Source organism: Paenimyroides marinum (assembly GCF_900108395.1).
GTDB lineage: Bacteria > Bacteroidota > Bacteroidia > Flavobacteriales > Flavobacteriaceae > Flavobacterium > Flavobacterium marinum.
The window spans coordinates 1-51,057 of sequence record NZ_FNXE01000009.1; the positions used below are offsets into that span (position 1 = coordinate 1).

The 51,057-nt window shown below is 34.1% G+C and carries 51 protein-coding genes, 1 tRNA gene and 1 rRNA gene; 26 read left to right on the plus strand and 27 right to left on the minus strand.

Annotated elements, in window-relative coordinates:
- Positions 1–211 precede the first annotated feature (211 nt).
- Positions 212–323, plus strand: a 5S ribosomal RNA gene (gene rrf, locus BLW20_RS04480).
- A 328-nt stretch (positions 324–651) separates the two neighbouring features.
- Here the strand turns inward: rrf and fabV are convergent.
- The gene (fabV, locus tag BLW20_RS04485; protein WP_091096792.1) at positions 652–1,848 is read right to left on the minus strand and encodes an enoyl-ACP reductase FabV; all 1,197 of its coding nucleotides are present in this window, start codon (positions 1,846–1,848) and stop codon (positions 652–654) included.
- Positions 1,849–2,063: 215 nt separating this feature from the next.
- Here fabV and BLW20_RS04490 point away from each other — a divergent pair, with 215 nt between their 5' ends.
- Positions 2,064–3,290: a PQQ-dependent sugar dehydrogenase gene (locus BLW20_RS04490; protein ID WP_091096794.1), complete on the plus strand. Its 1,227-nt coding sequence runs from the start codon at positions 2,064–2,066 to the stop codon at positions 3,288–3,290.
- Positions 3,291–3,364: 74 nt separating this feature from the next.
- Here the strand turns inward: BLW20_RS04490 and BLW20_RS04495 are convergent, their stop codons facing one another.
- Entirely contained in the window at positions 3,365–3,775 is a 411-nt protein-coding gene (locus BLW20_RS04495; protein WP_091096796.1) for a DUF4293 domain-containing protein, read from the minus strand.
- 190 nt (positions 3,776–3,965) lie between these two features.
- Here BLW20_RS04495 and rho point away from each other — a divergent pair, with 190 nt between their 5' ends.
- On the plus strand, positions 3,966–5,615 hold the full coding sequence (rho, locus tag BLW20_RS04500; protein ID WP_091096797.1) for a transcription termination factor Rho: 1,650 nt from the start codon (positions 3,966–3,968) through the stop codon (positions 5,613–5,615).
- An 11-nt stretch (positions 5,616–5,626) separates the two neighbouring features.
- Complete coding sequence (locus tag BLW20_RS04505; protein ID WP_091096799.1) at positions 5,627–6,058, plus strand: hypothetical protein; 432 nt, start codon at positions 5,627–5,629, stop codon at positions 6,056–6,058.
- Between the two features lie 32 nt (positions 6,059–6,090).
- Here BLW20_RS04505 and BLW20_RS04510 read toward each other — a convergent pair whose 3' ends face one another.
- The 7 genes from BLW20_RS04510 to BLW20_RS04540 all read right to left on the minus strand — a co-directional run bounded on the left by BLW20_RS04510 (position 6,091) and on the right by BLW20_RS04540 (position 11,514).
- Positions 6,091–6,534, minus strand: coding sequence for a hypothetical protein (locus tag BLW20_RS04510; protein WP_091096801.1), 444 nt, complete (start codon positions 6,532–6,534; stop codon positions 6,091–6,093).
- Positions 6,535–6,597: 63 nt separating this feature from the next.
- On the minus strand, positions 6,598–7,347 hold the full coding sequence (gene tpiA, locus BLW20_RS04515; protein ID WP_091096803.1) for a triose-phosphate isomerase: 750 nt from the start codon (positions 7,345–7,347) through the stop codon (positions 6,598–6,600).
- 1 nt (position 7,348) lies between these two features.
- Entirely contained in the window at positions 7,349–7,930 is a 582-nt protein-coding gene (locus BLW20_RS04520) for a TlpA family protein disulfide reductase (protein WP_091096805.1), read from the minus strand.
- Between the two features lies 1 nt (position 7,931).
- Positions 7,932–9,008 carry an ABC transporter permease gene (locus tag BLW20_RS04525; protein ID WP_091096807.1) on the minus strand — a complete coding sequence of 359 codons (1,077 nt, stop codon included), beginning with the start codon at positions 9,006–9,008 and terminating at the stop codon, positions 7,932–7,934.
- A gap of 121 nt (positions 9,009–9,129) precedes the next feature.
- Complete coding sequence (locus BLW20_RS04530; protein WP_091096809.1) at positions 9,130–9,768, minus strand: tetratricopeptide repeat protein; 639 nt, start codon at positions 9,766–9,768, stop codon at positions 9,130–9,132.
- Positions 9,769–9,856: 88 nt separating this feature from the next.
- Complete coding sequence (locus tag BLW20_RS04535; protein ID WP_091096811.1) at positions 9,857–10,957, minus strand: BT_3928 family protein; 1,101 nt, start codon at positions 10,955–10,957, stop codon at positions 9,857–9,859.
- A gap of 11 nt (positions 10,958–10,968) precedes the next feature.
- Complete coding sequence (locus BLW20_RS04540) at positions 10,969–11,514, minus strand: DUF1599 domain-containing protein (protein WP_091096814.1); 546 nt, start codon at positions 11,512–11,514, stop codon at positions 10,969–10,971.
- A gap of 81 nt (positions 11,515–11,595) precedes the next feature.
- Between BLW20_RS04540 and folP the strand changes: the two genes are divergently transcribed.
- Positions 11,596–12,423, plus strand: coding sequence for a dihydropteroate synthase (gene folP, locus BLW20_RS04545; RefSeq protein WP_091096816.1), 828 nt, complete (start codon positions 11,596–11,598; stop codon positions 12,421–12,423).
- Positions 12,413–13,027 (plus strand): hypothetical protein, encoded by a 615-nt coding sequence (locus BLW20_RS04550; RefSeq protein WP_143037736.1) that lies wholly within the window; start codon positions 12,413–12,415, stop codon positions 13,025–13,027. Before folP ends, BLW20_RS04550 begins: the two co-directional genes overlap by 11 nt.
- A gap of 84 nt (positions 13,028–13,111) precedes the next feature.
- On the opposite strand, the gene BLW20_RS04555 is transcribed toward BLW20_RS04550, so the two are convergent.
- The 3 genes from BLW20_RS04555 to BLW20_RS04565 form a co-directional block, all read right to left on the minus strand.
- Positions 13,112–14,224: a serine hydrolase domain-containing protein gene (locus tag BLW20_RS04555; RefSeq protein ID WP_091096822.1), complete on the minus strand. Its 1,113-nt coding sequence runs from the start codon at positions 14,222–14,224 to the stop codon at positions 13,112–13,114.
- 154 nt (positions 14,225–14,378) lie between these two features.
- A complete protein-coding gene (gene rlmH / locus BLW20_RS04560; protein ID WP_091096824.1) occupies positions 14,379–14,852 on the minus strand; it encodes a 23S rRNA (pseudouridine(1915)-N(3))-methyltransferase RlmH in 474 nt (157 codons plus the stop codon).
- Between the two features lie 30 nt (positions 14,853–14,882).
- Positions 14,883–15,224, minus strand: coding sequence for a tRNA-binding protein (locus BLW20_RS04565; RefSeq protein ID WP_091096827.1), 342 nt, complete (start codon positions 15,222–15,224; stop codon positions 14,883–14,885).
- A 58-nt stretch (positions 15,225–15,282) separates the two neighbouring features.
- On the opposite strand from BLW20_RS04565, the gene BLW20_RS04570 reads away from it, so the two are divergent.
- Entirely contained in the window at positions 15,283–15,858 is a 576-nt protein-coding gene (locus BLW20_RS04570) for a DJ-1/PfpI family protein (RefSeq protein ID WP_091096829.1), read from the plus strand.
- A gap of 118 nt (positions 15,859–15,976) precedes the next feature.
- Here the strand turns inward: BLW20_RS04570 and BLW20_RS04575 are convergent, their stop codons facing one another.
- Entirely contained in the window at positions 15,977–16,726 is a 750-nt protein-coding gene (locus BLW20_RS04575; RefSeq protein WP_091096831.1) for a tetratricopeptide repeat protein, read from the minus strand.
- Positions 16,727–17,005: 279 nt separating this feature from the next.
- On the opposite strand from BLW20_RS04575, the gene nadC reads away from it, so the two are divergent.
- The 7 genes from nadC to BLW20_RS04610 all read left to right on the plus strand — a co-directional run bounded on the left by nadC (position 17,006) and on the right by BLW20_RS04610 (position 23,921).
- Complete coding sequence (gene nadC, locus BLW20_RS04580) at positions 17,006–17,866, plus strand: carboxylating nicotinate-nucleotide diphosphorylase (protein WP_091096833.1); 861 nt, start codon at positions 17,006–17,008, stop codon at positions 17,864–17,866.
- 69 nt (positions 17,867–17,935) lie between these two features.
- Positions 17,936–18,802: a YihY/virulence factor BrkB family protein gene (locus BLW20_RS04585; protein WP_091096962.1), complete on the plus strand. Its 867-nt coding sequence runs from the start codon at positions 17,936–17,938 to the stop codon at positions 18,800–18,802.
- Positions 18,799–19,224: a DUF2147 domain-containing protein gene (locus BLW20_RS04590; protein WP_091096835.1), complete on the plus strand. Its 426-nt coding sequence runs from the start codon at positions 18,799–18,801 to the stop codon at positions 19,222–19,224. Before BLW20_RS04585 ends, BLW20_RS04590 begins: the two co-directional genes overlap by 4 nt.
- A 136-nt stretch (positions 19,225–19,360) precedes the next feature.
- Positions 19,361–21,295, plus strand: a complete 1,935-nt coding sequence (mutL, locus tag BLW20_RS04595; protein ID WP_091096837.1) for a DNA mismatch repair endonuclease MutL — start codon at positions 19,361–19,363, stop codon at positions 21,293–21,295.
- Entirely contained in the window at positions 21,296–22,054 is a 759-nt protein-coding gene (locus tag BLW20_RS04600) for a rhomboid family intramembrane serine protease (protein ID WP_091096838.1), read from the plus strand. It abuts the gene before it with no gap.
- A 24-nt stretch (positions 22,055–22,078) separates the two neighbouring features.
- A complete protein-coding gene (locus BLW20_RS04605; RefSeq protein WP_091096841.1) occupies positions 22,079–22,870 on the plus strand; it encodes a rhomboid family intramembrane serine protease in 792 nt (263 codons plus the stop codon).
- 4 nt (positions 22,871–22,874) lie between these two features.
- Positions 22,875–23,921, plus strand: coding sequence for an endonuclease/exonuclease/phosphatase family protein (locus tag BLW20_RS04610; protein ID WP_091096843.1), 1,047 nt, complete (start codon positions 22,875–22,877; stop codon positions 23,919–23,921).
- Positions 23,922–23,943: 22 nt separating this feature from the next.
- On the opposite strand, the gene BLW20_RS04615 is transcribed toward BLW20_RS04610, so the two are convergent.
- The 7 genes from BLW20_RS04615 to BLW20_RS04645 form a co-directional block, all read right to left on the minus strand.
- Positions 23,944–24,402: a lipocalin family protein gene (locus BLW20_RS04615; protein ID WP_091096845.1), complete on the minus strand. Its 459-nt coding sequence runs from the start codon at positions 24,400–24,402 to the stop codon at positions 23,944–23,946.
- A gap of 95 nt (positions 24,403–24,497) precedes the next feature.
- The gene (locus BLW20_RS04620; RefSeq protein WP_091096847.1) at positions 24,498–25,115 is read right to left on the minus strand and encodes a WbqC family protein; all 618 of its coding nucleotides are present in this window, start codon (positions 25,113–25,115) and stop codon (positions 24,498–24,500) included.
- On the minus strand, positions 25,115–26,695 hold the full coding sequence (lepB, locus tag BLW20_RS04625; protein WP_091096850.1) for a signal peptidase I: 1,581 nt from the start codon (positions 26,693–26,695) through the stop codon (positions 25,115–25,117). The genes BLW20_RS04620 and lepB overlap by 1 nt, the downstream gene beginning before the upstream one ends.
- 40 nt (positions 26,696–26,735) lie before the next feature.
- Positions 26,736–27,437 carry a 4-hydroxy-tetrahydrodipicolinate reductase gene (gene dapB / locus BLW20_RS04630; protein ID WP_091096852.1) on the minus strand — a complete coding sequence of 234 codons (702 nt, stop codon included), beginning with the start codon at positions 27,435–27,437 and terminating at the stop codon, positions 26,736–26,738.
- Positions 27,438–27,441: 4 nt separating this feature from the next.
- Entirely contained in the window at positions 27,442–28,008 is a 567-nt protein-coding gene (locus tag BLW20_RS04635; protein ID WP_091096854.1) for a DUF5683 domain-containing protein, read from the minus strand.
- The gene (locus BLW20_RS04640; RefSeq protein ID WP_091096856.1) at positions 28,008–28,910 is read right to left on the minus strand and encodes a ParB/RepB/Spo0J family partition protein; all 903 of its coding nucleotides are present in this window, start codon (positions 28,908–28,910) and stop codon (positions 28,008–28,010) included. The genes BLW20_RS04635 and BLW20_RS04640 overlap by 1 nt, the downstream gene beginning before the upstream one ends.
- Position 28,911: 1 nt before the next feature.
- Complete coding sequence (locus BLW20_RS04645) at positions 28,912–29,682, minus strand: ParA family protein (protein WP_091096872.1); 771 nt, start codon at positions 29,680–29,682, stop codon at positions 28,912–28,914.
- 286 nt (positions 29,683–29,968) lie between these two features.
- Between BLW20_RS04645 and BLW20_RS04650 the strand changes: the two genes are divergently transcribed.
- Positions 29,969–30,820, plus strand: a complete 852-nt coding sequence (locus BLW20_RS04650) for a phosphatase PAP2 family protein (protein WP_177165029.1) — start codon at positions 29,969–29,971, stop codon at positions 30,818–30,820.
- A gap of 92 nt (positions 30,821–30,912) precedes the next feature.
- Here the strand turns inward: BLW20_RS04650 and BLW20_RS04655 are convergent, their stop codons facing one another.
- From BLW20_RS04655 to BLW20_RS04680, 6 genes are all read right to left on the minus strand, one after another.
- Positions 30,913–33,027: a peptidylprolyl isomerase gene (locus BLW20_RS04655; protein ID WP_091096876.1), complete on the minus strand. Its 2,115-nt coding sequence runs from the start codon at positions 33,025–33,027 to the stop codon at positions 30,913–30,915.
- A gap of 98 nt (positions 33,028–33,125) precedes the next feature.
- Positions 33,126–34,349: a hemolysin family protein gene (locus BLW20_RS04660; RefSeq protein ID WP_091096878.1), complete on the minus strand. Its 1,224-nt coding sequence runs from the start codon at positions 34,347–34,349 to the stop codon at positions 33,126–33,128.
- Complete coding sequence (locus BLW20_RS04665; RefSeq protein WP_091096880.1) at positions 34,350–34,535, minus strand: hypothetical protein; 186 nt, start codon at positions 34,533–34,535, stop codon at positions 34,350–34,352. It abuts the gene before it with no gap.
- A complete protein-coding gene (lptC, locus tag BLW20_RS04670) occupies positions 34,522–35,073 on the minus strand; it encodes an LPS export ABC transporter periplasmic protein LptC (protein WP_091096882.1) in 552 nt (183 codons plus the stop codon). The genes BLW20_RS04665 and lptC overlap by 14 nt, the downstream gene beginning before the upstream one ends.
- Positions 35,074–36,360 carry a hypothetical protein gene (locus BLW20_RS04675; RefSeq protein ID WP_091096884.1) on the minus strand — a complete coding sequence of 429 codons (1,287 nt, stop codon included), beginning with the start codon at positions 36,358–36,360 and terminating at the stop codon, positions 35,074–35,076.
- Positions 36,353–37,087, minus strand: coding sequence for a type III pantothenate kinase (locus BLW20_RS04680; protein ID WP_091096886.1), 735 nt, complete (start codon positions 37,085–37,087; stop codon positions 36,353–36,355). Before BLW20_RS04680 ends, BLW20_RS04675 begins: the two co-directional genes overlap by 8 nt.
- A 119-nt stretch (positions 37,088–37,206) precedes the next feature.
- Between BLW20_RS04680 and BLW20_RS04685 the strand changes: the two genes are divergently transcribed.
- Both BLW20_RS04685 and BLW20_RS04690 read left to right on the plus strand, forming a co-directional pair.
- Positions 37,207–37,279 (plus strand) — tRNA-Phe (locus BLW20_RS04685).
- 289 nt (positions 37,280–37,568) lie between these two features.
- Complete coding sequence (locus BLW20_RS04690) at positions 37,569–39,143, plus strand: T9SS type A sorting domain-containing protein (RefSeq protein ID WP_091096888.1); 1,575 nt, start codon at positions 37,569–37,571, stop codon at positions 39,141–39,143.
- Positions 39,144–39,292: 149 nt separating this feature from the next.
- Here the strand turns inward: BLW20_RS04690 and BLW20_RS04695 are convergent, their stop codons facing one another.
- Positions 39,293–40,030: a CDP-alcohol phosphatidyltransferase family protein gene (locus tag BLW20_RS04695; protein WP_091096965.1), complete on the minus strand. Its 738-nt coding sequence runs from the start codon at positions 40,028–40,030 to the stop codon at positions 39,293–39,295.
- Positions 40,031–40,186: 156 nt separating this feature from the next.
- Between BLW20_RS04695 and BLW20_RS04700 the strand changes: the two genes are divergently transcribed.
- The 9 genes from BLW20_RS04700 (at position 40,187) to cas2 (ending at position 50,964) form a co-directional block, all read left to right on the plus strand.
- Positions 40,187–41,221 (plus strand): putative type IX sorting system protein PorV2, encoded by a 1,035-nt coding sequence (locus BLW20_RS04700; protein ID WP_091096889.1) that lies wholly within the window; start codon positions 40,187–40,189, stop codon positions 41,219–41,221.
- Between the two features lie 13 nt (positions 41,222–41,234).
- Positions 41,235–42,314 carry a lipoprotein N-acyltransferase Lnb domain-containing protein gene (locus BLW20_RS04705; RefSeq protein WP_177165030.1) on the plus strand — a complete coding sequence of 360 codons (1,080 nt, stop codon included), beginning with the start codon at positions 41,235–41,237 and terminating at the stop codon, positions 42,312–42,314.
- 19 nt (positions 42,315–42,333) lie between these two features.
- Positions 42,334–43,062: a tyrosine-protein phosphatase gene (locus BLW20_RS04710; RefSeq protein ID WP_091096893.1), complete on the plus strand. Its 729-nt coding sequence runs from the start codon at positions 42,334–42,336 to the stop codon at positions 43,060–43,062.
- Positions 43,063–43,590: 528 nt separating this feature from the next.
- Positions 43,591–47,886: a type II CRISPR RNA-guided endonuclease Cas9 gene (cas9, locus tag BLW20_RS04715; protein ID WP_091096895.1), complete on the plus strand. Its 4,296-nt coding sequence runs from the start codon at positions 43,591–43,593 to the stop codon at positions 47,884–47,886.
- Between the two features lie 19 nt (positions 47,887–47,905).
- Positions 47,906–48,376, plus strand: a complete 471-nt coding sequence (locus BLW20_RS04720; protein ID WP_091096897.1) for an HIRAN domain-containing protein — start codon at positions 47,906–47,908, stop codon at positions 48,374–48,376.
- Positions 48,377–48,396: 20 nt separating this feature from the next.
- A complete protein-coding gene (locus BLW20_RS04725; RefSeq protein WP_091096899.1) occupies positions 48,397–48,987 on the plus strand; it encodes a plasmid pRiA4b ORF-3 family protein in 591 nt (196 codons plus the stop codon).
- Between the two features lie 68 nt (positions 48,988–49,055).
- Positions 49,056–49,733: a transposase gene (locus tag BLW20_RS04730; RefSeq protein WP_091096901.1), complete on the plus strand. Its 678-nt coding sequence runs from the start codon at positions 49,056–49,058 to the stop codon at positions 49,731–49,733.
- 5 nt (positions 49,734–49,738) lie between these two features.
- Complete coding sequence (gene cas1, locus BLW20_RS04735) at positions 49,739–50,626, plus strand: type II CRISPR-associated endonuclease Cas1 (protein ID WP_091096903.1); 888 nt, start codon at positions 49,739–49,741, stop codon at positions 50,624–50,626.
- A complete protein-coding gene (gene cas2 / locus BLW20_RS04740; protein WP_091096905.1) occupies positions 50,626–50,964 on the plus strand; it encodes a CRISPR-associated endonuclease Cas2 in 339 nt (112 codons plus the stop codon). Before cas1 ends, cas2 begins: the two co-directional genes overlap by 1 nt.
- Positions 50,965–51,057: the final 93 nt, after the last annotated feature.

Genomic DNA, 51,057 nt, shown 5'->3' on the forward strand with positions numbered 1-51,057 from the left:
CAAGTAGTACTAATAGCCCGTAAGCTTATGTGCTCTGGGAGTTGCTTTGTATAATGCTGACAGCAGTCAGTAATCAGATAAAGATTCTACAAAACAAGTATCGAAAATATGTTAACAATATTGCAGCAAAGCTGCGTTTAGAGTTTAAAGTTCAAGGTTTAAAGTTTTCAAGAACCTTAAACAAAAAAAAATTAAACTTTAAACAAAAACTTAAGGTGGTTATAGCGTCGGGGCTCACCTCTTTCCATTCCGAACAGAGAAGTTAAGCCCGATTGCGCAGATGGTACTGCGTCATAGCGTGGGAGAGTATGTCGCCGCCTTTTTTTCAAAAGAGGATTACTAAAAAGTAATCCTCTTTTTTTGTTATAGCTGCAGCGTGTCCCCATGATCGGTTGCTTCGCCAATTCGCAAGCTCGGGGCGACTGTTGTGTTTATCAAATAAATCCGTATTTTATATCTTTAAAAAAGGGCGGTGGACTAACATGCCGTAAGAAAACAACATATGTGCTTTTTAACCCCATGTCGTTTATGTATTTTTAAAAAGCATTCTTCAGTATGTTTTAAGAGATTATCTTAAAAAAGAATAATCATCAAAAAAGGATTTAACAATTAAGTTAAATCCTTTTTTACTTTTACTAAAATAAATTCTATTTAAATACTTGGTACGTTAACAACTTCATTGGTTTCTGCATCGTAATTAATTTCGTCAAAATTAAAACCGAATAAATTAAAGAAATCCTCTCTGTATCCTTTAATATCCGAAATTTGCTCCAGATTTTCAGTCGTAGCTTCTTTCCATAATTTATCCACTTCTTGCTGAACATCTTCACGCATTTCTAAATCGTCGATTCTAATCCTTCCTTCGGCATCTACCGGAATTTCTCCATTCTCAGTATATAAACGCTCTTTAAATAAACGATACATTTGTTCTATAGTTCCTTCATGAATACCTTTCTCTTTCATCACTTTATATAACAACGATATATAAAGAGGAACCACCGGAATTGCAGAACTTGATTGAGTTACCAATGCTTTGTTCACAGAAACATACGCTTCGCCATTTACGTCTTTTAAGATAGAATGAATGGTCGATGCAGTTGCCTCTAAATCATTTTTTGCCTGACCAATAGTCCCGTTTCGGTAAATAGGGAACGTTAATTCAGGTCCGATATATGAGTAAGCCACCGTTTTAACACCATTTGCCAAAACACCTGCTTTTTGTAAATCTTCCATCCAGAATTTCCAATCTTCACCACCCATTACAGCAATGGTATTGTCGATATCTTCTTGGCTGTCGATAGGATTTATGGTAATGTCAGAAACCACACCTGTGTGAAAATCTACTGTTTTGTTAGAAAATGGCTGACCAATAGGTTTTAATACCGATGCGTAAGCCACGCCTGTTTTGGGGTGTGTTCTGCGAGGAGATGCCAGACTGTAAACAACCAAATCAATCGTTCCTAAATCTTTTTTAATTAAATCGATGGTTTGTTGTTTGATTTCATCTGAAAAAGCATCACCATTGATTGATTTTGCATATAAACCGGCAGCCTGAGCTTCTTTTTCGAAAGCGGCAGAATTGTACCAACCGGCAGTTCCGGGTTTGCCTTCAGTAGCTGGTTTTTCAAAGAAAACTCCAATTGTTGCAGCACCTGAACCAAAAGCAGCAGCTATTCTTGATGAAATTCCAAAACCTGTAGAAGCACCAATTACTAAAACTTTTTTTGGTCCGTTCTTTATTTCTCCCTGTGATTTAACATATTCAATTTGATTTTTGATGTTGACAGCCGTTCCGTCGGGATGCGATGTTAAACAGATAAAGCCTCTTGTTCTTGGTTTAATAATCATCTTGTTATATTTTAATTTATATTGTCTTTGTTTGAAAGACCAAATTTAACCATTTAAATAATATTTTAAAATTATATTTTTATTAGAAATATCAATGTGAAAAATAGATGGAATTTAAGACTTGTTTTTAATTTTTTTAAACTAATGGTTTATAAATAAACTATTTGTGATATTATTTTGTAAATTTAAGACTGAATAATTGTAATTTTTTAGCTATGAAAAAGAATTTTTGTTTTATTCCGATCTTTGTTTTAGCCGGAATTTTCTCTTGTAATGATAACAATGATCCAATTGAAGAACCAATCCAAACAGGTGATCCTGTTGAAACTTTGCCACCCAATACAAGTTATGAACCAGCATTTGAAGGACAAACCAGAATCGGAAGCGTAAAAACGCAAACCCAACTTAAAATTGAAGTAATTGCTTCTAACATTGGTCGTCCTTGGGCAATTGTAAATATGCCAAATGGAAATTTATTGGTTACCGAAAAATCAGGATATATGCAGGTTTTTTCTGAAACAGGTACGTTTTTATCAAAGGTAGAGGGGTTTCCTGTGGTTGATGATGGTGGTCAGGGTGGTATGTTAGATGTTGCTTTGGATCTTGCTTTTGAGTCGAACCGAATGATTTATTGGTCGTTTTCTGAACCCTATGGAAATGGCAATTTAACCTCGGTTGCTAAAGGAAGGTTGTCAGCTGATGAACAATCAATTGAGGGTTCTACGGTGATTTATCGAGCCGAGCCATCATATAACGGCAGTTTGCATTATGGCAGTCGGTTGGCGTTTGACAATGCAGGAAATCTATATGTAAGTACCGGTGAAAGATCTGATTTGGCAACACGACCACAAGCACAACAATTAGATGCTGCTTTGGGAAAAATTATCCGGATTACTACAAACGGGCAGCCGGTTGCGTCAAATCCTTTTGTATCGGAAGCCGACGCAAACCCCGAAATTTATTCTTATGGTCATAGAAATCCGCAAGGGTTGGCATTTCACCCAGTTACCAAACAACTTTGGGAAGCTGAATTTGGAGCAAAAGGTGGAGACGAAATTAATTTTATAGAAGCCGGTAAAAACTACGGTTGGCCGGTTATAACGTACGGATTAGAATACAGCGGCGAAGAAATAGGTGAGGGCATTACCCAGAAAGAGGGTATGGAGCAACCTGTTTATTATTGGGATCCGTCGGTTTCGCCAAGCGGAATTGATTTTTATACCGGTACAGCAATACCCGAATGGCAGCATAATTTATTTTTAGGGGCCTTAAGCGGGCAACATATTATTAGATTGGTCATTGAAAATAACAGGGTAAAAGGAGAAGAACGTTTGTTAGCTGATAAAAACGAACGTTTCCGCGATGTGTTAGGTCAACACCCCAATCAATCTTTATATGCGGTTACCGACAGCGGTAAAATTTATAGGATTTCTAAAAAGTAAAAATTCTATTAAAATCAAAAAAATCCGACCAATGGTCGGATTTTTTAACGCACTAATAAACTAAGATGTAAGGTTTATCGTATACGATCAGCAGATTTTACAAGATCTTCGTCCTTCTTTATGGCTTTGTTGGCTAATGCCAGCAAAATGATAGAAACAATAGGAAGAAACATCCCAATACCCTTCTCTGAAACCAAGGTTTCTCCAGATAAATTTAGCGATTGATACACAAATAATCCTAGTAATATAAAGTTCAATATCATATTCAACCTGTTATAAACAAATTGAGTTTGTCTTTTTTTATAGGAAAAAATCGAAATAATGCTCAATGCGGCACATAAACCAAATAATAGGGTGTAAGCGGTGTTTTGTCCCACGTGAAAGTCAATTCCTTTAACATCCTTCCATAACGGAAAAAATAAAGATAATGGACCTGAAACAATAAACGCCAACGCTAAGTATATGGTTTGTATTCTTTGAATCATTATTTTTCTGATTTGCTTACAAAAGTAACACTTAAATTTCATTAAAAAACATTGATTTTAAAAAAAAATAGTGTAATATTGCAGAAGAAAATCGTAACTTCTTCATTGTTCGACCTTTCTGTACAACTTATCAGATAACTTTCTTTTAAGCAATCACAAAAAATAATATCTAACAACAACGTCACAATTTATGTTTGACAAAAACGTGTTAAAGGGTATGAAACTACCCGAACTAAAAGAACTAGCAAAAACAATTGGTGTAGAAAAAATTAATCTTAAAAAAGATGAACTGATTGATACTATTTTAACGATGCAGGATCGTTTTCAGGGGAACGAGCCTTCTGCTGAAAATCAGCCACCAAAGAATGCTGCTCCCAAAAAAGAGAAGAGAAAACGTATAAATCCTTCAACAGAAGAAACACAAGATCAAAATTTGTTTTCTGAGTCTGTAGCCGAAAATTCTGAAACGAAACCAGAAGCACCATCTACTGAAACGGTTGAAAAACGTAATAAGCCTAATAAAAATCAAAAGCAGTACACCAAATCAACCAATACACAAGAGGTTGCTACCGAAGTTAACGTTGATGCTGATAAAACGCTAAGCAAGGAACCAATGACAGATGAGGCGGTGGCTGAAACAGAGAAACCAGCTCAAAACCAAAACCGGAACAAAAATCAAAATCAGAAAAAACAAAACTACCGCGATCCTGATTATGAATTTGAAGGAATTATTGAATGTGAAGGGGTTTTAGAAGTGCCTAAAGACGGTGGTTCGCACGGATATTTACGTTCGTCTGATTATAATTATAGAAAATCGCCTGATGATATTTATATTTCACAATCACAAATCCGTTTGTTTGGATTAAAAAAAGGCGATACCATAAAAGGAATTGTGCGTCCACCAAAAGGAAATGAACAGCATTTTCCATTGGTTCGCATCACAAAAATTAACGGGCACGAACCTGACGAAGTACGCGATCGTCCTTCATTTGAACACCTAACTCCGCTTTTTCCAAAAGATAAATTTAATTTATCAGGTAACAATTCAAGACTTTCTACACGAATTATCGATTTATTTGCACCTATCGGAAAAGGGCAACGTGGCATGATTGTGGCACAGCCAAAAACAGGTAAAACCATGATGCTCAAAGAAATTGCCAATGCCATTGCTGATAACCACCCGGAAGTTTACCAAATTGTATTGCTGATTGACGAACGACCCGAAGAGGTGACCGATATGCAGCGTAATGTACGTGCAGAGGTTGTTGCGTCAACGTTTGATGAAGAGGCCCGATACCATGTAGAATTAGCTGATATGGTTTTAGAAAAAGCAAAACGTTTGGTAGAATGCGGGCACGATGTGGTTATTTTGTTAGACTCCATTACCCGTTTGGCACGTGCTTACAATACCGTTCAACCGGCGTCGGGCAGAGTATTGTCGGGTGGGGTAGATGCCAATGCTTTGCAAAAACCAAAACGTTTTTTTGGTGCGGCGCGAAATATAGAAAATGGTGGTTCACTAACCATTATCGCAACTGCTTTAACAGATACGGGATCTAAAATGGACGATGTGATTTTCGAAGAGTTCAAAGGAACCGGGAATATGGAATTGCAATTAGACCGTAAAATTGCCAATAAACGTATTTTCCCAGCAGTTGATTTAACGTCATCATCTACACGCCGTGATGATTTACTGCAAGATCGTTTCACGAACAGTAAAATGCTTGTTTTACGAAATATTTTAGCTGATATGAATCCGGTTGAGGCAATTACATTTATCCATGACCGCATTAAGAATACAAAATCGAACGAAGAATTTTTCGATAGCATGAGAGATTAAATTTTGAACTAATGAAGAAAATAATGTTTTTATTGGTGCTGTTAATTGGTTTTACAAACCAGTTAACAGCTCAAAGATTTTCAGAACCTTGGACACCACAACAGCTAATGAGTACTAAAACATTGGCAGATAGAATTGTTCAGAATAAAATGAAGAATACAATTGTTGTAAACATTGGTCCCGATGCAGTAATTAAAAATTCATACAATGCAGGGGCAGGGAGTGATTCTAAAAACATTGAAAAGCTACAAACATATTTAAAAAATATTTCAAAAGATAAAGAAGTTGTTTTGTATTGCGGATGTTGCCCTTTTGAAAAATGTCCCAATATACGTCCGGCATTTAAAGCGATAATTGCAGCAGGATATAAAAACGCTAAACTTTTAAATATTCCTAAAAATATTAAAATAGACTGGATAGATAAAGGCTATCCTGTGAATTAAAAAAAAGAGGTTTTTAAAAACCTCTTTTTTTGTTACAAAGCATTCAACGGGAAATTTAAACCAAGCGAAAAAGTGAAGCCTTTAATAGGTTTTAAACCTTGTTTTGTTTCGATGTCAAGACCATAACCAATACCTAATTCTATCATAGTAGCAAACGACAGTCCGATTTTTGGTGTAACCGTATAAGGTGTTAATTCACCTTCAACAAATGGTAAAATAAGATTGTTAAATGTTGGGTAAAACGTAAAACTACCTTCCGGAATTACCCTGAATTGCTCTCTGAAATAAGCAAATTGTGCGTTTGCTTCTAATTTAAATCCAAAAGAATCGCCGGCTAACGGTTGCAAATAATATCCACCTACTTTTAAAAGGTTACCGGCTTGCGATTGATAAGAAACCGTTGGACCTATTAAGAAATCTTGTGCATTGACACAAATACCTGTTAATAACGCTATGGATAAAAATATTTTTTTCAATGTAAAGGTGTTTTAGAAAGGGACGCAAAAAAATTGTGTTTCAATCATAATGATATTTATATTTTAAATGGCATTGATAATGGCTGTGAAATCAGCAACGTTTAAAGCTGCACCACCAACCAATCCACCATCAACATCGGGTTGAGAAAAAATGGTTTTTGCGTTGTCGGGCTTTACACTTCCGCCATACAAAATGGTAACATTGTCTGCTAAATTACCGTAATGGTGTGCAATTTGTTCGCGGATAAACTGATGCATTTCCTGTGCCTGTTCGGGTGTTGCGGTTTCTCCGGTTCCAATTGCCCAAACGGGTTCATAAGCAATAACAATGTGTTCCCAGGCTTCTTTTGGTAAATGAAACAAAGAATCTTTTAATTGATAAAAAACCACATTTTGAAACTGTTTACTTTTGCGGTCTTTCAGTTCTTCGCCCACACAGAAAATCACTCGCATTTTATGACGCAAAGCGGTATCTACTTTATTGGCTAAAAGGGCAGGAGTTTCTTTGAAATATTGTCTGCGTTCAGAATGACCTAAAATGACGGTTTGCACTCCGATACTTGTTAACATATCGGCAGAAATTTCTCCGGTAAACGCACCGCCTTCTGCTTGATGCATATTTTGTGCCGCCACAGCAACATTGGTATCTTCTAAAATTTGCGTTGCCAGCATTAAATTGGTAAATGCCGGGGCAACAATTACTTCTACCTCTTTTCCTTCGGGCATTTCATTGATCAAATCGTTTAAAAAAGATCCGGTTTCTTGTGCGTTTTTGTGCATTTTCCAGTTTCCGGCGATAATTTTATGTCTCATATTAAGGTTGTAATTTATCTAATGTTTTAATTAAAAGAGAATCATTGGCAACAATGGCTTTTTTTAGGGCAATGTTTCCCTGAGTATCGACAACGATGTAGCGGGGAATCCAGTCTAATTCAATCGAAGTACCGAATTCATCCTTCATTTTTTCGTTTAAATAATAATGATCTCCCTGTAAATCGTATTTTTTAATGGCTTCTTTCCATTTGTCTTTTGTTTTGTCTAATGAAAGAAATACAAAAGCAGTGGTGGGATATTTTTCTTGCAGGTTTTTTAATTCAGGAAAACCCTTGATACAATCAGGGCACCACGATGCCCAGACATCAATCACAATTGCGTTTCCTTTGTGTTTATCTAAAATTTTTTGAAACGAAATCTTGTTTCCGTCGTTATCATCAAATTCTTTATTTAATGTAACCGGATTAAAAGCGTTGTTGTTTTTAGAAACATTATCTGTTTCAATAGCTAAAGAGTCTTTTAACTCGTTAATTTCTTCAGCAATCTTGGCATCAACTTTTTTGGTATCGCAGCTAACAGCGATCATTCCCAATGCAAAAAGGGCAATAAAAACTTTTTTCATATCATTTCAATTTTATTTTTGGATCTAAATAAGCGTAGATTAAATCTACTAATATAGTAATTAATACAAATGTGGTAGCAATGACAATTACAGACCCCATAATTACCGGAAGGTCTAAATTGTTCAGTGCATCAACGATTTCTTTTCCCAAACCGTTCCATCCAAAAATATATTCTACAAAAACTGCACCAGCCAGCATAGAGGCAAACCAACCCGAAATAGCAGTTACTACCGGATTGAGTGCATTTTTCAACGCGTGTTTTGTAACGATTTTATAGGTTGATAAACCTTTGGCTTTTGCCGTGCGAATGTATTCTTGATTTAAAACTTCTAACAAAGAATTACGCATTAACTGAATGACTACGGCCAACGGGCGGATTCCTAAAACCACAGCAGGCAATAGGGTATTTCTTAGTGCAAGATATGTTCCGTTTCCAAAATCGTCAACCTCGTATAAGCTTCCGGTCATGTTTAAATGCGTATAGTTGTGCAAAACAAATCCAAAAATCCATGCAAATAAAATGGCACTGAAAAAGGAAGGAACGCTCATGCCCAACGTGCTGACAAAGGCAATAATTCGGTCAAACCAACTGTTGGTATATAATGCGGACAAAACGCCTAAAACAATCCCGATAGACAATGCAATAACAATAGAAAAAATAGCTAAAACCACAGTACTTGGCAAGGTATGTGCAATGATTTCGGTGACTTTTTTACCGTTTTTCTGAAAGCTTTCCCGTAAATAAGGTGTTTTTAAAACAATGGTGTAATTTTTAGTACGGAATAAAACGCCTCCGCTGTATTTTTCTTTGGTATAAAACGTGTAATGATCCGGTTGATTCTTGTGTAACGATACCGGTGATAAATCGTTCAGGTAATAAAAATACTGATTCAGAACCGGCTGGTCAAAACCGTATTTTTTTTTGATGATGGCTAATTGTTCCGAATTTTCATTTTGATCAAGCATCATCCGTGCAGGATCTCCCGGCAATATGTTGAACAAAATAAATACAACGGTTATTACACCAAAAAGTGTAAAAAACGAATAGCCTAATTTATTTAAAAAATATCTGAACAAGTTGTTGTCGGTTAATTACGTGTTAGTTAGTCACTTTAGATCTCAGTATAAGAAATTTTAGAACCTATTCGGGCTTTACTTCTACAATTTTCTATCCTAGACATTTTTTAAGGTGATGCTGTTATATTTCATCAAGTTGTTCCTTAATTAATTGTTCTACTTTTTCATTATTTGTCAAAATCCATTTTTGTACATTTTTTGGTGGTCTTTTTTCTTCTATGTACTTAATAAAATTTACAGTTTCCTGATAGTCATCTGCATTTGGTTGTAATTCAATATATTTTCTATATGTTTCTAACATTCGGTCAGTTTCTTGGTAACTTATTCCTTCGGAGTAAAGTAGATTTCGATAACTTTTACCAATAAAATAATTAACTCCAAAAAACTGACTTGAATTTTTATCTATTAAATTGAATGCTTTTTCAAAATAACCTATTGCTTTTCTGAAACTTCTATTTTCTGCCATAAAGTTATTAATCCCTCCATACCACAAAGAAGCAACGTTTAGGCTGTCAATCTTTAAAACTTCTTGTATAATAATTTCTGCATCATCATTTTTTCTTTGATTAATTAATGATAATGCAATTTGATTTTTATATAGTAGATTGTGTGGTTCTTCCTTAAGAGCTTTTTCAAATATTTCTTGAGCTTCTTTATTTTTACCTTGTTGCATTAAAGCATTTCCTTTTTCAAGAAAATTTTCTTGTCCAAATGATAATTGTGAAACAATGATTAATAAAAGTAAAATAACTTTTTTCATTTTATTTGTATTAATATAATCAGTTCTACAAAATTTTTATAATCTTGTAGAACATTTGACTTTATGACTTTTAAACTTTAGACGGTTTTTATTTAATCATCAAATCATCTACATCGTTCCAGTGTTTTTTATCTTTAATCACACCGTTTTCTAATGTAATATAACTTGGGTTGGCGCGTTCAATGGTTTTTAACGTGGTTCCGTCACAGAAATAAAAATCTAAATCTAATTTAAAATTTGATTTAACTGTATTAATAATTGATTGGTCTGATGCCGTTAAACCAATAACCTCATAACCTGCCAACTGTGCTTTTTTAACCGTTTCGTTAATGGTTTGCAATCCTTTTTCGCTGGCTTTGTTTAAATCATAAGCCACAATTAACAAGGCTTTTGGGGCAGCCAATACTTCGGGCGTATAATCTTGTCCTTCTAATTCCATTGTTAAATCGTGGATTTTAGGAATATATCCTTCTTGAACCACATGTTCGTTACGTGATACAAATTCCGCATTTGCCGGTAATTGTGACAGTTCTTCCATTTTAAATTCTTTTTCTACACCGTCAATTTTATAGGTGAAAACAATGTCGTAAACAGCTTTTGGTGCATCGGCAGGAATTTCCATTTCCTTTTTAATATCAGTGCCCACTTTATATGCTCTGAAATCTTTAACCGGTAAATGGTTCAATACGTGGTAGCCAAAATAAATACAGCCTATTAAAGCAATAAAAGTAATAGCGCCATTTACCGCATTGCTAAACAATGGTTTGATGTATTTTTGACCGGCAAATAAAATCAAAATCAGAATTAAAAGTACAATGTCTTTAGAAAAAGATTCCCAAGGGGTTAATGGAATGGCATCTCCAAAACAGCCACAATCGGTTACTTTGTTGAAATATGCCGAATAAAATGTTAAGAACGTAAAGAAAACGATCATTAACAGCAACAGCCAAAGGGTTACTTTTTTAAAGAATCCTAACAACAGCATCACTCCTAAAATTACTTCGACAATAACGATGGTTACGGCTATTGCCAATGAAAACTGTTGAAGGAAAGGCATGTTAAATACGCCTTCTGAAAAGTATTCATCTAATTTGAACGAAAAACCAACCGGATCGTTTAGTTTGATCAATCCCGAAAAAATAAATAGTAATCCGACGAAAAATCTTGAAAAATGTGTAAGTAATTTCATTTTTATAGTTTTTAGTTAGTAGCAAATCTCATTAAAATTAGTGCAAAAACCGCATAATTGATGATGTCTTGATAATTGGCATCTAAACCTTCTGAAACAATGGTTTTGCCCTGATTATCCTCAATTTGTTTCACGCGCAGTAATTTTTGCAGAATAATATCGGTATGCGAACTGATCCGCATATCACGCCAGGCCTCGCCATAATCGTGATTTTTATTCATCATCAGTTCTTTGGTAATTGCAATGTGTTTATCGTATAAGTCAACGGCTTCTTCAGCTGATAAATCGGCTTCTTTAGAAACGCCTTTTTCTAACTGAATCAATGCCATAATGCTGTAATTGATGATTCCGATAAATTCAGAGCTCTCGTCTTCATCAATTTTTCTTGTTTTATTCTCCTGCAGCGATCTAATTCTTTGTGCTTTGATGTAAATCTGATCTGTTAACGAGGGTAATCTTAAAATACGCCAGGCACAACCGTAATCCTGTAATTTTTTAACATACAGATTTCTACAGATTGAAATTATTTGGTCGTATTCTTCAGAAGTATTTTTCATTGACGTAAATTTGTTCAAAAATAAACAAATTTGTTTCAAGTTTCAAGATTTCAGGTTTCAAGTTAACCAAACTTTAGAATAATGACAATAAACTGCAAAGGAAAATTAATCGATTTAAAAATTCCGAAAGTAATGGGGATTTTAAATGTTACTCCCAATTCTTTTTATGACGGAGGACTACATCATTCGCTTGATAAAATTGAACAACAAACCGAGAAAATGCTGAACGAAGGTGCTGATATTATTGACGTGGGTGCGTATTCAACCCAGCCTAACGCTTCTTTTGTTTCACAAGAAGAAGAATTAGGACGAATTATCCCTGTGGTGAGCCATTTGGTTAAGAAATTTCCGGACATTATTTTATCTGTTGATACCTTTCGAGCCGAAGTCGCCAAGCAAACTATAGATTTAGGTGCAGCGATTATTAACGATGTTTCAGCAGGATTCTTAGACGATCAAATGATGGCTGTGGCAGGGGCTATGAACGTTCCGTACATAATGATGCACATGAAAGGAACACCGCAAAACATGCAGCAGTTTACCGATTATGAAGATGTGATGCATGATATGATTTTGTATTTTTCTGAACGAATGGCAACGGCACGTAAACACGGAATAATTGATGTGATTATTGATCCCGGTTTTGGATTTTCTAAAACATTAGATCAGAATTACGAAGTTTTAAACAAGCTGGATTTATTACAAAACTTAGATGTTTCGGTACTTTCGGCATTGTCTCGAAAATCTATGATTTACAAGTTTTTTGAAAACACCCCACAAGAAGCATTAAACGGAACATCGGTTTTAAACACTATTTCGTTGATGAAAGGAGCAAATTTATTACGTGTACACGATGTAAAAGAAGCGGTAGAATGTGTAAAACTATATAAGAAAACGTATGAAAACTAAACTATTTATCTTGATTTTTGGTGCGATCGTATTTGCATCGTGCCAACAAAAAGAAATGAAAATCAGCCGGTCTGATTTTTCTGTACAAACCGAAATGACTGATTTTAGTCCCGTTTATATTTCAAAAAACGATAAAGGCAACGTAGAAATTAATAAGAATAATTTAATAGGAAATACCCATTGGGTGATTTCTGCCGATAGGGATTTAACTTTGAACGAAATTGCTCCGTTTTTACAGCAACTAACCGAAAAAAAATACAAAAAAGGAGGCTTGCATCCCGATACCAAAGATATTTATATGGTTTACAGTGACACAGTTCATAAACAAAACGCTTATGTGGAATTGCCTTTTAAAGAGATTTATATTGATGTTCCGCCGCCTGAAATAGAATCGGAGTTAAATGTTAGATATTTGCACAAGGTATTAAACGTAAAAGATTTTAAAGAAAAATTTTTTGAAAGAACGGCAATCAAAGAACCTTATGAAAAGATTGATATTAATTTCTCTAAAAATATGTTTGTGGAAGAGTTTGTAAATATCTTGATTGAAATGGAAAAGCAAGATATTATAAAGACGATAGATATTTCAACTTCTATTTATTGAAATAATCTTTGATAACTGCCCATATTTCTAAGAGCAGTTATAAATCAATTATTATAAAATTAGCTGTTATCCCTGTTTTTTTACTTAGTAAGCATGTCCTAATGATGATAAAATTTCCCACCAATCGGCTTTTCCTTCATTTTTGCCAAGTCTAACAATGACCAGATTTTTTTCAGGATGCACATAAATATATTGACCTAAAATACCTTGAGCCATAAAATCTCCGGTTTGAGTAGGTAACCACCATTGATATTGATAATATCCCACACTTCCTTTTGTTGTATCAATTTTAGTAGATTGCATAACCCAATCTTCAGAAACAATTTGCTTGCCGTTCCATTTTCCTTTGTTTAAATAAAGCCTTCCGATTTTGGCATAATCTCTTGCTCTTGCATTAATACAACAAAACGTTTTTTCTAATCCGTTTTTCTTTTTATCCAAACTCCAGCTTGCATCAAACTCCATTTCTAAAGGTATCCATATTTTTTCTTCAAGGTATGATGTGATTGTTTTGTCTTTCAACGCTCTTTCTAAAACCAGTCCTAAAAGTTGTGTGTTTCCGCTGAGGTATTCAAATTCTTTCCCCGGTTCCGATTTCAATTTCATTTTGCTTATAGCTTTCCGTAGATTTGTGCCGTAGTAAAATGTTGCTACATCACCAAACGGGTTTGTATATCCCTCGTTGAATTTTAATCCGGAAGTCATTTGTAATAAATGTTCAATGGTTACTTTCTCAAAACCATTTTGTTTAAGTTCGGGAATGTAGTTTGTGATTGGTTCGTTTACAGATTGAATCAATTTGTCGTCAATAGCACAACCAATTAAAATAGATGTAATAGATTTTGCCATTGAGAAAGAGGGAACAATAGAAGTTTCATCGTATTTTTCCCAATATTTTTCATATTGAATGGTGTCGTTTTGAATGATTAAAAACGCTACGGTTTTATTGTCTTTTAAATATTGTTCGAAGGGATAACTTTTTTCATTAATATAAAGGTCTTTGGGAACTTTACCTTTTGTAGTAGCAGAAAATAGGAATGTATTTGTGCCCGTTTCAATATTTCTTGCAGGAAATTTTTTGTGGTCATTGATGTCAGCAAAGTTGTACACAACAAATCTTCCGACTTTACAGGAATTCAATGTTGTTAAAAAAAGTAAAGTTATTGCAATGAATTTAAGTTGATTAAGCTTTCTCATTCTGGAGCATTTGTTTAAAATGACATATATAATACCCAAATATACAAAACCTATGAAAACGATTAAGCAAGATATTAAAAAGACGATATATCTTTCAATTTAATAATCTTTGTTGATTCTTAAGATTTAAAACATTTGACTTTAGATAGACATTTTACTGATGATGATAAGGTTCATTCTTTAAAATAGTAAAACCACGGTAAATTTGTTCAATAACAAACAAGCGGACCATTTGGTGCGAAAATGTCATTGCCGAAAGTGAAATTTTTCCGTTTGCTTTTTTGTAAACTTCTTCCGAAAAGCCATACGGTCCACCGATTACAAATACTAAGGTTTTAATACCTGCGTTCATTTTCTTTTGCAGTTCGTCGGCAAAACCCATACTTGAAAAGCTTTTTCCGTTTTCATCTAACAAAATTAAATGATCGGTTGCGGTAAGTTTTGATAAAATCAATTCTCCTTCTTTTTGTTTTTGCTGTGCTTCAGAAAGGTTTTTAACGTTTTTAATATCGGCTATGATTTCTAAATCAAACTTAATGTAAAAGCCCAAACGCTTGGTATATTCATCAATTAACGCTTGCAGATTTTTATTATCGGTTTTACCAATTGCCAAAAGTTTGATGTTCATAGAAATTTGTTTTTGCAAAAATAAATTAGTTTAGCCAATTGCCAAACCATTTTCTACCACTTTTCCCGGAGTCAGTAAAGTAACTTCTTTATTCGTTCCCACAACACCTAAAACTAGGCATTCGCTCATAAAATTGGCAATTTGTTTGGGCAGAAAGTTAACCACAGCTACAATTTGTTTTCCAATTAAATCATCAATACCATACAAAACGGTAATTTGTGCCGATGTTTTTCTGACGCCTATTTCTGATCCAAAATCAATCCACAATTTGTAAGCCGGATTTTTAGCTTTTTCAAAAATCTGAGCATCAACAATGGTTCCTACACGAAGGTCTAATTTTTCAAAATCGTTCCAAGAAATTTCGGTTTTCATAACATTTATTTAATAAAAAGTGAGTAAATTTAAACATTAACCCAAATCAATAAAAGTTATGAGTAAAAAAGTTTTAATGCTGGCAGGTGATTTCGTTGAAGATTATGAAATTATGGTGCCATATCAGGCGTTATTGTCTGTAGGAGTAGAGGTAGATGTGGTGTGTCCGGGTAAGAAAAAAGGAGAGCAGATTGCTACTGCCGTCCATGATTTTGTCGGATTTCAGACGTATGCTGAGTTACGTGGACATAATTTTACACTGAATCAAACGTTTGAATCCATTAATTTGGAAAATTATGACGGATTGTATGTTTGTGGTGGTCGTGCTCCGGAATACATCCGTTTAAACAAAGAGGTAATTTTGGCAACGAAGCATTTTTTTGACAGAAACCTTCCGGTTGCAGCAATTTGTCACGGAATTCAGATTCTCACCGCGGCAGATGTTTTGAAAGGAAGAACATTGACTGCCTATCCGGCTGTTGGTCCGGAAGTAACTTTGGCTGGCGGAACGTTTAAAGAAATAAATGCTGATGAAGCTATTACCGATGGTAATTTAACTACTTCACCAGCTTGGCCGGGACATCCCGCTATTCTGAAGGAATTTTATAAATTGTTAGGAATTACCATTTCTTAAAAATAAAAACATTTTTTAATTTTAGGCGAAACATCCTTTTGACAAAGTAATTCTTTTGAAGATTTTCCTTGTCAAAAGGATACTTTTTTATTGTTTCAGGTAATTTTAAAGGTTATAATTATTCATTTATTTGAATATTGTTTTCTTTTAGAATTTTATAGAAAATATCGGTTTTGTTTTCTTTTTTTAATTCTGTAAAAGTATAATTTATAATTTCTTCTGCATCTACTCGGTAAGGAGAATTGGTTTCTATGTACATTAAGTAAGCTTTACACATGTAATCTAAACCTTTGGGAATATCGTTTTTGTAAAAAATATAAATTCTACCAACACCATAATCAGCCTCTGCATTTTTAGGATAAACCTTTGTTATATTTTTATAAGCTTCAATAGCTTTGTCGTACTCTTTCATAATCTCATAAACCACAGGAATGTTTTGCAGAGGCATAAAGCCATTCGGTTCTAATTTTAACGAGTTTTTATAGGCATCTAAAGCCAAATCATACTTTTCAAGCTTTCGGTATGCCAAGCCCAAATTATCCCAGGCAAATGAGAAAATGGGATCGGTTTCTATTGCCTTTTGATATGCTTTTGCTGCAGCTTCAAAATCGTTTTTTTTCATAAAAATATCACCTTCTCGGTAATAATCTATAGCTTTTTCATTGTTTGAAAAAGAATTGGGAAAAATATAATCGTGAGAATTGACCAATACTTGCATACTTTCACAATTCTGCATTAGATAACGTTCTACATCAAAATAAAAAGAACTTCCGTAAACTTTTTCGTTAGGATCGTATGCAATATTTACTTCTTTTTTTGAAGGGTCGTTCTTTGTTTCTTCATAAGCAGATGTTAATTGGTCTAACAAATTATAAGGACGAATATCATCTTCGATACATTTTTTTATTTCACTGTTTTTTTCATCTGATGTTTTTCCAGGTCTTACAATTTTATCTAAACAATTACATATTTATCTGACGCTTCTACAATTCTATTTTCATATTTTTCATTGTTTCCCTGAGCAAACCCAGATAAACTAAAAAGACAAATACTTAAAATTTTTAATGTTGATTTCATAAGCTAATAAATGATTTAATTGTTTCAAAAATACCAAAAAATTGTACTTTAGCACTAAAGTATAAAAATAATGATATCACAAGAACAATTTAATAAAGAACTACAATTAATTATAGAAAATGCCATTCGAGAAGATGTGGGCGATGGCGATCACAGCTCGTTAGCCTGTATTCCTACAGACGCCATGGGAAAAGCAAAGTTGTTAGTGAAAGATGAAGGTATTCTTGCCGGAGTTGATTTTGCCAAAATGGTTTTTAATTACGTGGATCCCGAAATGCAGGTTGAAGTTCTTATAAATGATGGAACTTCTGTAAAATATGGCGATATTGCTTTTTACGTAACCGGAAAATCGCAATCAATCTTAAAAGCTGAACGCGTGGTTTTAAATGCTATGCAGCGAATGAGTGCTATTGCTACTAAAACAAAATATTTTGTTGATTTAATTGCCGGAACCCAAGCAAAAGTATTAGATACCCGCAAAACCACGCCCGGAATCCGTGCTATTGAAAAATGGGCGGTTAAAATTGGTGGTGGCGAAAATCACCGGTTCGCGTTATACGATATGATTATGCTGAAAGACAATCATATTGATTTTGCAGGGGGAATCAGTCAGGCAATTAGTAAAACGAAAGAATATCTGAAAGCGAACAACAAGGATTTAAAAATTGTGGTTGAAGCACGCGATTTAAACGAAATAGAAGAAATTCTTAAAAATGATGGTGTTTATCAGATTTTAATTGATAACTTTAATTATGAAGATACCAAAACAGCCGTTGCAATGATCAATGGCAAGTGTTTTGCAGAATCTTCGGGAAACATTAACGAAGAAACCATTCGCAGATATGCAGAATGTGGTGTCGATTTTATTTCAAGTGGCGCACTGACACATTCGGTTTACAATATGGATTTAAGTTTAAAAGCTGTTTTATAAAACATTTTGGGCAAAAAAAGGTTTAAAATAACAAAACTGCCGGTTATAGGCAAACTGATTAAGTTTTCTATGCGGACAAAACTTCCCGGATTAGAAGGCTTAACATTGTATCAGTTACTCCGTATTTATATTGCCGGTATTGTGGAAGGGGCTTTAAATTACAAGGCGGGCTCTATTGCCTTTACCTTTTTTATGGCGTTGTTTCCGTTTGCGTTATTCTTGTTAAACTTAATTCCTTATATCCCTATAGATAATTTTCAGGAGAGTTTTTTGTTGTTCGTAGAAGAAAACGTACCGCCGAATACGTATGATGCCATTGAGTTGATTTTGATTGATATTATAAACAATTCATACCGCAGTTTATTGTCAACCGGGGTCATTATGTCGGTCATTTTTATGGCAAACGGCGTAAATGCAATCATCAACGGATTTCAGTCTTCGGCACATTTAAGCATTTCGCGGAATTTTTTCAGACAATATCTTATAGCAATTGTTTTATCAGTATTACTAAGTGTCATGCTGGTTATTTCGGTAGCGGTTTATTTATCAGTTGAGGTATTGATGCATTTTTCAGAATATCCGTATCTGGCTGATATCGGCAGAAACATTTTTGTTGTTTTAATGATTCTCTTAACAGTTTCCATTCTCTATAAATTCGGAACCAAAGAAACCAAACACCTTTCTTTTATTTCTTACGGTTCTGTTTTTACTACTGTTTTAATGTCGTTAACATCTGTTGCTTTTGGGTTTTATGTGTCAAAATTTGCAAAATATAATGAACTGTACGGATCAATTGGTACACTTTTGGTTATAATGATTTATATTTGGATAAACTGTATGATTTTACTTTTAGGATTTGAACTAAATGCTGCGATTTATACAGCCAAAAGAAAAAATTCTTATATTAGTAACAGTAAAACAAGAAATAGCGTATGAAAAATGTAATTGTAGTTTTTGCACTATCAGTCATTGCCTCATTAGGATTGCAGGCACAAACGGTAACAGGCAAATGGAAAACCATTGACGACGAAACGGGTAAACCCAAATCAATTGTAGAAATAACCGAAGACAACGGGAAAATCTATGGTAAGGTAATTGAAATTTTAACCGATAAAAAAGATGCTAAATGTGACAAATGTCCGGGAGCCGATAAAGGAAAACCCATTAAAGGTTTAACCATTATCAAAGGATTAAAAAAAGACGGCTCTGAATATTCCGGCGGAACCATTACGGATCCCGGTTCTGGTAAAGAGTACAAATGTGCTTTGAAATTAGACGGAGCAGACAAGTTAAATGTCCGTGGATATATAGGCATTCAAGCATTAGGACGCACACAAACATGGATTCGGGTAAAATAATGTACTAACGAAAAACACTTTTAATCAATGAAAGTGTTTTTTTGTTTTCTTTAACTTTTGTAATCCCAATACAGCATATAATCCCGCATAAAAATTGTACTTTTGTAAATCATTATAAAAACGAAAAAACAATTACATGTCAAGTGTTATACGCTTATTGCCCGATCACGTTGCCAACCAAATTGCTGCCGGAGAGGTGGTTCAAAGACCGGCTTCGGTGGTTAAAGAATTACTCGAAAACGCTGTTGATGCCGGTGCAACTTCTATAAAACTGGTTGTAAAAGATGCCGGTAAAACACTTATTCAGGTAACCGATAACGGTAAAGGTATGAACGAAGTAGATGCACGTATGTGTTTTGAACGTCATGCTACTTCTAAAATTTCCTTGGCAGAAGATTTGTTTCAGTTGCAGACCAAAGGGTTTCGTGGCGAAGCTTTGGCATCTATTGCAGCAATTGCCCATGTGGAGCTAAAAACCAAAGAACACGAAAATCAGTTGGGTACGCATGTAATTATTGAAGGCAGCAAAGTGGTTTCGCAAGAAGTTGCTGTGGTACCTGACGGAACATCTTTCTTAGTAAAAAATCTGTTTTTTAATATTCCCGCACGCAGAAATTTCCTGAAATCTGATCAGGTAGAATTGCGCCATGTGATCGATGAGTTCGAGCGTGTGGCTTTGGCACATAACGATATTCAGTTTACGTTTATTCACAATGGAGCCGAACTGTTTAATTTGCCCGTGTCAAATATCCGTCAGCGTATTGTAAACGTTTTTGGCGGAAAAACCAATGAAAAATTAGTTCCTGTACAAGAAACAACCGAAATTGTTGAAATTTACGGCTTTGTGGCAAAACCTGAATTTGCCAAAAAAAGCAGAGGTGAACAGTTTTTTTTCGTGAACGATCGTTTTATTAAAAGCGGTTACCTGCACCATGCGGTAACGGCTGCCTTTGAAGGTTTGCTGAAAGACGGCACACATCCCAGTTATTTTTTGTATTTGAATCTGCCACCGAATAGTATCGATATCAACATCCATCCCACAAAAACCGAAATAAAATTTGATGATGAACAGGCATTATACGCAATCTTGCGGGCTACCATTAAACATAGTTTAGGACAGTTCAATGTGGCACCGGTTTTAGATTTTCAAAAAGACAGCGATTTAGATGTTCCGTACAGTTATGAAGGTACCAAATCGGTAGAACCAACGGTTGCCGTTGATCCTTTTTTTAATCCGTTTGACAGTATGAAACCGGGGAGTAGTTTAGCCGGTCAAATGGACTCCGGATTTAATCCATTTGAAAATGTAAAGCCTAAAATGTCTTCGGGTGGATTTTCAGGCGGAAAGCCGTTTCAGGATAAAAAGCAGCACAAACCGGGGGGGTGGGAAACATTGTACGAAGGTATTTCAGATGCTAAGGAAATTATTTTAACATCGGCAAATCATCAGTTTGACGAAGAAGAAATTACAGGTTCACTGTTTGATGATGAAACATCGCAGACAGCCAATTACCAGCAATCGTATCAGTTTCAAAAGAAATACATCATCAGTCCCATAAAATCGGGAATGATTATTATTGATCAACGCAGAGCACATCAGCGTATTTTGTACGAACACTATATTAAATCGTTCACTGTAAAACAAAATTCAAGTCAGCAATTGTTGTTTCCCCTGTCTTTGTATTACACCGTTTACGAAATGGAATTGTTACGCAGTATTGAGCAGCAACTCATTCAAATGGGCTTTTTATTTCAGGAAATTTCTAACGAAAAAATTGTAATTTTAGGCATTCCGGTTTCTGTTTCAGAAAGCGAGGTTTCTATTGTATTAGAAGATCTTTTGAATGATTTACAAGACGGTGTGCCAAACGATGTAGATGTGGTACACGACCGAATTGCAAAATCGCTGGCACAGAGTTTGGCGGTGAAAACCGGAACGTATCTAACCGATAAGGAACAAGAAAATATTGTAAACAGTTTGTTTGGATGCGAAGATCCGCAAACATCGCCTTTTGGCAAAACTACTTTTATAACGATGAAAGTAGAAGATATTGATAAAAAATTTATGTAAATGAATCAGATTACTCCTGTTGTAAAACAATTGTTGATTGTTAACGTAATAATATTTTTAGCGGCGTACTTTTTTGTGCCAATGTTGAATGTTTATTTTCCATTGTACTACATCGAAAATCCAAATTTTAAAATTTGGCAGCCAATTACACACATGTTTATGCATGGTGGTATTATGCATATTTTGTTTAATATGTTTGCTTTGTACTCTTTTGGGTCGGTTTTAGAACAAATATGGGGAGGTAAAAAGTTTATATTGTTCTATATTTTATGTGGATTGGGAGCTGCGGTTCTTTATGCCGCTGTTAATTATTGGCAATTTCACTCAACTTATGATGTTCTGCTTACAAATGGATTTAAAACGGATGATATTTTAAATCTAATTTCCCAAAATAGATATGATAATAGATGGTTGTCTTACGTTTCTACAGACGATATTCGTTCTATGTCAGGTTCTTATTTTTCAAGAGCAGTTGGAGCTTCTGGAGCAATTTACGGTTTATTAATTGCATTCGCTTTTATGTTTCCAAATGCAGGTTTAGCATTACTGTTTATTCCTGTACCTGTGAAGGCTAAATATTTTGTTCCTGCAATCCTTCTGTATGATTTATTATCGGGTTTAAATGGAAGTTCGATTTTTGGTTTTGGAGGAGGAGTAGCCCATTTTGCACATATTGGCGGAGCTATTGTAGGGTTTTTACTGATGTGGATGTGGAAGAAAAAACAATTTGACCAATTCCGTTGGGATAAACGCAACTAATAGGTAACGTAATTAAAAATAACCATGAAATCGTTTGAAATTAAAAATATAACTACAGAAATTAAATTGATTGCTGCTATCAGTATCATCAGTTTATTTATTATGTTGTTTGGAAAATATAATGAAGATTGTTATCGAATGGTATTGGAACAACTGGCATTATTCAGCGATTTTAAAATTTTTAATTTTCGTATCTGGCAGTTTTTTACGTATAGCTTTTTGCATAGTGGCGTACTGCATTTACTGCTCAATATGGTTATGCTGTATTTTTTCAGTCAGTTGTTTTTTACGTTTTTTAATTACAAGCAATTCTTAAAAGCTTATTTTTCAGGCGGAATTGCAGCTGGTATTTTCTATTTTTTGATTTCTAATTTGGTAGGATTTCAAAGTTTTGTAATAGGAGCATCGGGTGCCGTAATGGCAGTGTTTTTTACGGTAGTGGGATACCGCCCCAATATGCGGGTACAACTGATAATTTTTGGAAACATTGCAATATATTACATTGCCCTTGCGTTTTTATGTTTTGATTTGTTCCAGTTGTTTTTTGATAATGCAGGCGGACATTTAGCACATATTGGCGGAAGTATTTTCGGTTTTTGTTACGGAAAATGGCTGGGCGGATTTTCACTAAAAACGGTAAAAAAAGCAAAAGCCAAAAGCCATTTAAAAACAGTTCATAAGATTAATCAAACCAAAAATAAAACAGATAATAACACTGTTCAAAAGCAAATAGATGTTATCTTAGACAAAATAAGCAAATCGGGATACGACAGCTTAACGCAAGAGGAAAAAGAATTTTTGTTTAAGCAAAAATAAATGTATGAAAAAACTGAATTGGTTTAATAAACTTGCCTTTTTTTTAAATATAGTGTTAGTAACTCTAACATTAATGGGCTATTTATTACCATCAATGGCACCCAAGCTTTTTCCTTTCTTATCCGTTTTAACCCTTATTTTACCCACGCTTTTAATATTGAATCTGGTCTTTGTTGTTTATTGGGCACTTCAGTTTAAACGACAAGCACTTCTGTCGATTATTGTATTTTTAATCGGATATACGTTTTTTGCCAAATTCTATAAATTCACTTCAAAAAACGAAGAACCCTTTGAAACCGATTTTACCGTTTTAAGTTACAATGTGCGGTTGTTTAATTTATTTGAATGGATGCCTGACGAGAATGTTGCCGAAAACATTAAACTATTTATTGAAAAACAAAATCCGGATATTATCTGTTTTCAGGAATTTTCAAAATCGGCTGATTATAAACTGGACGATTACAAATTCAGACACATCATCATGCACGGCAACAAGATAAAAACCGGACAGGCAATTTACTCTAAATTCCGAATTATTGATCAGGGAGAAATAGCCTTGCCAAGTTCTGATAACAATGTGGTTTATGCCGATATTGTAAAAAACAAGGATACCATTCGCGTGTACAGCATTCATTTACAGTCGGTAAATATCAGTCCGGATATTAATGAAATAGATGAACGTAAATCTAAACGTATTTTTAACCGTTTAAGCGAAGCTTTTAAAGTGCAACAATTGCAATCTGAACTAATTCAGGAGCACATGAAAGATTTCAAAGGGCACAAAATTATTTGTGGTGATATGAATAATACGGCTTTTTCGTATGTTTATAAAAATATCGTAGGTAATATGAACGATGCTTTTGTTGAAGCAGGAAAAGGTTTCGGACAAACGTATAACTATAAATATTACCCGGCACGCATCGATTATATTTTAGTTGACAATATATTTGAGGTAAAAGAATTTAAAACCTTTAACGATTTCAAAAATTCAGACCATTTTCCCATTATGGCACGATTGAATTTTAATAGAGATAAAAAAAAGGATAACTAAAATGCTATCCTTTTTTATCAATTTATTTTTTTAAGTAGTAAAAAACTTCAAAACCGTAATCTTCTGGTCGGTCACCGCCATCAGAAATTAGTTTCAGTTTTATATCTGTAGCATTGATAGATACTATTTCACCTTCTAAAAGGTAACCATCTTCATCAACTAAAGAAACCATTTTGCTTGTTGATTCATAAGTCCATGTACCTGGAAAATTAGATGTAGCACAATCTTCTTCATCATGATAAACTTCATCTTTTAAACCACCGGTTTTTATGTCGAAATAATCATACTCACAGCCTTCAGTACTTAAATTACCAGATTGAACCAATTCCCCATCCTGATATACTTCTCCTGTAACCATATCCCATTTACCAACTAAAAGTGTTGATGTATTGTCAACTGGTTGTGGTTCTGGTTTGTCGTCATCTCCACAACTAACTAAAGATAAAGACAATAATGCTGAGAAAAGTATTAATTTTTTCATAAATAAATGTTATTAAATTTTTAGTAAAGATAGTCTTATAAAATTAGATAAGCAACAACAATAAAAAAAGAGGTTTCAATTTGAAATCTCTTTTTTTATTTTATTAAAGTTTGTTCTTTCAGATAATCAACTGCATGCCTACCTTCGTTAAAAAGCAAATCTAAAATACTTAAATTATTTAAATAACCGTGTTTGTCGTCAAAAACCTGGGTGTACGATTCAAAAGTGTTTGGGTCTTTTTTGCCGTTTGCCAAATGTCTGAAATCGGTTTGCTGAACTTCTCTAAAGAACTCTTCGGTTTTTGTGTACGGAATTTTTATTCCTAAACAATCGGTTACAATTTCGTGGATTTGAAAGTTCAAATCCATTAAAAAAATATGTTTTTTTTCAAAAACCGGACGAATATCATCTTCAAAAAATTCAAAATAAGGTGATGTTCTGTAAGCGGCTTCTAACGATTTAAAATGTTGTTTTTGCCAGTTAAAATCGTTTTCAATCTTAATATCGCGGTATTTTTGGTGTATTTGTTCCTTATTGTGTTTAACGGGTATGTTTAACAACTGCAAACCGTTTGCACTATAAATGTACATACGGTTGCGGTTGGTTTGTTTCTGAAAATTATCATCTGTTTCAAATACTACCGAGTTGGCTTGCAACATGGCTACAAAATGACTTACAGACGGAAAATAGGTTGGATGTATTAAAAGATCCATTAATAATTATATTTTTTTGCTTTGCGTTTTTTTACGAAACTATACACTGCCCAACCTGCTAAAAGAATCACGAAATAGATAAAGAAGCTGTGCGGTTTTCCTGTTCCGTGTACTGTTGTAAACAGGCGTTCCCAACGAATTTTATCAATTAATTTACTCATTGGCACATTTGGATCCATACTCATCCAGATAAATACGGGTTTGCCCACAATGTGATCAGCAGGTACAAAACCCCAGTAACGACTGTCTTCTGAACGGTGACGGTTATCACCCATCATATAGTAATAATCTTGCTGAATGGTATAAGATGTTGCCGGTTGATTGTTTATATAGATAGAACCATCGCTTTTAACTTCCAGCTTATTGTGTTCGTAATCGGTAATGATGGCTTTGTAAAAAGGGAGTGTTTCCTCGTTTAACTGAACCACTTCGCCCTTTGCCGGAATATGGATAGGTCCTAAATTATCTAAATTCCAAGGTTTTGTGTGTGGGAATATAGCAAGCATCCCTTTTCTGTATGGATGGAATTCAGTGCCTTCTGAAATATTTCTTTTTATATCTTTTACATGAGAAAGTTGCTTCAACTTATTGACGTTTTCTTCTGTCAATGCGTAAAAATAATAGATTTCGGTTCTCATTTGTTGGAATCCTTCAGTAATACCTAAATCTCTATACAGAAAGTTAATATCTAAGGGGGTACCATCTGTAGTTACTGTATAAGAATACTGAATTTTTGCACGATCACCTAAATCTAACACTTGATTGTTGATATAAACAACACCGTCTTTTATTTGTAAGTTATCTCCCGGAAGACCAACGGTTCTTTTTACATAGTTTGATTTTTTGTCTAATGGTTTGTCCGCTCTTCTTCCCGAACGGTCAAAAAACTGATAAACGGTATCTGCAGGCCAGTTAAATACCATAATGTCATTATGAGCAGGTTTTTCAAACCCGGGCAAACGCATTTCGGGTATCTGCGGAAATTTGCTGTACGATTTTACTTTTGCTAAAGGAATGGTATCGTGCACCATTGGGAAAGCTATGGCTGTTTGTGGAACACGAGCTCCGTAATTTACTTTGCTGACAAATAAAAAGTCGCCTACCAATAGTGTTTTCTCCAGTGACGAAGTAGGAATGGTAAAGGGCTGTATAAAAAAAGTATGGATAATGGTTGCAACAACCACTGCAAATAAAATAGAACTTACAGTTTCGCCTCCTTCGGTTTTAGCTTTTAAGCTGCGGTTGGGTATATGTGTAACATTCTCGAAATAATTTACATAATACACATAAAAACCTAAAGTTACCACACCCAAAATAGTGTCGGTAGTAGAGTTTTTACCAAAACTGCGCAAGGTTTCTACCCAAACAACCGGAAACATAATTAAATTTACAATGGGAATAAAAAGTAAAATTACCCACCATCTTGGTCGGTTGATAATTTGCATTAAAACTACTGCGTTGTAAACCGGTACTGCGGCTTCCCAAGCTTTTCTCCCTGCTTTAATGTATAATTTCCAAGTACCCAAAAAATGAATTACCTGAACGGCAAGGAAAAAAATAAACCATTGTTTAAATGTCATGACCTAATATTTTTTAACGAATGTAATTTTTTTTGATTAATTAACCTAAATTCAAAACATCTTTCATACTAAAAATGCCTTTTTTGCCTTTGATCCATTCGGCAGCGACTACGGCGCCCAAAGCAAACCCCTGACGGGAAAAGGCTGTGTGTTTGATTTCAATTTCATCTACAGCCGATTTATAAAACACGCTGTGCGTGCCCGGAACGTCTTCTATTCGTTTGGCATCAATGTGGATTTGGTTTTCAGAAGGATTCTCCAGGGTCCAATTGGTATAATCAGTTGCGGCGATGATTCCGTCTGCTAAAGAAATGGCTGTTCCGCTGGGAGCGTCTAACTTTTGAGTATGATGGATTTCTTCCATAGAAACATTGTACTCTTTGATATTTGCCATTAATTTTGCCAAATAAGCATTTAGCTCAAAAAACAGATTTACACCCACGCTAAAGTTTGATCCATATAAAAAAGCCCCATTTTTCTCATTGCATAAAACCACCATTTCATCATATTGTTCCAGCCAGCCAGTTGTGCCTGAAACCACCGGAATGTTGTAGTTAAAACAAGTGCTGATATTTTCTGTGGCAGCTGTCGGTATGCTGAAATCTATGGCAACATCGGCATTTTCTAAACCATTGAAATCATTTTCTTCGGTTTTTTTCAGAACAATTTCGTGACCACGTTCTAAGGCAATTTTTTCAATTTCTTTGCCCATTTTTCCGTAACCAAGTAAAGCTATTTTCATAAAATTAAAATCTGTAACTAACGTTTAAATTAAGGTGATTTTGGTTGATCACCGGATTGTATTCTAAAGTGGGTTTAAACGAAAGATCTTCATCTACGTTAAACTGCTGTAAATGTGCGTCAACATTGGCATCAACAATATTTAAGATATAAATACCAATGGTAATAAAAAGCGATAAATCGCGGTTTCGCTGGGCATTTCGTTGTACGGTTATTAACTGATCTTTCGTGTATCGCCCTACTTTCGGATTATCGGTTTGATCAATTCCCCGCAAACGCAATTTGTATTCATTGCGGGCACGGTTGTATGCTTTTTGGTTGTCTATATAAAAATACAGACTGGTGCCCATTCCGCCATAAACCAACGGAATTTTCCAGTAACTTCTGTTATAAAATTGTCCCAATCCCGGTAAAACAGCTGAATAAAACGCTGCTTTTGACGGCGATAAAGGATCTGTTGCCCGGGCATATTGTTCTAACTGTTTCGGCAAAGCAATTTTTAAAGAATCGGTTTGTGCCTGCAAACTTCCGAAAAACAGACAAAAAACAATGATATAGAATTTAGAAAACACTATTTGCTTAACAATTTAATAATACGCTCTAAATCTTCGGCAGAGTGAAACGGAACATTGATTTTTCCTTTTCCGTTTGCAGCAATCTTCACATCAACTTTAGCACCAAAGAAATCGGTAAAAATCTTTTGCTGTGCGTTAGAAATGGTATAAGTCATTTTTTTCTTTGCAGCCGGATTGTTCTGGTTTAGCAAACCTTCCTGGTAGGCTTTTACCAAAGCTTCGGTTTCGCGTACCGATAAATTTTCCTTGATGATTTTGTGATAAATATCGGTTTGTGCATCGTGATCTTCAATATTGATGATGGCACGACCATGACCCATAGAGATAAATCCGTCACGGATACCGCTTTGAATAATCGGATCTAAACGCAATAAACGCAAATAATTGGTAATGGTTGAACGTTTTTTACCTACACGATCGCTCATTTGCTCCTGAGTTAACTGGATTTCATCAATTAAGCGTTGGTACGACATCGCAATTTCAATGGGATCCAGATCGTGACGCTGAATGTTTTCAACCAATGCCATTACCAAAGAATCATTGTCGTTTGCAATGCGGATGTATGCAGGAACAGTTTTTAAACCGGCTAATTTAGAAGCACGTAAACGCCGTTCGCCCGAAATTAATTCGTATTGATTAAAATCGATCTTGCGAACAGTAATAGGTTGAATAACGCCTAATTCTTTGATAGAAGTTGCTAATTCTTTTAATGCTTCTTCGTTAAAATTGGTTCGCGGTTGAAACGGATTCACTTTAATGGTATCCAGTTCCAGTTCAATAATGTTGCCAACAACTTTATCGGCATTGGTATCTTCAACCGATTTTATATCGTTTGCCGGATCTTTTAAAAGTGCCGATAACCCACGACCTAACGCTTGTTTTTTTACTGCTTTTGCCATTTTAGTTGTTGCTGTTTTTTTGAATAATTTCCTGAGCCAGACTCAAATAATTGCTTGCACCTTTACTTGCCGCATCGTAATTAATGATGCTTTCACCAAATGACGGAGCTTCGCTTAACTTTACATTACGTTGAATAACGGTTTCAAAAACCATATCGTTAAAATGCTTTTGAACTTCGTCAACCACCTGGTTTGACAAACGCAAACGGGAATCATACATTGTTAAAAGCAATCCTTCAATATCTAAATTAGGGTTATGGATTTTTTGAACACTTTTAATGGTGTTCAACAATTTACCTAAACCTTCTAATGCGAAATATTCGCATTGAATAGGAATAACCACCGAATCGGCAGCTGTTAACGCATTTAAAGTCAGTAATCCCAACGATGGCGCACAGTCTATTATGATATAATCGTATTGGTCTTTCACCGAAGCCAATGCTTGTTTCAGCATATATTCGCGGTTTTCTTTATCTACCAATTCAATTTCTATAGCTACCAAATCAATATGTGCCGGAATTAAATCAACATTTGGAGCAGAACATTCCAATGCGGCATCTTGTGGTGTAACAGTGTGTTCTAAAATTTGATAGGTTCCCGCTTCAACACTTTCAACATCAATTCCCAATCCCGAAGTGGCATTTGCTTGCGGATCGGCATCAATCAGTAATACTTTTTTTTCTAATGCACCTAACGATGCCGCTAAATTAACAGATGTGGTGGTTTTTCCAACACCACCTTTTTGATTCGCGATAGCAATGATTTTACCCATTTTTTCTTTACAAAAATTTGAAGTGTAAAAATACAATTAATTATCTTAACTAAAAATGCTTATTTTATTTTATCATTTCTTTTAGAAAACATTTTGGTTAAGTTTTTGGTATGGTGTTTAAATTCAACATACATCGGGCACTAAAATAAATTTCTGTACGTTAATTTTAATGAAAATACCGCCGATGGTTTTTATGTAATAGGTATTTTTGCGGAATATTATGTTTATAAGAATGAATATTAAAAAACAAACTTGTTTATTTTTTTTGTTTATTGCTGTTAAATCAATGGCTCAAACCGATTCGTTACGTATTAAAACCGATTCAATTCAACAACCGGTTGAAGATATTTTATCTACTGATGTAATGATTGATAGTGTGGTTCAGCCTGTTAAAAATAAAGATGTTGTGCGTATAGTTGATGCATTTGCTTATACAATGACATCGCCTGTTCGATGGGAAAAAGATGATTGGCTGACGGCGGGCGGAGTAATTGGCGGAACAATGCTTTTATCTTTAGCAGACAAACCGGTATATGATTTGATGAATAACAATCGTTCCCGATTTTTTGATAATTTGGGTGAATTTGGTTATCACAATGGTAAACCTTACGCCGCAGCGATAGTTGCAGGTGGTTTTTACGCTACGGGTTGGATTATTAACGATGAATGGACAAAAGAAACGGCAGCCATTCTAACATCGGCTTATTTAACATCGGGTGTTTTACAAAGTTCCTTAAAAAAAATAGTGGGGCGGGCAAGACCCAGCGAAGGCATAGGGAATTATGAGTTTCATCCGTTTAAAAATGATCCGGGATTCAGTTCTTTTCCATCAGGACACTCACAAATTGCTTTTGTAACGGCAATGGTTCTTGCAGAACGGGTAGATAAAACCTGGTTAAAAGCAGTCTTTTATACCGGTGCAGCTGTTACTATTGCAAGCAGAATGTATGCCAATGCCCACTGGATTACCGATGTTACTTTTGGAAGCGTGTTAGGATATTTTTGTACTAAAACGGTAATTAAACGTTTTGAACAAAATAAATACGGCAAGACTTTTTCAGGTTATACTCATAAAAATAAAATCAAATGGCAAATCATTCCATCTTATAATGGAGTAGGAGTGATTGGTACGTTTTGATGGGGAGATTTTTGAGGGTAAATAATATATTTAAGTACATAAAAAAATCCGTTCTTTTGGAACGGATTTTTAATGGTAATTTCACTTGTATATTATTGTAGTACCTTGTGACGGTTATCTTTGATATCGGCATTTTGATACATGGCACTGTAAATTAAGTTTTGTACCATTTGGCGGTTGTTTGTTCCTACTTTTTGTTTGTAAGTTAAGTAATTTGGTAAATCAACTGCTTTGGTGATGTTTTTGGTTTTAACCATATACACACCGTTACGGCCGTTGATTAATTTAGATGTTTCGTTAATTTTTCTTCCTAAAGCGTTACCAACAACTAAAGGCTCTTGGAAACCGTTTACCATTGGGTTTGCACCTGTTACATCAATAGCATTTACGATTCCGACTTTTGCGTTTTCAGAAACTTCTTCTAAGGTGTTTCCTGCCATTTGCTTGCGGATGATTTCTGCTTTTTTCTCATTCATTAAAATAGGTTCAACTACTGAACGGGCATCTTCTGCATCCATTAATTCTGTATCGTTGATGTTTACTAATTTTACAACTAAATAACCATCTGCTGAATCGAATTTTTTAACATCGCCCACTTTCGTTTTGCTGTTAGATGCCCAACGAATAGCATCGGTATGTGAACCTTCAACACCTATTAATTGTTCATCAAAAGGATTGATTTTTGTAGCCGGGAAAGAAGTTAAACCTTGAGCGGTTGCTTCTTTAGCGAAATCTTTTCCACTTTCAACATTTTCTAAGAACTTGTTAGCTTGTGAATAAATCTGATCCTGTGTTTTTGTAGATGATTCTATTTTTTTAGCGATTGTTGCTAACTGAACACCTTCTTTTTCGTTTATTTTATCAACTTTTAAAACGTGGAAACCAAAATCTGATTCTACAATTCCTAATTTACCTATCGGGTTGTTAAAGATGTATTGGTCAAACGTTGGAACCATTTGTCCTTTTTGAATATTTGGATATTTTCCTCCGGTTGCTTTTGAACCAGAATCATTAGTGTTTTCTGTAGCTAATGCAGCAAAATCTGCACCACTTTGGGCTTGTTTTAATAAAGCTTCTGCTTTGGCTTTTGCCTCTTCTTTTGTTAAAGAAACAGTGGCGTCAGCTCTCATAGCTCCTTTATAAGCAATTAAAATATGCGATGCATCAACGGTTTCTGTAGTATTCTTTTTAGCGATTACTTTAGATACGGCATAATAATCGTTAAATACGTATGGTCCGTAAATTGATCCTATTGGTTCATTGAACAATTTTTCAGCGTGTTCAGCAGGTAATTGTTCTTTTGCGTAGTAAGTTGAATCAAACGGAACGTCAGAATTTAAATTAACAAATTCTCTAACATCTGTTGCTTTTGTAAATCCTGAAATAGTATCATTTTTATTGGTAGTTTGGTTAAAAATTACCGATGGTTTCAATAAATCCTCCACTAATTGTTTTGCTTGTGCTTCGTCTTCTTTAGAAGGTTTGTTGGCAACAAAAACATATTCTACCTTGCGGGAAGGAGTGGTCTTAAATTGTTTTGCGTGTTTCTTAACATACGAATTAATTTCGTCATCGGTTACTTTTACCTGATCGTCATTCACTGTATTGAAAGGAACGGTAACGTAATCAAAAGATACTTTTGTAGCCTCGTTTTTGTAAGCTATTTTAGCTTCTGCCGTAGTGGTTACAATAGCACCTTTGATCATATTCATATACATTTGTTCTTTAGCGAAATCGCCTAACTGATCTTCGTAAGCCAACCAAGCGTTCCATTGCTGTGCGCCTGCGGCTTTCATTTGTGCTAAAAAGGTATTGAATTTGTTGATGTCAAATTGTCCGGCATCATTTAAGAACTGTGGGTTTTGAGAAAAACTTGGGTGTGTTTTAATAACATTTATCAATTGATCTTTTCCTAAACGCAAGCCGGCTTTGTCTAACTGTTCGTTAAACAAAATGGTACGCACTTCGCTAGTCCATACCTGATTGTATAGTTGTGCACCTTTGCCCTGACCGCTTTGTTCAAGGTTGTTGATTTTATTTGTGTAATCGGCTGCTGAAATTGCAGTACCGTTAACTTCACCAACGTTACGCGAAGTGAAATTGATGCCTCCGCTTAATAAATCTCCAGCGATAAATGCTAGTAAACAAAATCCGATTACACCAATAAGTAATCCCGATTTCTCTCTAATTTTCTGTAAAACTGCCATTTTATATTATGTGAAATTCTTTCAAGGAGCGAAAATACAATTATCTGTTAAATAAAAAAAAAGAATAGCAAAAAATACACTTTATTTTAGTGTATTAATTATAAGATAGTCAATGAAACCGTTTTAATTCTGGTGTTTGTAGCTGCCAGAATTTTTATTTTGAATGGTTTTATGGTAATCACTTCTTTAACTTTTGGCTGACGTTTTAAATGGTTAAAAATAAATCCGCCTAATGTATGATAGTTTTCTGATACGGGAATTGACACTCCGAATTTTTCCTCAATATCATCAATTTCCAGGGTTGCCGAAAAAATAAATTCTTTTTCTGATAGTTGTTTAGCAATCAATGTATCGTCGTGCTCATCGGTAATTTCGCCAAAGAGTTCTTCTATAATGTCTTCTAAAGTAACCAATCCCACAATATCGTTTTCCTTATTTTTAACCAGTGCAATTGATTTTTTCCGAAGTGTAAGTGTGTTTAAAAGGTCTTTTATCAGCAAATCGTCATAAACATACACAAACGGACGGATGAAATTTTCTATGGGTTGTTCCAGTTGTAATAAATCATAAGTATGCAAATATCCCGTAAAATGTTCACCGGTATCGTTCGTGATCAGAATTTTAGAAAAACCGGTATCAATAAATCTTTTGCGAATGGTTTCAATGCTATCGGTTTCGGATACAAACTCAAATTCATTACGTGGCGTCATGATTTCTTTTACTTTTACCTTTGGAAACGACAAGGCGTTTTTTAAAATTTCAAACTCGTTTTCTAACTGTTCTTGTTGGTTGCTTGACTGAATTTGCTGTGAAATGTATGTGCCTAAATCGCCGGTGCTAAGCAGGTTAAATTCGGTATCTTTGGCATGAGGATATTTTTTATATAACGATTTTTCGGTTATCGAGATAAAAAATTGTGCAATATTGCCGAACAATTTCAGTATAACTTGAATAAAAGGTTTTGCTGCCAGAATGATTTCATTGGCAAAAGGCTTAACGAAGGTTTGAGGGATAAATTTTGAGATAATGTATAGAGCAATCAGGAAAACGGCTATTTTCCACAAATCATCTGTTTCGTATGAATGTAAAAAAGTAGTAAAAAACAGTAAACTTAATACGGTAATAAAAATGCTGTTACCCACTTTTAATGAACCGATAAATAAGCGAGGCTGTTCGGTAACTGTTTTTAGATAATGGTTTTTGTCTTCGTTTTTTTTAGATTCTAAATTCAGGTAAATTTTATTTGCATTAGAATACGCAATCATTAACCCTGAACAGATCAGTACACAAATGCTGAAAAATATGAATCCAAAGGTGATCATTTATTGTTTGTTTTGCGGAAAACGTTTAATGCTTCTCAACCTAAAGATAAACATAAAGATTGCTGCTGCTGCTAACAATAAATTTATTAGATAATCTTCATTGTTTGTATAAGCTGCGTAAGCCTGGTAAATAAAAAATAAACCAAATACTAAATAAAAATAGGCTATAATTTTATAAATTTTCATTGTTCACTTCTTTTAATTCGGCACGATTTTGCTGTGCATTTACAATTTTAAAATTTTGATCGAAATCTACTCCGATTCCATCAAAAAAACTTTTGTTTTTATCGGTCACCTTAAAATAATGTTCAGTAAAAAACCAGCTGTTTTTTTGATCGTAATACATTTGGTTGGTCTCTAATACTTTACCGTCGTGTGATGTAATTTTAACATCACCAATCAAATGAATAATTCCGGTTTTGTTGTAAACAGTTGCTTGATTGGCAACTATGTAATTTTTATTTTTGTTGCTGTCGTAAACAGTTACTTTAACTCCTTTGGGAAAATGGTTAAACGGATATTTTGCCTTGCCGTAATCTAACATCTTAACCGCGTACATTTCAGCTTTTATTTTTGCAGAATCGGTGTACTTTACGTTAATAGAATCGGCTTCGCCGGAGGCAAATAATTGTTTTTTACTTAAGTTCTGAATGTCTTTTAATTCGTTGTTGCAAGCAGTCAGAACAAATGTTAAAACAGTAATATGAGCAAAATATCGTTTCAATTAATTAAATTTTCTGCGTTTAAACCAAACATCGCTGAAAGAAAAACCTACGTTAATGCCGTAATAGTTTTCTTTAATCAATCCCATATTGGTATTACCTCTTTGACCGTATTCAAAACCAATGTTGACGTTAGAATTACTCATCATTGTTCTGCTAAAAGGTACAGGTAAGCCGATGCCGATATTTGCATTTAAACCTTTAATTTCTTCATTATTTATCACTAAACCGGTGTTTTCGTAATTGACACCTGCACGGTAAGTAATTTTTTCAAAATAAGAGGCTATAGAATTATATTTGGGTATGTAAAAACCACCTACGCCAATTTTCATATAATCGTTGTAATGAGCGTTGTCATACTTATAAAACGAGTTGTATTTTGATGTTTGTGTTGATGTATATTCTGCACCAACAAACCATTTAAAACGATTGCCAATACCCACGCCAATTGAATAGTTCATTGGCAATAACATCTTTTCGTTTTCAGCAATTTCGTTAGACGAATCAATCTCATCAAGACTGCCGCTGCTGTTTAATTTTACCGTATTTCTTATTTTTTCCTGATCGTTTTTTAACTTCATTTCAGGGCTAAAAGTAGCACTTGCGAACAACGTTAGATTCTTGTTTAACGGTTGTTCGTAATTTAAACCAGCATTAACGGTAAGCCCGCTGTAATTATTAAGATATTTGTAACGTGTACCTCGGTCTAATGCCACACCTTCGCCGTTATCGGTGATAAATTTGGTAAGGCTGGTTTCGGTATCGCCAAAGATATAAGCACCATCAACACCAATACTGAAATTTTTGTTGATTTTATAACCCAACCCCAAAAAAGTTCTGTTTAAACCACCTTCACCTATATATTGGCGGGCTTCAGTCATTCCTTTATCGTTAATGCTTGTATTCTGTATATTGTATCCTACAAAAGAATAAGGCATGATTCCTGCAACTACCGTAAGATCGCCGGCAGGGAAAGCTAAAGACAAATAATCAAATGAGCCACTTGTGGTTTTTTCTTTTCCGTTTTGGTTTTCCAGATTGTTCCCTTTGTAAGACGCACCCATTGAAAAAGTAGTGGTTTGCAACTTGGCATACGACGCAGGGTTTAGTGTGTTAATGTGTAAACTATCACTGAAAACCGCCAAAGCACCCATTGATTTTATTTCGTTTGAGCCTTTAAAGTGTTTGTCACCAAAACCATAATAAGAATATGGAGAAGCAGTACCTTGTTGTGCAAAACTGTTTGAAATACTTGCCAAAGCGGCTGCCAATATTATTTTTTTAATCATTTGATACGATGTGTTGATGTAACAAAAATAAACTTTCTAATAAAAAGTTTGGATTGGCAAAGATGCTATTTTTTAAACGGTTTACCAAAAATTCAGAATTTCCGCCTGTTAAAATTACTGTTAAATTCTCATCTTGATGTTTAAAATGATCAATAAAAGCTTCAATCTCAGCAATAACACCGTTTAAAACCCCCGATTGAATAGATGCCGAAGTGGAATTTCCAACAAAAGAATGCAGCTCTGAAATTTTTTCTAAAGGCAGATTTGCAGTATAATCGTGCAAGCTTTTATAACGTAACCCAATTCCCGGAGAAATAGCTCCGCCGTGGTATTGATCCTGATTATTGATAAAATCATAAGTAAGACAAGTGCCTGCGTCGATGATCAACCTGTTTTGGTTGGGATATTTCAAAGTGGCACCGGCTGCTAAAACAATTCTGTCGATACCTAAAGTGGCAGGGGTGGCATATAAATTTTTAAAAGGAATAGGAGATTCGTGTGTTACAATAATTAAATTACCTAGTTTTTTGAGGTTTTCAATAACTTCAGAAGGTAAATTTCCAACAGAAGAAAGGATAATATCAACACAATTTTCTATTCCCTGAATTTGTTTGGATATATTTTTTATTAATTTTTCGTTGTTGGTAATCACCAATTGTTGTAATGTACCGTTTTCATATACAGCGACTTTGGTTCTGGTGTTACCAACATCAATACAAATAATCATAATTTATCGGGCATATAAGAACAAAGATAGTTAAATTTTTTTTTGAAAAAGTTAGGAAAAGTTTAAAAAAAGCTTCTATATTTGCAATCGCTTTTGAGAGGTTGTTTATCTCGCAAAACGGTACCTTAGCTCAGTTGGTAGAGCAACGGACTGAAAATCCGTGTGTCCCTGGTTCGATTCCTGGAGGTACCACAAAAACTGTTTCAATCTTTGAGACGGTTTTTTTTTGTAATATGTCTTACTTTTTACTAAACGGGGCGGTCTTTTCATCACAATCTTTTTGCTTATACCTAACAAAAAGGATTTTTTTTGGTTTCAAAATATAGCAGAACTTGCTAAAAGTAATCCCTTTTATAAATGGCTGTTAAATGTAAAATTACTGTTCTAAAAAATAGAAGATAATTTGGATATTAATGTTATTTATTCAGTAATCAATTTTTTTATTACATTTACAGTATAAGTAACTGAAAAATATTGTTTTATGAAGAAAATAATTACTTTTTTTGTTTTTTGCTTTACTTCTATAATGTTTTGCCAAGCGCAATACCTGGATACCAATTTTGGAAATCAAGGAAGTGTTTCAGAAATTTTTACAGGAAAACAATCACGTCCAGAAGAGATTATTTATCTTGATGATGGTAAGTTTCTCATATTATCGTTCAGATATGATTTTTTTGCTGGAATGTGGTCTAATTTTGATTTTTATCTTTCAAGATATCATGCTAACGGAAAAATTGATACATCGTTTGGAACAAATGGTTTTTTGGTTTATTCATCTCCAAGTACTTCCCAAAGAGCTCCGCTTCTAAATATGTTTAAATTGAACGATGGTAAAATTATGGTGCATTGTTATCATGACAATAGTACCAGATTAATACGATTTTCAAGTATAGGTGTAATTGATAGTAGTTTTGGAACAAATGGTGAGGTAAATCTTTCAACAGGTGAGTATTATAAAATAGTTCAAACAGCGAACAATAAGTTTCTTTTGTTAGGACAGTATTATGATGGTTATAACAATATGTATCAATTTGCCCGATTAAATACAAATGGTACTTTTGATACAACTTTTGGTACAAATGGTACAAAAATAGTTGACCCTACAGCATACCGATTTGATTTAATATCCGATATAGCATATACTACCGATGATAAAATAATTACTATTGGTATGTCATATGACAGTTCAACAACAACTAAAGGGGTTATTGCACGATTTACTTCATTAGGAGTTTTAGATACGAGTTTTGGAACAAACGGTTTGGTAACATTAGATGTGAATACACCAGGAAATAATGCGCTTTTAAAAAATGTTGCGATACAGCAAAATAATGGGACAATTGTAATTTGTGGTGATGCAATGTCACCTGGTGGTACAGGTGGTTTTTATGGGGCACAACCTTTTTTAGCAAAGATAAATAAGAACGGAACAATGGTGAAACAGTTTGGAACAAATGGTATAAAATATTATAATACAATTTTTCAGGCAAACGATTCTTTTACAGGTATAAATTTCCATAACAATACCATTTTAATATCGGGTACGGCATCAAAGCCTTTTCCATATATGCAAACCTTTTATTACTTACGGTTGGTTAATAATGATGGCAGTGATGTGATTGATTTTGGTAATAATGGTATTATGTTATTAAATTTAGGCACAACAACTCCTGATGTTGTAAATCATTTCAATAAAACGCTTATTGTAGATAATCAAATTTATGGTTTAGGAATGAGTACTTACATAAAAGGATTAGATTATGCTACTACATTTTTTAAACTAAAAAAGGGAACTTTAAGTAACAACGAGCAATTAGCTCAACAATTTAATATGTACCCTAATCCTGCAACCAATATAGTTAACATAACTAATAGTGAAAATTTAATGGTTAAAAAAGTTATTGTTTACGATATAGCAGGTAAACAATTGAGTACTCATATATTTAACAATGAACCAAACATACAACTAAACATAGAAAATTTAGCAAGTGGCAACTATTTGTTGCATTTGCATACCAGCCAAGGTGTTGCGGTTAAAAAGTTGATTAAATTGTAATATTTCAGATCGAAAAAGAAATGAATTTTCTTTGTTTTAAGTTGTTTCAAGTTCGTAATTTATTAACTGTGAAATTGTTTTAAATTATGATTTATCTAAGTTAAAAGAAAATTACTTAGAAGCTATAGTTTGATAAAACAAAAAATCGGTTATGAAACCGATTTTTTTGATTTATTCAACACCACTGAAAGTGCAATATAAAAAGCAATAATTACCGGAATAGCTTCAAATCTAAAAAATAAGAGCAACAATGCACAAATACCTAAAAATAGTAGAGTTATTTTGTTATCACTTAAATTTTTATTTTTTGTTTTTAATGAAAACAACGGGATTTCAGCATTCATAATAAATGCACTGAAAAGGCTTATAAATACCAATACATAGGGGTTACTGAAAATAGTGAATATCAAATCACTTGACGTAGTGTTGGTTATCATTGGAATGCTTAAAATAAATAATGCATTGGCAGGTGTGGGCAAACCAATAAAACTATCCGTTTGACGGGTGTCTATATTAAATCTTGCCAAGCGCATACAAGATCCCAAGGTAATGATAAAACCAATAAACGGAACCAGTTTCATATAAAAAGTTTCATCGGTAACAGCATATTGATCGTAGTTTTCCTGAATATGTGCCAGCATTTGATACATAGCCACACCAGGAACCACACCCGATGTTACCATATCTGCCAAAGAATCTAACTGAACACCCAACGGACTGGATACTTTTAAAACGCGAGCTGCAAATCCGTCCCAAAAATCTAAGAAAATTCCCATACAAACCCACAAAAAAGCCATTTGCAGGTTATCGTCAAAAGCGTAAACCAATGCAATTAATCCCGATAATAAATTTAAAAGAGTAATTGCATTAGGAAGGTGTTTTTTTATTGTCATCAATTTTATATTTTTATTGTAAAAACAAAAGTAAACAATAAGTTGTAAGTATTTAGAGTTCATATATTATAAAATTTTATAATCTTTGTAAAAAATAATTACGTGAAAAAACGTTTATATATATTGTCGCTGTTATTATGTACTGCTTTAATGCAGGCACAAACAGCAAGAAAATATTCCAATGAATTTTTAAACATTGGGGTAGATGCCGCTGCGTTTGGTATGGCAAACAGTGTTATTGCACAAACAGGCGATGTGAATTCGGGTTATTGGAATCCGGCGGGATTGGTTCATTTGCAGGATAAGCAAATCAGTTTAATGCACGCAAGTTATTTTGCCAATATCGCACAATATGATTATGCAGCTTTTGCAATGCCGATTGATGAAAAAAGTGCATTGGCAATTTCAGCCATTCGTTTTGGGGTAGATGATATTATGAATACCACCGAATTGATTGATCAAAACGGAAATATCGATTACAATAGAATTTCGTTATTTTCTACTGCCGATTATGCTTTTAATATTTCCTATGCACGTAAATTATCTGTCGAAGGATTGTCGTTAGGAGCCAATGCTAAAATTGTCCGCAGGGTAATTGGCGATTTTGCAAAATCGTGGGGATTTGGATTAGATGTTGGTTTACAATATCATACCGAAAATTGGAAGTTTGGATTAATGGCACGCGATATAACCACAACCTATAACGTTTGGAATATTAACGAAGCCGAATACGAAAAAATAAAAGATGCCGTAGAAGGACAAAATCAAACAGTGCCTGAAACCACCGAGCTTACGTTGCCAAAATTGCAATTAGGTGTAGCACGTGATTTTGCATTGACCGAGAAATTTAATCTGACAGCAGCAGCCGTTTTACATACCGAATTTTACGAAACCAATGCTGTTATTTCAACATCAGCGTTCAGCATTCAACCATCGGCAGGTTTTGAGTTTGGATACAACAAAATGGTGTTCGTACGTGCCGGAGTTGGGAACTTTCAAAACGAATTGCAAATTGACGATACTAAAAAGACCACTTTTCAGCCAAATGTTGGTTTAGGATTCAAGTACAAAGGTATTCAGGTAGATTACGCCTTAACCGATATTGGAGACAACAGTGCCGCTCTTTACTCAAACATTTTTTCATTAAAACTTGATTTAGGAATTTTTACAAAATCAAATGAATAATAGTATCCTAAAAATGAAACAGCAAATCATGTTAATGGTTTGTTGTTTTTCTTTTTTATCTTCTTTTGCACAGCCACAAATACTGACAGAAAATGCCGAGATAAGTGTTTTAACGTGTGGAACTGCTAATGAAATGTACACTCTTTTTGGTCACACGGCTTTGCGGGTTAAAGACAACGATCAAAATTTAGATGTGGTGTACAATTGGGGAATGTTTAATTTTAAAACGCCCAGTTTTTTACCTAAATTCATAAAAGGCGATCTGCTTTATTATTTAGATGTTGATCGTTTTGATGATTTTTTATATGCTTACACCAATGATAACCGGGAAGTTTTTGAACAACAATTGAATTTATCGTATGATCAAAAATTAAAAGTATGGAATGAAATCAACCGTCAGTTAAAAAGTAATGAACGCTTTTATACGTATGGATTTATCAGAAACAATTGTACCACAAAGGTTGTCGATGTTATAAATAAGGTGATCGATAAACCATTGACAGTTGATTTTCCGTCAAACAATCATTCGTATAGGTATATTTTGAACGATGGATTAGAAAATCATTATTTTGAAAAATTGGGCATCAATTTATTGTTTAGCTATCCAACCAACAAAAAAGCTGATTTAATATTTCTACCTTTAAAATTTAAAGATGGAATTGCATTTAATAAATCGATTTTAAAATCAGAAAAAAAACTAAATACGGTTAACGAAAAAGAAGAAAAATTCAGTTTTAATTCCATTTATACCTTATGGATTATAGTGATTATTTTTGCATTAGGAATTTTAAATGATAAAGCCCGGTTGTTGTATTTTGGATTCACAGCAATCTTTGGTTTGTTCTTGTTAGCAGTAAGTCTTTATACCAATCATGCCGAATTACATCTCAACGTACTGACATTGTTTTACAATCCATTGTTTTTAGTGGCATTATTGCTGAAAAATAAAAAAGTGTTAATTGCCGCCGCTGTATTAACAGCCATTGGTTTGATTTTTATGGGGATAGAGTTAATGATGGTTGCTGTACCATTGATCGTTCTGCATATTTTATATGTATTGGCATTGTTTTTGAATAAAGCAGCGTTGAAGTAAAAACTTAGAAAATAATAAAATGTTTGGTTTTTTTAAAAAGAAAAAAATACTTGAAGATATAATTCCAGATGGTTTGGTAGATATCCATTCTCATATTTTATATGGGTTAGATGACGGTGCAAAGTCGCTAAAAGAAACCCAAGATTTAATTAGTGATTTAAAATCGTTTGGTTTTAGTAAATTTATAGCTACACCACATACCACGCCGTTGGTTTGGGATAACACCAAAGAAGGTATTTTAAATCAATATGAAAAAGTAAAAAACGAATTGGGTTTCACGGATAAAAACCTGCGGGTAGCATCAGAGTATTTAATGGACGATTCATTTTTAAAACGTCTTGAAACAGAGAAACTCTTAACACTTAAAGATCATTTTGTATTGGTAGAAATGTCTTATTTAAATCCGCCGATTAATCTGTATGAAATTATTTTAGAGTTGAATTCACAAGGATATAAACCGGTTTTAGCTCATCCTGAGCGTTACAACTTTTATAAAAATGATTATGAAAGCTTTAAAAGATTAAAAAAGGCAGGCTGTTTGTTTCAAATGAATTTATTGAGCAGTGTAGGGTATTACGGCAGCAGCGTTACAGAAATTGCTGATTATCTTTTAAAAGAAAAAATGTACGATTTTGTGGGTAGCGATGTTCACCACCAAAAGCACATACAGGCTTTTTCTGCTGAAATCAGGTTAAAACACATCAATGAATTTGAATACGTGATAGAAAAAAATAATTTTTTCGCTTAAATTCAAAGGAGGTTTTCTTAGTATAAGGAAACCTCTAATTTTTTACTTCTAAAATACAAAAGCAACTTACTCACCTTAAATGATTTCGCTTACAATTTTATTCATTGATACAGTGAGATCTATAAATAAAAACGAGGCAAACTTTCAAATGCCCCGTAGTAAATGTTTTCACAACGGAATAATCCTTATTGTGAATTGCTTTCAGATTTATGATGCAATAATAAGAATATTTTTTAATATATAAAAATATAAGTGTTAATATTTTTTTATATTAGTGGTTCTTATAAAAATATAATAATATGAAAAAAATACTTGGATTAGATTTGGGAACGGATAGTACTTTATTGAGAAAAAAAGACCGCTCAGTAATAGAGCGATCTAATAAAGCAATTCACAATACTATAATCTCAAAATGACAAAGATTATAGTTGTTTACAAAAATATAGAATAAATATAGATTATAGTGAGTTTTTTTAAATTTTAATTTTGTTATATTTGCTTGAGTATTAAACGCTAATACTTACCCTTATGAAAACTAATAATATTCTCGGATTAGATTTAGGTGTAACCTCCATAGGCTTTGCTCACGTTACAGAAAGTGATAACTCTAATGAATCAGAAATAAAACAAATTGGAGTTCGGATAAATTCGTTAACTGTTGATGAACAGACAAATTTTGAAAAAGGAAGACCTTTTTCCATTAATGCTGACAGAACATTAAAAAGAGGGGCAAGAAGAAACCTTGACCGTTACCAGGACAGAAGAAAAAATCTGATTGAAGTTTTGACGAATTCAGGATTGATAAATTCAGAAAACAAATTGACCGAAAACGGAAAAAATACAACTCATTCCACTTGGTGTTTACGTTCAAAAGCCGTTACAGAACGAATTGAAAAAGAAGAATTTGCAAGAGTTCTATTGGCAATCAACAAAAAAAGAGGATATAAAAGTAGTCGAAAAGCAAAAAACGAAGAGGAAGGACAAGCTATTGACGGAATGGCTATTGCTAAAAGATTATATGAAGAAAACCTAACGCCGGGACAGTTAGCTTATGAATTATTGAAAGAGGGGAAAAAGTCCATTCCTGATTTTTATCGTTCCGATTTACAGGCTGAATTTGACAAGGTTTGGGATTTTCAAAAGCAATTTTATCCTGAAATTCTTACAGACGAGTTTTATAAAGAATTGCAAGGAAAAGGACAACGTGCTACATCAGCTATTTTTTATACAAAATATGGTTTCAATACAGCTGAAAACAAAGGGAACAGAGATGAAAAGAAAATCCAAGCCTATAAATGGAGAAGTGAGGCTGTTTCTCAAAAATTAGAAAAAGAAGAAGTAGCTTACGTAATTACCGAAATCAACAACAATTTAAACAACTCAAGTGGTTATTTGGGAGCTATTTCTGACAGAAGTAAGGAATTGTATTTCAATAAACAAACGGTTGGTCAGTATTTGTACGAACAGCTAAAAAACAACCGACATACACGATTAAAAAATCAGGTTTTTTACCGACAGGATTATTTGGATGAATTTGAAACGATTTGGAATACTCAGGCTCAATTTCATTCGGAGCTGACTAACGAACTCAAAGAAGAAATAAGAGATATTATTATTTTCTACCAACGAAAACTAAAATCCCAAAAAGGTTTAATCAGTTTTTGTGAGCTTGAAAGTAAAGAAGTTGAAATAAACGGAAAAAAGAAAACTATCGGATTCAGAGTTGCTCCGAAATCTTCTCCTTTGTTTCAGGAATTTAAGATTTGGCAATTTTTGCATAATCTTGAACTTCAAAACAAAAATGAAAACACAAAAAGGGAACTCGAAGAAGAAGAAAAAGAGTTGCTTTTTGAAGAATTAAATTTAAAAGGAAATTTATCCTCAAAAAAAGCTCTTGAATTATTACTTAAAAAAACTCAAGGCTATAATTTTAAGTTTTTTGAAAATCTGGAAGGAAATCGGACAAACAAAGTTTTATATGAGGCTTACTTGAAAATTATTGATATTGAAGGATATAACGTAAAAGAAATTCTAAAAGTAAAATCAAATAAAGATGAGGTTGAATTAGATGATTTAAAAGTTTCTGCAATCGAAATCAAAAATATGGTTCGGGATATTTTTGAAACCCTCGAAATCAATACCGAAATCCTTGACTTTAATGCAGAATTAGAAGGAAAAAAATTTGAAAAACAGCCATCTTATCAGTTATGGCACTTGTTGTATTCGTATGAAGGAGATGAGTCCCAAAGCGGAAACGAAAAACTGTATGAACTGTTAGAAAAGAAATTCGGTTTTAAACGGGAACATTCTCAAATTTTGGCTAATATAACGCTCTCTGATGACTACGGAAATCTTTCAACCAAAGCTATGCGAAAGATTTATCCGCATATTCGAGAGAATAATTACAGTACGGCTTGTGAGATTGTCGGTTACAGACATTCCAAACATTCTTTAAACAAAGAAGAATTAGAGAATAGAAAATTAGATGATACGTTAGAACTACTGAAAAAGAACAGTTTACGTCAGCCTGTAGTTGAAAAAATCCTCAATCAGATGATTAATGTAGTGAATACATTGATTGAAAAAAACAGCAAAAAAGACGAAAACGGAAATATAATCGAATATTTCAAATTTGATGAAATACGAATCGAATTAGCTCGTGAATTAAAGAAAAATGCAGAAGAACGTAGAGAATTAGACTCACAGGTTAGAGAAGGAAAATTGAGAAACGAAAAAGTTTACAAAATTCTTCAAACAGAATTCGGACTGAAAAATCCTACACGAAACGACATCATTCGTTATCGTTTGTACGAAGAATTAAAAAGCAACGGTTACAAAGATTTATATACAAATGAATATATCCCGAGAGAAATTTTGTTTAGTAAACAGGTTGATATTGAACATATTATTCCTCAATCTAAATTATTTGATGATAGTTTTTCCAACAAAACGGTTGTTTTCAGAAAAGACAATTTGGAAAAAGGAAATCAGACCGCTTTTGATTATATCAAAAATAAATATGGAGAAGCAAAACTAAATGAATTCATTACCCGAGTCGAAAGCCTATACGAATCAGGAAAGAAGAAAAAAGAAGAAGGAATATCAAAAGCAAAATATCAAAAACTCTTAAAACAAGAATCCGAAATCGGAGACGGATTCATAGAAAGAGATTTACGAGAAAGCCAGTACATTGCTAAGAAAGCAAAGGAACTTTTGTTTAAAATCACGAAATCAGTAGTTTCTACTTCGGGAAGCATTACGGACAGACTTCGTGAAGATTGGGATTTGGTTAATGTAATGAAAGAGTTGAATTTACCGAAATACAGAAGTTTAGGTTTAACCGAAATTCAGGAAAGAAAATTCGGTAAAAAAGTGGAAGTAATCAAAGATTGGACAAAACGAAACGACCATCGTCATCACGCTATGGACGCTTTGACCGTTGCTTTTACAAAACATAATCACATTCAGTATCTGAATTATCTGAATGCCCGAAAAAATGAAAACCATAAATTGCACAGTAATATAATTGCTATTGAAAATTTGGAAACCGAAAGCAAAGTTGATGACAAAGGCAATAAAAAACGAGTTTTTAAAGAACCTATTCCCAACTTCCGTCAGGTAGCCAAAGAGCATTTGGAAAATGTTTTGATTTCGCACAAAGCTAAAAATAAGGTCGTTACAAAAAATAAGAATAAAACCAAAAACAAGAAAGGTGAGAAAATTAAAGTAGAGCTTACACCGCGTGGGCAATTACACAAGGAAACGATTTATGGTAAATACCGTTTTTACCAATCAAAAGAGGAGAAAGTGAGTGCAAAATTTGATTTGGAAACGATTGAAAAAGTTGCCAATCCAGCTTATAAAAATGCTTTGCTTCAACGTTTGTCAGAAAACGGAAATGATCCGAAAAAAGCATTCGCAGGAAAAAATGCTTTGAACAAGACGGCAATCTACATTGATCTGGAAAACGACATCAAAGTACCCGAAACGGTGAAGTTGGTTTGGTTGGAGGAAGATTATTCTATCCGAAAAGATGTAACACCAGAAAACTTTAAAGATGAAAAAAGCATTGATAAAATTTTAGACGAAGGTGTAAAACGCATTTTAAAATCCCGTTTAAAAGAATTTGGCGGGGACGCTAAAAAAGCATTCTCTGATTTGGATAAAAACCCGATTTGGCTGAATAAAGAAAAAGGAATTTCCGTAAAAAGAGTCCGAATAAGCGGAGTGAAAAATGCAGAACCATTACATTACAAAAAAGACCATTTCGGAAACGATATTTTAGACGAAAAAGGAAAGAAAATTCCGATTGATTTTGTAAGTACGGGAAATAATCATCACGTGGCAATTTACAGCGAGCCGGCTTTTGATAGGAAAAATCAGCCCATTTTGGATGAGTATGGAAACCAAAAATACAACTTACAAGAAAAAGTTGTTTCGTTTTTTGAAGCGGTGGAGCGAGTGAACCAAGGTTTACCTATAATCGACAAAACGTGTAATCAGCATTTAGGTTGGCAGTTTCTTTTTACGATGAAACAAAATGAAATGTTTGTTTTCCCGAATGAAGTAACGGGATTTAGTCCGAGTGAAGTTGACTTGTTAGACCCAAAAAACAAGAAAATGATTAGCCCAAATTTGTTTAGGGTGCAGAAGATTGCGACTAAAAATTATTTTTTTAGACATCATTTAGAAACCACAGTTGAAGAAAAAAAAGAATTAAAAGATATTGCATATAAACCTCAATTAGGACTAAATGCTATTAATGGGATAATAAAAGTCCGTATCAATCATTTGGGAGATATTGTAGGTATAGGAGAATATTAGATAAAAAAAGCATAAACCAATGAATCGTTCAGAGTTTTTAAAATCGTTAGGGCTTGGTGTAGGAGGTTTGGTATTGCCCAAAACTTCGTTTATCAGCAGTCAGCGTATCAAAATTTACGATAATTATGTGAGGGGTTTGTACTATTATAAATTCAAGGAGGTTCAGCACCAATTAAAAGAAGGAGATGCTTTAATATTGATTAGAAATCGGGAAAATGTCCACGATTTGTATGCTATTGAAGTTTATTTTCAAGACTTTAAGTTGGGGTATATAGCAGCTTACGAAAATGTGGTTTTGGCAAATATGATGGATCAAAACGCATCATTGTTTGCACAAATAAGTAAGTTAAACACCAAAGACTACTCACAAGGCATTGCAATTGAGATATATACGGAGTTGATTTTGCCTTCAGAAAAATTATTCACAATGATGGATTTCGAACTTCGGGCAGATGATGCAACAGATTTATACAGAGGAATAAAAAAGTAAATAACAAAAAGATAAACAATATGGCACACAAACTAAAAATTGTTTTACAGGGACCGGATCCCAAAATTACCAGAACAGTAATTGTACCTGAAAAATTTAATTTTGAACAGTTACACATCGTTATACAATGTGTAATGAACTGGGAAAATCAGCATTTATATGAATTTAACCTTGGTGCTCCCTATGCAAGTGATTCTATTAGTCCAGAGGAAGCCGATGATGGTTTTGCAGCTTTCACTGAGTCGAGATTTAAAAAATATGATGCAGAACAAACACATTTATCGGAGTTTTTCAACGGTCAAATAAAAAAGATGAATTATACTTATGACTTTGGAGATGATTGGATTCACTCAATAAGTGTTTTAAAGAAACCTACTGAAGAAGTGTTGTTTCCAAAGTGTGTTAAAGGAGAAAACGCAGCACCAATAGAAGACATCGGTGGTATTTGGGGCTTTTATGACCTTTTAGAAGCTATCGCTAAAAAAAGAAAAACGGCGGAAGATAAAGAAATGCTTGAATGGTATGGAATCCCGAAAGGCAAAGCCTACAACGAAGTATATGGTTTTGATATTGATGAAGTTAACCAACGGTTAATAGATGCTTTTCGTTAAAAATCTTCAGCTTTTCCGAAGTTTTAAATTTTGGAAAAGCCTGTTAAGTTAAAAGTAAAATTATTAATATGCTGATTTTCGAAAAATATTACCATATCTATAATCACGCTAACGGAGATGAAAACCTGTTTCGTGAACAGAAAAACTATGAATATTTTCTCCAAAAGTATATACAGCACATCAGTCCAATAGCTGAAACCGTGGCTTGGTGCCTGATGCCAAATCACTTTCATCTGTTGGTGAAAATTAAAAGCGAAGAAGAAATAGTTTCAGCTTTTCTTTCTTCAACTTTTCCAAAGTTTAGAACTTTGGAAAAGTTAGAGTTAGAAAAGTTAGAGTTAGAAAAATTTAAGCAGTTAGAGAAATTTAAAAAATTAGAAACCTTAGAAGCCAGGTCCAACTTCCTAAGCAAGCAATTCGCTAATTTTTTTAGTAGTTATACGCAGTCGTTCAACAAAGTTTACGGAAGGAGAGGTTCATTATTTTTAAAGAATTTCAAGCGAAAAGAGATTTTAGATGAAAACTATCTTCGGAATTTAATTTTATACATTCATCTAAACCCTGTGAAGCACGGATTTACCAATGAAATTTCAGATTGGAAATGGAGTTCTTATCAAACATTTCCTATCGAACACACGGAAATGCTCCGAATGTTGTTTGCGGATGAAGAGAATTACCAATACGTGCATCAAGGAAAACGATCCAATTTTAAAGAATATGAAAGTTTAGAAATCGAATTAACTTAAATATTATGCTCAAACGTACCATTTACATCGGCAATCCGGCTTACTTGAAGTTGAAAGACAACCAACTCAAAATAGAAGATCCTGTTACAAAAGAAGTAAAAGGTTCTGTACCTGTGGAAGATATGGGCTTTTTGGTGCTGGACAACCCACAGATTACCTTATCGCACCCCGTGATTTTGGCGTTGCAACAACAAAATGTAGCAATTATCAGTTGCGATGAAAGTCATTTGCCGTTAGGGTTAATGTTACCGATAAGCGGACACGTTGAGCATTCCGAACGATTAAAGCATCAGATCAACTGTTCGGAACCTTTGCGGAAAAACTTATGGAAACAAACCGTTGAAGCCAAGATTTTCCAGCAAAAAGAAGTGTTACGAAAGTTGGATTTGGATTATACTCCGCTGATTAAATATATGAATGAGGTAAAATCGGGCGACAGCACCAATATGGAAGGCATTGTGGCACAATATTATTGGGGTAAATTGTTTGATGATTTTACACGGGAGCGAAAAGGCGATGCACCCAATAATTTTCTTAATTTCGGCTATGCCGTTTTGCGAAGTATGGTCGCACGGGCGTTGGTAAGCAGTGGATTGCATCCTACCATTGGGATTTTTCATCGGAACAAATACAATGCCTATTGTCTGGCAGATGATATTATGGAACCGTACCGCCCGTATGTTGATGGATTGGTGGTTGATTGGATGAACCACCCGGAGTCGACACATATTTTAGATAAACCGGCAAAGGCACATTTGTTGCAGTTGGCCACAAAAGACGTTTACATTAACGGGTTACAACGCCCGTTAATGACCGCTTTGAGCATTACCACAAGTTCGTTGTGTAAGTGTTTTACAGGAGAAAGCAGAGTGATTCACTATCCGATGATGTAATGAGTTTTAGTCGCTATAATGCGTATAGAATTATGTGGGTTTTGGTGTTTTTTGATTTGCCAACAGAGACCAAAAAGCAACGAAGTGTTGCTACACGGTTTCGTAAGTCCTTGTTAGATGATGGTTTTAATATGTTTCAGTTTTCGATTTATCTACGGCATTGTCCAAGTAAAGAAAATGCAGAGGTGCATATAAAACGAGTCAAAAAAAATCTTCCTGCCGAAGGGAAAGTTGGGATTCTATGTATAACCGATAAACAATTTGGGCAGATGGAAGTTTTTTTTGCCAAAAAAGAAACCGATTTACCCACTATGCCTCAACAATTAGAACTCTTCTGACAGAAATAAAAAAATGCTTGATTCAATAATCTGATCAAGCATTTTTTAATTTTTTGTTTTGTAAACTTCCTTGTAAACCCTTATTCTCATTGA

Coding starts and splice junctions, on each gene's coding strand:
- fabV (WP_091096792.1), bottom strand. CDS start 1,848: ATGATTATTAAACCAAGAACAAGAGGCTTTATCTGTTTAACATCGCAT.
- BLW20_RS04490 (WP_091096794.1), top strand. CDS start 2,064: ATGAAAAAGAATTTTTGTTTTATTCCGATCTTTGTTTTAGCCGGAATT.
- BLW20_RS04495 (WP_091096796.1), bottom strand. CDS start 3,775: ATGATTCAAAGAATACAAACCATATACTTAGCGTTGGCGTTTATTGTT.
- rho (WP_091096797.1), top strand. CDS start 3,966: ATGTTTGACAAAAACGTGTTAAAGGGTATGAAACTACCCGAACTAAAA.
- BLW20_RS04505 (WP_091096799.1), top strand. CDS start 5,627: ATGAAGAAAATAATGTTTTTATTGGTGCTGTTAATTGGTTTTACAAAC.
- tpiA (WP_091096803.1), bottom strand. CDS start 7,347: ATGAGACATAAAATTATCGCCGGAAACTGGAAAATGCACAAAAACGCA.
- BLW20_RS04520 (WP_091096805.1), bottom strand. CDS start 7,930: ATGAAAAAAGTTTTTATTGCCCTTTTTGCATTGGGAATGATCGCTGTT.
- BLW20_RS04530 (WP_091096809.1), bottom strand. CDS start 9,768: ATGAAAAAAGTTATTTTACTTTTATTAATCATTGTTTCACAATTATCA.
- BLW20_RS04535 (WP_091096811.1), bottom strand. CDS start 10,957: ATGAAATTACTTACACATTTTTCAAGATTTTTCGTCGGATTACTATTT.
- BLW20_RS04540 (WP_091096814.1), bottom strand. CDS start 11,514: ATGAAAAATACTTCTGAAGAATACGACCAAATAATTTCAATCTGTAGA.
- folP (WP_091096816.1), top strand. CDS start 11,596: ATGACAATAAACTGCAAAGGAAAATTAATCGATTTAAAAATTCCGAAA.
- BLW20_RS04550 (WP_143037736.1), top strand. CDS start 12,413: ATGAAAACTAAACTATTTATCTTGATTTTTGGTGCGATCGTATTTGCA.
- BLW20_RS04555 (WP_091096822.1), bottom strand. CDS start 14,224: ATGAGAAAGCTTAATCAACTTAAATTCATTGCAATAACTTTACTTTTT.
- rlmH (WP_091096824.1), bottom strand. CDS start 14,852: ATGAACATCAAACTTTTGGCAATTGGTAAAACCGATAATAAAAATCTG.
- BLW20_RS04565 (WP_091096827.1), bottom strand. CDS start 15,224: ATGAAAACCGAAATTTCTTGGAACGATTTTGAAAAATTAGACCTTCGT.
- BLW20_RS04570 (WP_091096829.1), top strand. CDS start 15,283: ATGAGTAAAAAAGTTTTAATGCTGGCAGGTGATTTCGTTGAAGATTAT.
- nadC (WP_091096833.1), top strand. CDS start 17,006: ATGATATCACAAGAACAATTTAATAAAGAACTACAATTAATTATAGAA.
- BLW20_RS04585 (WP_091096962.1), top strand. CDS start 17,936: ATGCGGACAAAACTTCCCGGATTAGAAGGCTTAACATTGTATCAGTTA.
- BLW20_RS04590 (WP_091096835.1), top strand. CDS start 18,799: ATGAAAAATGTAATTGTAGTTTTTGCACTATCAGTCATTGCCTCATTA.
- mutL (WP_091096837.1), top strand. CDS start 19,361: ATGTCAAGTGTTATACGCTTATTGCCCGATCACGTTGCCAACCAAATT.
- BLW20_RS04600 (WP_091096838.1), top strand. CDS start 21,296: ATGAATCAGATTACTCCTGTTGTAAAACAATTGTTGATTGTTAACGTA.
- BLW20_RS04605 (WP_091096841.1), top strand. CDS start 22,079: ATGAAATCGTTTGAAATTAAAAATATAACTACAGAAATTAAATTGATT.
- BLW20_RS04610 (WP_091096843.1), top strand. CDS start 22,875: ATGAAAAAACTGAATTGGTTTAATAAACTTGCCTTTTTTTTAAATATA.
- BLW20_RS04615 (WP_091096845.1), bottom strand. CDS start 24,402: ATGAAAAAATTAATACTTTTCTCAGCATTATTGTCTTTATCTTTAGTT.
- BLW20_RS04620 (WP_091096847.1), bottom strand. CDS start 25,115: ATGGATCTTTTAATACATCCAACCTATTTTCCGTCTGTAAGTCATTTT.
- lepB (WP_091096850.1), bottom strand. CDS start 26,695: ATGACATTTAAACAATGGTTTATTTTTTTCCTTGCCGTTCAGGTAATT.
- dapB (WP_091096852.1), bottom strand. CDS start 27,437: ATGAAAATAGCTTTACTTGGTTACGGAAAAATGGGCAAAGAAATTGAA.
- BLW20_RS04640 (WP_091096856.1), bottom strand. CDS start 28,910: ATGGCAAAAGCAGTAAAAAAACAAGCGTTAGGTCGTGGGTTATCGGCA.
- BLW20_RS04645 (WP_091096872.1), bottom strand. CDS start 29,682: ATGGGTAAAATCATTGCTATCGCGAATCAAAAAGGTGGTGTTGGAAAA.
- BLW20_RS04650 (WP_177165029.1), top strand. CDS start 29,969: ATGGCTCAAACCGATTCGTTACGTATTAAAACCGATTCAATTCAACAA.
- BLW20_RS04655 (WP_091096876.1), bottom strand. CDS start 33,027: ATGGCAGTTTTACAGAAAATTAGAGAGAAATCGGGATTACTTATTGGT.
- BLW20_RS04660 (WP_091096878.1), bottom strand. CDS start 34,349: ATGATCACCTTTGGATTCATATTTTTCAGCATTTGTGTACTGATCTGT.
- BLW20_RS04665 (WP_091096880.1), bottom strand. CDS start 34,535: ATGAAAATTTATAAAATTATAGCCTATTTTTATTTAGTATTTGGTTTA.
- BLW20_RS04675 (WP_091096884.1), bottom strand. CDS start 36,360: ATGATTAAAAAAATAATATTGGCAGCCGCTTTGGCAAGTATTTCAAAC.
- BLW20_RS04680 (WP_091096886.1), bottom strand. CDS start 37,087: ATGATTATTTGTATTGATGTTGGTAACACCAGAACCAAAGTCGCTGTA.
- BLW20_RS04690 (WP_091096888.1), top strand. CDS start 37,569: ATGAAGAAAATAATTACTTTTTTTGTTTTTTGCTTTACTTCTATAATG.
- BLW20_RS04700 (WP_091096889.1), top strand. CDS start 40,187: ATGCAGGCACAAACAGCAAGAAAATATTCCAATGAATTTTTAAACATT.
- BLW20_RS04705 (WP_177165030.1), top strand. CDS start 41,235: ATGAAACAGCAAATCATGTTAATGGTTTGTTGTTTTTCTTTTTTATCT.
- BLW20_RS04710 (WP_091096893.1), top strand. CDS start 42,334: ATGTTTGGTTTTTTTAAAAAGAAAAAAATACTTGAAGATATAATTCCA.
- cas9 (WP_091096895.1), top strand. CDS start 43,591: ATGAAAACTAATAATATTCTCGGATTAGATTTAGGTGTAACCTCCATA.
- BLW20_RS04720 (WP_091096897.1), top strand. CDS start 47,906: ATGAATCGTTCAGAGTTTTTAAAATCGTTAGGGCTTGGTGTAGGAGGT.
- BLW20_RS04725 (WP_091096899.1), top strand. CDS start 48,397: ATGGCACACAAACTAAAAATTGTTTTACAGGGACCGGATCCCAAAATT.
- BLW20_RS04730 (WP_091096901.1), top strand. CDS start 49,056: ATGCTGATTTTCGAAAAATATTACCATATCTATAATCACGCTAACGGA.
- cas1 (WP_091096903.1), top strand. CDS start 49,739: ATGCTCAAACGTACCATTTACATCGGCAATCCGGCTTACTTGAAGTTG.
- cas2 (WP_091096905.1), top strand. CDS start 50,626: ATGAGTTTTAGTCGCTATAATGCGTATAGAATTATGTGGGTTTTGGTG.